This window comes from Clostridium sp. C8 (genome assembly GCF_001010885.1).
In the GTDB taxonomy this organism is placed as follows: Bacteria; Bacillota; Clostridia; order Clostridiales; family Clostridiaceae; genus Clostridium; species Clostridium sartagoforme.
The window spans coordinates 57,672-115,342 of sequence record NZ_LBMX01000054.1 but is presented as its reverse complement, the minus strand read 5'-3'; the positions used below and the strand labels follow the sequence as shown (position 1 = coordinate 115,342).

Genomic DNA, 57,671 nt, shown 5'->3' with positions numbered 1-57,671 from the left:
TTAACATCTTTAGCTAATTTACATATCCTTAAACTCTCTTCATAATTATAGCTTATTGGCTTATCAACATAAACATGAATATTATTATTTAATAACTTTTCTATTATCTCTACATGGCTTTCTGTAGCTGTATGAACGAAAGCTGCATCAATGTTCATATTAATTAAATCATCAACTGAAGATACAGATTCATTAATTCTATATTTTTTTGATAAACTATCTAATTTTTCTTTATTACGAGTACAAAATACTAGTTCTACTTCTTCTTTAGCTGTAATGACAGGTAAATATGCTTTTTCGCATATATTGCCTAAACCAATTATTCCTATTTTCATTGCTTTCACCCCTCTATAAAATGCTTTTATTATATATTATGAATTATGAAGCAATTTTTTAGTGAAAAGTTAATAATGAAAGAGTGAAAAGTTAAGAGTGTTTTTCTCCATAAAACTTAAATTCAGCTTGTGCAAAGCACTCTTTATTCGAAAATCCCTTAAGGATTTTTTCCTTAACTTTTTTCACTCTTTCACTCTTTCCTTCTTCACTATTTTGCTTCGCAAAATTAAACAAGGCTATCTAATCTATCTTTATTTTCTTCTATTACTTCTATAAATTTTTCTGCAATAATAGGATCAAATTGAATTCCACTAAACTTTCTTAACTCTATAATAGCTTCTTCATAAGTTTTTCTTTTATTATAGGGTCTATTTGAAGTCATAGCATCAAAACTATCCACTACAGTTAAAACTCTTGCTAAATAAGGTATTTCTTCTCCTTTTAGATTTCCAGGATAACCTGTTCCATTATATTTTTCATGATGATGTAATATTATTGGAATCATATTTTGCAATGATTTTACAGGCTTTATTATTTCTACACCATTTTCCGGATGTTGTTTTAGCATATTCCATTCCTCAGGTAATAGTGGCATTTTTTTCATTAATATATCTTGCGCTATATTAATTTTACCAATATCATGCATATAAGCTCCATATATTAATGTATCTTCTTCCTCTTTGCTTAAACTTAACTTTTGAGCTAATAATCTACTATACAGTACTACTCTTTCTGAATGTCCATATGTATATCTATCTTTAGCATTAATTACACTTATAAGTGTTTTGATTGATGTAACTAATTCCACATCTCTTTCATCAATATCATTTTTTAAATCATCTAATATAGATGTATATGTTTCAACTCGATTTTTGTTAAAGAATTTTGCTCTATATAATGCATCATCTGCACTTTTTATAAGTTCTATATCACTTTTAGCTTTAACTGGAAAAACTGAAACCCCCATAGATGCTGTCAAAACTCCACTTGGCTGATTTTCCTCACCATAAAACTTAGTTTTCTCTATTACAGATCTTATTCTATCAGCTATTAATAATGCTTGCTCTTCTGTAGTATTTGGTAATATTAAAGCAAATTCCTCCCCACCATATCTGGCTGCGATATCTGTACTCCTTATATTTTTCTTTAATATATTTCCTATAGTTCTTAATACTTCATCTCCTCTTTGGTGTCCATATAGGTCATTGTAGTGCTTGAAATAATCTATATCAACAAATATCATAGAAATTGGCTCACCATTTTTCTCTGATAATATTATTTTCTCTTTTAATGAATCATGAAAATATCTATGATTAAATACACCTGTTAATCCATCCTTATTAACCAAATCTTCCAATTTACTTATATGCTCGCCCTCAATTTTTACATAAAACCCTAAAGGCCAAGCTGTAAGTAAAAATATTCCTGATAATATCAAATCATTTTGAAAGTTTTTATTAACCGCAACATTAGGCATACATACTATATCCATTATTAATATTGCTAATGATGATATTCCTGCAATAGTTATTCCACTTTTTAATCCTAACTGTATAGTTGAACTGGTTATTATAAATAAAAATATATATTTATATTCACTTTGATAAGCTCCCGAAAATATAACTGTTCCCAAAAACATTGCTATAAAAGCTAAATTTTCTATAAAAATAATTTTCCTATATTTACTCTTATTAAGTTTACCATTTAATGAAAATGACCATAACATATATATTGCTAATAATAATAGCATTACCCCTCCTAAGGCCATGAACATAATTTGTTGATACACCAAATTGTCTAAAAATTCATTATTATTAAAAAAATACTGGAAAAATATAATGGCTGTGAACATTAATGATGCTAATTTTACTATTGAAACCATATCATTTATTTGTTTTCTCTTATCTTTATTTATTTTATTCAAATTGTTCACCTCATAATTATTTAAATAAAGATCGGAAAATCCGATCTTTATTTAATTACTCATCTCTTAAAGCCTTTGGCTCCTCTGGTTGATACATAGCCCAGAAACATGCTGATGTAGATACTACAGATGCAATTACTGTAGCAAAAGCGGCAACTGCCATTAATACTTTGTTATTTAATCTTTTCATTTTTTTCCCCCCTTAATATCTTAAAAATTTTTATAAATAAAGAATCTACTATATTAACTAAAATATGACCATATTTAGTTAAAGTAAATACTTGCCATAACATTCCTATATATATACAAGCTGAATATACTAAAAATATATGATTCTTGCTTATATAATATATAATCACATTAAAAGCTACAATAATCATATAAATAGATAATAATATAATAGAGCCTTTTTTTAACTTTTTTATTTTTTTTTGCTTTTTTATCGGTTTATTAGGGCTATCTACTGGTGCTAATTTATAAACAATGATAAGTGAAATTATATACAAAGGAATTCCTGTAAAAATTATATAATTAATATTAAAATTTAGATTTTTAGTTATATAAGCTGGTATTATAGATATTAATACTCCAACTATTGCACAGTTAAGTGCTGTACTTGCATGTGCCCCACCTGAAAATTTTCTTAAAATAGCTACAACAAAAGAAATTATTAAAGCTTCAATCATTACATTAAATATTAATCCTATTACTGCTACTAATAATATTGATATACTCATATGAAAAAATGCAAATAGCCCATATTCAATAATACTAGCTTTATCCTCATCTAAATTTAATTGATTTTTTAAATTAATTGATATATTTTTACATATTAATTCTAAATTCATATTTTTTTAAGCTTCCTTCTTTTTTTATTTATAATATAAAAAATTGATATCATAATTGCTGTAATTGCTAATGACGGTATTCCTAATATAGTTTTACTAATCGGATCTTTAAGTAAAGTTTCCAAATCAAACTTCATAAAATTAAGCATTAAGACATTTATTGCTTCAGATATTAGCTGAATTAAATATACAAGTATAATACTTTTTATTGCATTGATAACATCTAATTTATTGTAATAAGCCATTATAAATAATAAAAATAAAACAGATAAAATCATATGTACTCCATAGCTTATTGGTAACATTCTAACGATATAAATAATTAAAGAAAATGTTATACTCGTTATTAAATATCTTTTTTTATTTATTTCTGTTTTTGAGAAGATATAGATTGCAAATATAACTATAAAACTTTCTGGTATTGCCCTTAAAAAGAATTCTATTGGATACAGTCTTAACATATTTTTTCTCCCTCTTAATTGTTTATTTTAATTTTTCTCTTTTGTTGTATTTAGTAGTTTTACTACATTATAAATTATTATGAATACATACACTCTTATAAATACATCTCCTATACTAAGAACACTATATCCAACATCAATTATATCTGTTAGTATCTTTAACTTAGTTGTTGAATCTCCTAATATATGTATATCATTTACTCTACTAAATGAATCTGCTTTTGCATATCCTGTTAGATATGACACCGTAGGGAATACTGGCATATATCCATTATTTACCGATATTGCTATATCATTCAATATACCTCCAATTATAACAAATCCAGCTCCAATTATAGCTGATATATATTGGTTATACTTAAATATCAATGGTAAATATGAACATAAATACATGGTTTTTAGTACACCTACATAATTTATTACTGAATAATTTTCAAGATAAATATTCACTTGCATTATTATGTAAATCAGCTCCATAAACATAACCGGGTATATTGTCCAATTTTTAAATAAAGGCTTTATTTTTAAACCTTTTACCTTACAAAATATAAGTGAAATCATTATAGTTTCTAGCATATATTACCTCTCCTACTATAAAATGACTTATATATAATTAAATTTTAAGCCTATATATTTATCATACTAATTATACTATTTATTGTTATTCTTTTCCATAGTTTTTTTGATTAAAAGAGGGCTTTTTGATATTTTTGCCAATATTTTGTCTATTCTAATTAATTATATTAGAATAGGGGATAAATTTCTTCTTTATCCCCTATCTTAAGCTATATTATTTTATAAAACTTTAATTATATGGATTTGAGCTAGCTATAGATTTAAATCTATATAGTTAAGCCTATTATTTACTATTTTTTGTGGCTGATGTGTAATATTTGATGCGCTATATAACTATTGGGCTTTTGTAAAAAGTCTTCATATAACTTTTGTATCATGGGATTCTCATGAGCTTTTCTAATATTTTTATTTTTATCTTCATTGTATATTGCTTCCATTCTCCTTTTTAGAATTTCTCTATTAGATTTTATAAACGGTTGTCCTCCTCCGTCAATACATCCCCCAGGACATGCCATAACCTCTATAAAATGATACTTAGATTTTCCTGACTTTATATCATCCATAACCTTTTTAGCATTTCCTAATGAACTAACAACTGCTATATTAACTTCTCTTCCATTTATATCTATTTTAGCCTCCTTAATTCCTTCTAAACCTCTTACATTTTCAAAATCTATTTTTTCTAGTGTCATTCCAGTCATCCATTCATAGGAAGTTCTAAGAGCAGCCTCCATGACCCCTCCACTAGTTCCAAATATAGTACCTGCTCCACTTGATACCCCTAACGGATTATCAAATTCTGAGTCCTTTAAATTAATTATATCTATTCCTGCCTCTTTTATAATTTTAGCTAGTTCTCTAGTAGTTATAACTAGATCTACATCCTTTATTCCATCATTACTTATCATTTCTTTTCTATTTGCTTCAAACTTCTTAGCTATGCATGGCATAATTGATACAACTTTCAAATTTTCCCTTTTTACAGATAATTTTTTTGGAAGATAATTTTTAGCTATAGCTCCAAACATTTGTTGAGGGGATTTACAACTTGATACAAGATTGATATTTTCTAGATAATTATTTTCTGCATAATTTATCCAAGCTGGACAACAACTCGTAATAAGAGGTAAATTTTCTCCTACAGTAAATCTTTCTATAAATTCATTAGCCTCTTCCATTATGGTTAAGTCTGCTGCAAAATTTGTATCAAATACAGAATTAAATGATAGCAATTTTAATGCAGTTATGATTTTCCCTGTAGATAATTCTCCTGATTCTAACCCAAATTCTTCAGCAAGAGCAGATCTCACAGCAGGTGCTATTTGCGCTACAACATATTTATTATCGTCATCTAATAATTCCCATACCTTTTTGTAATCACTTTTTTCTCTTAAAGCTCCTGTTGGACAGACTGCTACGCATTGACCGCAATATGTGCAGTTTGTATCTTTTATTGGATCATTAGAAAAAGTTGATACATTAGTTCCAAATCCTCTGTTAGCTGCAGTTATAGCATGTACCTTTTGAACATCATTGCAAGCTGTAATACATCTTCTACATAAAATGCATTTTTCTCTATCTCTAATAAATCCGTCAGAAAAATCTAAATCAAAGTTTACCATTTCTCCTTCATATTTTTTTTCATCTACACCTAAATCTGAAGCTAACTTTTGTAGCTCACAATTTGTATTCTTATCACAATTTAAGCAGTCCTTAGGGTGATTTGATAATAACAACTCTGTTATAATCCTTCTTGCTTTAATTGCTTTTATAGAATTAGTCTTTATTGACATTCCTTCTTTCACTTCTGTTGCACATGATGGTGCTAATCCACTCCACCCCTCTACTTCTACAACACAAACTCTACAAGTCCCCTTACAATTTCTCGTTTCCCCATCTGCCATATACATATGACACAGTGTTGGTAAATTTATATTTATCTTTTTTGCAGCTTCTAAAATACTACTACCTTTTTCAACTTCTAAATTTATTCCATTAATTTTTATATTAACCATTTTAAGCTTCACCTCCTAAGCTAGTTTTTATTATGGCCTTAGTTGGACATGCTTCGTAGCATAAACCACATCTAATACATTTATCTATGTCAATTTTATGCTTTTCTCTAATTTTTCCTTTAATAGCCAGTACAGGACAGGCTCTTAGACACTTGGTACATCCTATACATTCATCAGTAATCTCATATTTAACAAGTCCTTTACAAACTCCTGCAACACATTTTTTATCTATTACATGTTCCTTATATTCATCTTTGAAAAACTTTAATGTACTCAAAACTGGATTTGGTGCAGATTCCCCTAATCCACAAAGAGAAGCATCTTTAACTACCTCACAAAGCTCTTCCATTTTTTCCAAATCTTCTTCTACTGCTGTTCCATTTGTTATCTTCTTCAAAAATTCTAATATTCTTTTATTACCTATTCTACATGGAGTACATTTACCACATGACTCGTCTACACTAAATTCTAAATAAAACTTAGCAATATCAACCATACAATTATCTTCATCCATTACTATCATTCCACCTGATCCCATCATAGAACCTATCTCTGTTAAAGTATCATATTCTATAGGGAGATCTAAATATTCAATTGGAATACACCCACCTGAAGGTCCTCCTGTTTGTATTGCTTTTAATTCTTTATCATCTATAATTCCTCCACCTATTTCATATACAATATCTCTTAATGGAATTCCCATAGGAACCTCCACAAGCCCAACATTATTAATATTTCCTGCTAAAGCAAAAACTTTAGTTCCTGTAGATTTCTCCGCTCCTATTGAGCTATACCATTCAGAACCTTTGTTAATTATTTGACTAACATTTGCGAAAGTTTCCACGTTATTAACACATGTAGGCCTTTGCCATAATCCCTTTTCAGAAGTTCTCGGTGGCTTCATGGTAGGCTCTCCTCTTAATCCTTCTATTGAGTGAATTAATGCTGTTGCTTCTCCACACACAAATGCTCCTGCTCCATATTTTATTTCTATATCAAATTTAAATCCTGTATTTAATATATTGTCTCCTAGCACACCTATTTCTCTTGCTTGTTTTAAAGCTATTTTCAACCTTTGAACAGCTAGAGGATATTCCGCTCTTATATATATATAACCCTTACTTGATCCAATAGCATATCCACAAATAGCCATTGCTTCTAAAACTGAATTAGGGTCACCCTCTAATATTGCTCTATCCATAAATGCTCCTGGATCGCCTTCATCAGCATTACAGATTACATATTTTACATCACCTTTTGCTCTTCTTGCAGCTTCCCACTTTCTACCTGTTGGAAATCCTCCGCCTCCTCGGCCTCTAAGTCCTGATTCACTAATTTCCTTTATAACATCTTCTTGTGTCATAGTTGTTAATACTTTGCCTAACGCTGTATAAGCTCCTATCCCTAAAGCTTCTTCCATATTTTCTGGATCTATAACTCCACAGTTTTTTAGTGCTATTTTTACTTGCTTTTTATAAAAAGGAATATCTTCTTTTACTTTTATTCTTTCTTTTGTTTCTTTATCTTCATAAAGTAATCTCTCAACTACTCTTCCCTCTAAAATATGACTTTCTATTATTTCTTTAACGTCCTCTTCTGTTACCTTTATATAAAATACCTTATCTGGCATAATTTCTATTACTGGGCCTTTTGCACAAAATCCAAAGCATCCCGTCATTATTACTTTAATTTCATCTTTTAAATTTAGCCTATCTATTTCTTCATTGAAAGCTCTGCTAATATTATCAGCATTTGAAGCTTTACATCCTGGTCCTCCACAAATTAATATATGTCTTTCTTTTATTTCACCATTATTATATTTTTCAGGATTCTCTCTAACCTCTATATTCTTTTTAAATTCTTGAACTCTTTCTAATAAATCATTGTAATTATTTATTCTCTCCATATTAACCTTGCTCCCTTAGATTATTTATTAATTCATTTACTTGAGGTTTAGTAAAATATCCATAAACTTTATCATTTACAAGCACTACTGGTGCAATAGCACATGATCCGACACATCTTAAAGTATCTAAAGTAAATAATCCATCTTTGGTAGTTTCGCCTTCTTTTATGCCTAATATTTTTTTAAAATCCTCTAATATATCACAAGCTCCTCTTACAAAACAAGCAGTTCCTGTACATATACTTATTACATATTTGCCTTTTGGTTCGGTTGAAAAATAGGAATAAAATGTTACTACACCATATACTTTAGATGCTGGTATATTTAGCATAGAAGCAATATACTCCTGAACCTCTCTTCCTAAATATCCATATAAGCCTTGTGCATGATGAAGTACCGCAATCAAAGAACTTTCATCATCATTCCCATTCTGGATAAATAATTCTAACTCCTTAAATTTACCACATGTATTTCTCAAACTATCTCCCCCGTATCTTTTTCTTAATATTATAAATTTTCAAAATATTTTAATAATTAAATGGTATCATATTTCTATTTATTTTGAAATATGTAAAAATTTATATATTCACTTTATTTATTTAATATTATGTTCTATTATAATTTATACATAAAAATAAAAGAGTTATATTCTATATAATATTTATTAGAATATGACTCTTTTATGTATAATTTTTATTTTTGTTATTAAAATTTAATTATTAATTTATTCTTCTCCATAGATATTTAGTGAAAAACCAGATTTCAATGCTTCTTTAGCATATTCCTTTGCTCCAAATAATGATAAATCCTTATAGTTTCCACATTGAATTTCATTAGCTGCAGGTATTTCTGTTGCATTCAAAATTTCTTTTAATGAAAATTCCAATTCACTCTTTATTTCATAAGGTTCTATATCTCCCCAAATAGTCAAATAAAATCCTGTTCTACATCCCATTGGTGATAAATCTATTATTCCTTCTAATCTTCCTCTTAATTCATGAGCTAGAAGATGTTCTAATCCATGCATTGCTGCTGTACCAAAAGCTTCTTTGTTAGGTTGTAAAAATCTAATATCAAATTTAGTTACCTTATCTCCTTTTTCCCCTGTTAATAAACAACACTTTCTAATATAAGGAGCTTTAACTATTCTATGATCTAATTCAAAACTTTCTACCTTTTCCATATTTCATCCTCCATATAGATATTTAACTTTTTTATTTAGTATCATATATATATTAACTAATTTATTACTTTTTCACAATTATTAATAGTATCCAATATAGAAAATATATTTGTACTTATTCTCTTAGCAACATATGCATTATTCATTGTATATAAATGGACTCCATCAACACCACTTGATATTAAATCTATTATTTGCTCAATAGCATATGCGATTCCTGCATCTCTTAAGGCTTCTGGATTATATTCGTATTTATTCATTATTTTAATGAACTTTTTAGGTAGTTTAGCTCCACATAACGATACAATCCTTTTTATTTGTTTAGTATTAATAACAGGCATTATTCCTGCTTGTATTGGAATATCTATATTGTACTCATTAGTTTTATCTAAGAAATTATAAAAATACTCGTTATCAAAAAACAGTTGAGATATTAAATGCGTTGCTCCTGAATCTTGCTTTTTCTTCAAAATTTTAAATTCTGTATCTAAATCTACAGTATTTAAATGCCCTTCTGGATAACAAGCTCCCACTATATTAAAATCATTTCTTTTCTTAATGTGACTTATAAGATCACTTGCATAATTAAATTCACTAATTCCATCATAATTACTTGGAATATCTCCCCTTAATGCCAATATATTTTCTATTCCTGATTCCTTTAAATTATTTAGTATATAATCAACTTGAGTTTTAGTTGAATTTATACAAGTTAAATGCGCTAAAGCCTCTATACCATATTTCTTTTTTACTACTGAAGAAATTTCACATGTCATATTCTTTGATAAACTCCCACCTGCCCCATAAGTTACACTAATAAAATCTGGCTTTAAATCTTTTAATTCCTCTAAGGTATTGTAAATTATATCGATTTTTGATTCTTGCTTTGGTGGAAATATCTCAAAAGAAAAAACCACCTCTTTTTCATTAAATAAATTCTTAATATTCATATTTTCCCCCCATTTTATTGCTTAAATATTTTAACAAAAGCGCAAAACACTTTTTAAGTTCACAGTTTACAAGGCATAATTCACAGTTGTTTATTTAGTGAATACTTGATAAGAAGTAGTGAAAATTATAGGAATAATTCACCAAAATTAAGTTTTAAAAACTATTATAATTTTTTAGGCAATAAAAAATACCCAAAGATAACACTTGGGTATTAATATATTGCCTATAAATTACCCTTATCTAACAGGAATTAGCACCACACAATAGAAATATATAAATTAAAATCACTTATTACATTTCACCTTTGTAGGTTGCCGGGTTTCTCAGGGCCAGTCCCTCCACCACTCTTGATAAAGTCTTAGTATATTCTTTTTTATAATTATAAAGTATTTTATATCTTGTGTAAATAATACTATTAATTAAATATGGCTAATCTTTAGTTATCATCTTTAAACATAGCCATAATTATTTCATCATAATATCTTCCATTTCTATATATCTCTTTTTTTAATATTCCTTCTTCTTTAAATCCAACCTTCTTATAACATGCTATTGCTCTATTATTAAATGAAAATACATTAAGTTTTATTTTATTCATGTTAACTTCTTCAAAAATAAACTTGATTAGTACTTTTAGTGCATCACTTCCATATCCCTTGCCCCAATATTCTTTATCTCCAATCATTATACCCACTACACAAGTTCTATTTTTTACATCACATTCATTAATACTGCATCCGCCTATATATTTTCCAGTTTTTAAATCCTCAATTGCAAAATCATAAGTAAAATCCGTATTTGCTTTTCTACTTCTTACCCACTCTTCTTCTTGCCATTTAGTCATAGGAAATGGGATTGTAGAGTCCATAAGTTTTTTTACTTCTTCATCATTTATATATACTGTTGCCTTTTCTATATCTTCTTCCTTATATGCCCTTAGTTTTACTAACTGACCACTGTACATAATAACCCCCCTTTATATTAATTAGTTCAGAATGCACAATTCGCGGTTCACAGTTTTTTGGTAAAGTACACAGGTATCAAGAAACAAGTTGTGATGTAAATTGAGAAGCAATCTATATAACAACTTGTATCCGTTAACTGTTACCTGTCCTATTACTGTTACCTATAACATAGAAACATCCGTGCACTGAAATAAATATTAATTCTTAATTAAAAGTAATACTATTGAAATTATGCTAAATGCTAAGCTAACCATATTTATATATGTTACAACTTGCTTTGGAGTAAATCCCTTTGCTTCTAATCTATAATGTATTTGACTTCTATCTGCTTGATACACAGGTTTTCCATCTAAAAACCTTTTTATTATAACAAATATATTATCAAAAATAGGTATTGCAAGAGCTAAAATAGGTATAAATAAACTCATTAGAGTAGCTTGTTTAAAAGCTCCATCTAAAGCTATTATACTTAAGATAAACCCTAAAAAATTAGCTCCTGAATCTCCCATAAAAACCTTTGCTGGATATTTATTGTACATTAAAAAGCCCAGTGTTACTCCTGATACTATTAATGACATACTAATTGATTCACTTTGCTTTAATATTATGGCTGCTCCTGCAAAAGTTATAGATGATATCAAAGACAATCCCCCTGCTAAGCCATCCATACCATCAGACCAATTTATAACCGTTGTTACGCCAAAGATCCATGTCATAGTTAGTATAAATTGTAGTACTCCTGATAATTGTATGTAAATTCCTGTAAATGGATTTGTAAATCCTCTAAACACTATTCCAGATTTAAAAACTATAAATGCCGCTAATAATTGAATTATTAACCTTGGGTATATAGGGAACTCTTTTCCTCTAGTCTTAAAAGTATCATCTATTAAACCTATTGCTAATATTAATAAAGCACCTGCAAATATCCATAACTTTTCATCTATTGCTGTATATCTATTAATAAAAAAATATACTATAAAGAAGCTTATAAACATAGATAAGCCACCACAAAGTGGAATTTCTCTTCCATGCTTTTTTCTTTTAGTTGGTTTATCTGTAAAACTATATTTAAAAGATACTTTAATTAAAATTGGTGTTATTAAATATACTATCAAAAAAGATAATATAAAGGATATTGCATATATCATAATTTTCTCCTTGATTTCTCACGTCTATCATTCATTAAGTTACTAAAATTCATTACTTTATTATACTATTAATAGGCATATTTATCAATTACAAAACTGTTACGTTTATTATGTAATTAAACAACATATAATGTAGCTTATATATGTAAACAAAATTAAGGAGATGTTTTCACATCTCCTTAATTTCTTGCTTCTATCATATCTTTAACTTTCATAAGTCTAGTTAAAGCTCCTCTTTCATTTTCATCCAGCTTCATTCTTATATATTTTATAGTTTCTTGTAATGAAGGAATGGTCATATATTCAAGAGCATTAACCCTTCTTCTTGTCTTTTCTATTTCATCTGCCATAAGCTGAGTTGATTTTTCTACTTCTGCAAGTTCTAATAACTTTGGTAATATTTTATATAGCTTAGCTATTGAATCATCTAATTCAGATGATGTACTTGCAAAACCGTATGGAAATATACTTCCTTCATCTCCCTCAAGCTGTCTATGGAATTTCATCTCTGGAACATTAACACTCATTATATTTTTAGTTCCTACTTCAACAGATATACTCTCTTTTGGATAAGCTACTGCTTCTTCTAAAAATTCTGAGCTCATAACAGCTCTAGCCATAACAAAATCTTTAAGAGAACCTTGTAATTCTTCTTCTACAGATTTTCTTAATTCATTATTGTATTTGACAAGATTAACGAATTGCCTCATAAGCTCATCTTGTTTATCCTTTAAAAGTTTATGTCCTCTTGTAGCTGTAGCTAATCTTTTTTTCAGCTTAGACATCTCCATTCTAGTAGGATTTACATTTAATCTTGCCATGGCTATTCTTCATCTCCCTTTGGCATATACTTTTCTAAGTATTCATCTCTTATTCTCTTAAGTTCTGTTCTTGGAAGTATTTTTAGAAGCTTCCATCCTAATTGTAAAGTTTCTTCTATACTTCTATTCGTTGTAAAGCCTTGAGATACATATTGCTCCTCAAATGCTTCTGCAAACTTAGCATATTGCTTATCTACATCTGATAAAGCTGATTCACCTAAAATTGCTGATAACTCTTTTGCCTGCTTACCTTGTGCATAAGCTGAGAATAATTGGTTCATTGTATCAGCATGATCTTCTCTCGTTTTGTTCTTACCAATACCTTTATCTTTAAGTCTTGAAAGTGATGGTAATACATCTATAGGAGGCATAATTCCTTTCTTGTATAACTCTCTTGAAAGAATTATTTGTCCTTCTGTAATATATCCAGTTAAGTCTGGAATTGGATGAGTTTTATCTTCTTCCGGCATTGTTAAAATAGGAATTTGAGTTATGGAACCCTCTTTTCCTCTAAGTCTACCTGCTCTTTCATATAAAGTTGAAAGGTCAGTATATAAATATCCTGGATATCCTCTTCTACCTGGAACTTCTTTTCTAGCAGCTGAAACTTCTCTTAATGCTTCTGCGTAATTTGTTATATCAGTCATAATAACTAATACGTGCATTCCTTTTTCATAAGCTAAGAATTCAGCTGTAGTAAGTGCCATTCTTGGAGTTGCTATTCTTTCTATAGCTGGATCTGATGCAAGATTCATAAATAATACAGAATTATCTATAGCGCCTGTTTTATTAAATTCATCTACGAAGAACTGAGATTCTTCAAAAGTAATACCAATAGCAGCAAATACAACTGCAAAGTTAGAATCTGAATTTAAAACTTTCGCTTGTCTTGCTATTTGTGCAGCCAATTGTGCATGAGGAAGTCCTGAAGCTGAGAACACAGGTAACTTTTGTCCTCTAACTAAAGTATTAAGTCCATCAATAGCTGAAATCCCAGTTTGAATAAATTCTGATGGATAATCTCTTGATACTGGATTTATAGCTTCACCATTAATATCAACTCTTTTTTCAGCTATTATTCTTGGCCCATTGTCAATTGGATTTCCCATTCCATCAAATATTCTTCCAAGCATATCTTTAGAAACTCCTAATTCTAGAGGTTTACCTAAAAATCGTGCCTTTGTTTCCTTTAAATTAATCCCTGTAGATCCTTCAAATAATTGAACCATAGCCTTGGTTCCATTTATTTCAAGAACTTTTCCTCTTCTCTTTTCTCCTGTTTGAAGTTCTACTTCAACTAATTCATCATATTTAACACCTTCAACACCTTCAACAACCATTAAAGGTCCCACAACTTCTGTAACTGTTTTATATTCCTTAAGCATTTAGAACCCCTCCTTCTTCGTTGATTAAAGTATCTATTGTAGTTTTTAAATCTTCTTCTATTTTATCTATCTTATTTATTTCATTCTCAGATATATACTTACTTCTTGCTATTCTATCTCTAATTTCATCAAGATTTAATATCTTATTTAAATATACTCCAGCTTTTAAAGCTCTTTCAGCTTCTTTTCTAAATAATAAGATTAATTTAAGCATTTTATATTGCTTATCTAATGAAGTATATGTATCTGTCTCATGAAATGCATTTTGTTGTAAATAGTCTTCTCTTATTGATTTTGAAATTTCCAATTTCAATCTATCATTTTCTGACAAGGCATCTATACCAACTAAACTAACTATTTCTTGAAGAGCTGATTCTTCTTGAAGTAAAGTCATAGCTTCTATTCTTAAAGATGACCAATCTTGTGATACTTCATTGTTCATCCATTTATCAACTGAATCTTCATATAATGAATAAGAGTTTAACCAATTTATTGATGGGAAATGTCTCTTATATGCAAGGTTTGCATCTAATCCCCAGAAAACTTTAACTATTCTTAATGTAGCTTGAGAAACCGGTTCTGAAATATCTCCCCCAGGAGGTGATACTGCACCAATTGCTGTAACTGCACCTTCTCTTCCATCACTACCTAAACATACAACTTTACCTGCTCTTTCATAGTAATCAGCAAGTCTTGATCCAAGGTATGCCGGATATCCTTCATCTCCTGGCATTTCTTCTAGTCTTCCAGACATTTCTCTTAAGGCTTCTGCCCATCTTGAGGTTGAATCTGCCATTATTGATACTGAATATCCCATATCTCTAAAGTATTCAGCTATAGTTATTCCTGTATAAATGGAGGCCTCTCTAGCTGCAACTGGCATATTTGAAGTATTCGCTATAAGAACTGTTCTCTTCATTAAGCTTTCACCAGTCTTTGGATCTTTAAGTTCTGGGAATTCATTAAGAACGTCTGTCATTTCATTCCCACGTTCTCCACAACCAACATAAACAACTATTTCAGTATCTCCCCATTTTGCTATTTGGTGTTGTACAACTGTTTTACCTGCTCCAAATGGTCCTGGTACTGAAGCAGCCCCACCTTTTGCTACTGGGAAAAATGTATCTATAACTCTTTGGCCTGTAATCATTGGTGATTCTGGTTTTAACTTTTTGCTATATGGTCTTCCTTTTCTTGAAGGCCATTTTTGCATTAAAGTTAATTCTTTATCTCCATTTTCAGTTTCTACTATAGCTACTGTATCAACTATAGTAAAATCTCCAGCTTTAATTTCTTTAATAGTTCCCTTAATGCCATAAGGTACCATTATCTTATGAAGTATAACTGACGTTTCTTGTACAGTACCTATTATATCTCCAGCTTCTACATGTTCACCATTTTTAATTGTAGGATTAAATGTCCAAACTTTTTCTCTATCTAATGATTTAACTGATACTCCTCTTTTTAAAAATGGTGAGTTTGATGCGCTTTCTAAAGCATTTAAAGGTCTTTGTATTCCATCAAACATAGCTTCTATAAGACCTGGTCCTAATTCTATGCTAAGAGGCTCTCCTGTTGTAATAACTGGGTCGCCAGGGCCTATTCCTGTAGTTTCTTCATAAACTTGGATTGATGCCTTATCATTTCTCATTTCAATGATTTCTCCAATAAGACCCTTTTCTCCAACTTTAACCATATCATAAATGTTTGCTTCTTCCATTCCTTCAGCAACAACCAAAGGACCAGCAACCTTAATAATTCTTCCGGTCTTCAACTTACTAACCTACCTTCCTATAAAATATTAACGCCAACAGCTTTTTCCACACTATTACTAATTCTCTTTAGTCCAATATTTAATGAACCTTGATTACTTGGAATTAATATTACAGCTGGAAGTATTTCTTCATTGTAACGTGCTATAGTTTCTTCAATATGTTGTGCTATCTGCTCAGTTACAAAAATTACTGCATAGTTACTTCTTGCACAGTTATCAACTGCTCTTCTTGCTTCATCAGCTTCAACTACTGGAAATACATCTATTCCTAAAGCTTTGAAAGCTAAAACTGAATCCTTATCGCCAACAACACCTATTTTCTTATTCATATATATCACGCAACCTTTCTCTTATTACTTCCTCAGCAATATTATTAAGCTTGCCAACCATTATAATTCTTATTACTTTTATTTCTGTTTCTTTTGCATAAATATAAGATAATATCTTTTCTGGTCCAAAAGTAACTAACTTAGAATCTTTCATTAATCTCATAATATAATTATCACTCAATTTTTCTAAAAGACTTGCAGATTCTGTAGATATATAGCCCTCAAAACCTTGCTTTATTAAATCTGAATATATAGTGCTTTGTAATTTAGTCATTATATTTTCTGGTGATTCATTTAATAAAGATATAAGTTTGCTACTATCTATTGCTCCACCATTAACTATAACTTCTCCAGCAAAGTCTCTTCCTTTATTTTGCTTCTTTATTCTAAGTAATGTTCTTATATTAGTAGAATCTATCATAGCTTTAACTAAATTATCTATGAACTTATAATTTAATGAATTTTTTATATCTACTAATTCTTTATACATATATTTATCTATTATTATATCTATCTTTTGAGGATCCTTAGTTTCTTCAAAAGATTTCATTGCTTCTTGAACTCCTTTTCCAAGGTTTCCATTTAAACTCTTGAAATTTTCTCCATCTATTTTACGTTTAACTTCTTGTAAATCTAGATTTCCTAATTGTATAAGCATTGAAGATAAATCTTTACTTAATACTTTTCCTTTTAGAAGCACCTTTATATTATGATAGTCATATTTTAAACTCATTAACTTTACAACATCTTTTATAGGGCTTATTTCATAAACTAAATTATATATTCTTTTAAGTTCTGCACTTAATATTTCTTCATAATCTTCTGCTCTTTTTATATTAGTTGAAACATTTGAATACTCTGTTTCATTTAATATTCTTAGTACTTCATTTGCTGATGGAGCTTCTATCATTCTTTCAATTTTAGGCTTATCAAGAAGTTTAGTTTCTAAAACCCATATTCTTGATACAGCTTGGGTAAATTTCATTACATCCATATCTTACCCTCCTTAATTAAACAACACTCTTGCTACTTCAAACTCCAATTCATCTTTTAATGAACTTACTAAAGCTTCATATGTGTTATTGATTTCTATACCATTACTTTCAAGAATAAATCCACCCTTAAAGTTCCCAGTATTAGGACTTAGTTTAATATTTCCTTTATCTCCTAATGATTGATTTAAATCATAGATAAAAGTAAGATCTACTAATTCCATTCCTTCTTTATTTAAAATTAATGTCTGTTCTCCTATTTCACCTAGAGAAAGTATTGAGTTTTTTATAAATCTTAAAAAATCATCTCCAGATATAGTTGCTAACATATCTATACTATTTTCAAATACTTCTTTTATAACTTCCTGCTTTGCAGATAATTTATTATTTCTAACCTTAAGAGAAGCAGAAGATAAAATTCTTTCTTTTTTAGTTTTAGCTTCAAGCTCAGCCTTTTGTATAATCTCTTTTTCAAGTTCTTTGGCTTTAGCTATTTTCTTAGAAAGAATCTTATTTTTATCTTCTTCTGCAGAAGCTAAAATACTTTCCTTTCTCTCTTCAGCATCCCTAAGGATTTTAGAAGTTAGATTATTTACGTTTGCCATAGCCTATTCTCTCCAATCTTAGAATCCCTTATTTACTAGCATGAATGAAATAACGAATCCTAATAATGCGTATGTTTCAACCATTGCTGCTAATATTATACCTTTTGTATTATGTTCTGGGTTTTTAGCTAATATTTGAATACCAGATGCTGCAACTTTACCTTGAGCTATTCCTGACCAAAGACCTGCAAATGCTATTGGTAAACAAGCTCCTAATAAATATAAACCTTGATCTAATGGCATTCCTGAAGCCATTTTTGTAAATACTAAGAATCCTATAACAAATCCATATAATCCTTGTGTACCTGGTAATAATTGAAGAACTAACGCCTTACCAAATTTTTCTGGTTCTTCTGTAACTAATCCACTTGCTGCTTCACCAACTATACCAACTCCTTTAGCTGAACCTATACCTGATAAACCAACTGCTAAGGCTACTCCCATAGCTGCAAATATTAATCCACCGTTATTTTCCATAAAAAATTGAATCCATGACATTTCCATTTTATAATTCCTCCTAATTTCTTTTGATCTTTATATACTTTTCTGAAACTTTAAATGCTCTAAAAGGTCTTCCTCCACCTTCGTAGAATTTACCAAAATACTCAACGTATTGAAGTCTTGCTGTATGAACATAAGCTCCAAGTAATGATAAACCTAAATTAAATATATGAAATAAAACAAATAAAATAGGACCTACTACTATTGCTGCTACACCTGGTAAAGTGTTAATTAATAGATTTAAAGCTCCTGCGATTGAACCGCCAGCTAATCCTAAAGCCATAAGCCTTGTGTAAGAAACTAAGTCTCCTACATAACCAGTAATACCATATAATGAATATAACCCTTGACCTGCTTTAGCTCCAAAGGATTTTTCTTCTCTTCCTCCACCAATAACTACTAGTATCATACCAATAACCATTGTAATTATAAAAATATTTCCAACTATACTTGGGAATTTTAATGCCTTAGCAGCTACTAATCCACCTATAGATAATAATGTTATTATCCATGAGCCAGCATCTAATAATGCATCTTTTGCTTTACCAATCCTAACCAGACTATAAACCTTTATGAATAATCCAAAGAATATTTGAATAACTCCTAATCCCAAAGATAGAACCACTATAGTCATAACATCTTTATTTGTATCAATTATTTGGGTTGGTAATTTTATAGCATCTCCAAAGAAAGATCCATAAATTGCTCCAAAGAATATTGTTGGTATACTTAAATATAAAAAGAATTTTGCAAAATCCTTTTTACCTTCATCTAGCTTTAAAAGCTTAAGTGCTAATGCTGCTCCTATTAAAACTAACAATCCATATCCTACGTCTGCTACCATCATTCCAAAAAATATTAAATAAAATGGTGCAAGTAGGGGTGTTGGATCTATTTGATTATATTTAGGATAACTATACATTCCAGTTACACTTTCAAATGCTGAAACAAGTTCACCATTTTTAAGCTTAATTGGAACTTCATCTATTTCATCTTCTTTAACATCTTCAAATTCTATATAATAGTCATCTTTAAGAATATTATTGCATATAGACTTTAATGTCTCACTATCTTCTTGTGCTACCCATCCCTGAATTGCACATATATTTTTTGTCTTTAAAAAATTGGTTGAAACTTTAACACGTTCAACTTTACTTACAAAATAATCATAAGCTAATTCTAAGTTTTTTAGATCTTCTTCAAAGTTTGCAATTTCCTCTTGAATGAAAAATTTCTTTGATTGAAGTTCTTCTATTTGATGCTTAAATTCTAAAATAAGCTTCATTGGGACATCTTTGTGCTCAGTTTTAAATGCACTAAATCCAACACCCCTTAAAACCTCTGATACATTTTCGCTTTCCTCTTTATTAGATAAAATTAGAAGGTTTATATCATTATTACTTCTTGATATTATTTCAACATATGTATTTGATAATTCTCCTAATAAATCATCTTCATAAGATTTTGCTATAGTTCCTAAGAAATATGATGTCTTTTTCAAATTTTTTATTTTATCAAAAGCTACATCCAAATCCTGCCAAGGAATTAAAGTATCTATCTCAGCTTGTAACTTTGTTATCTTTGAATCTAAATTAGACAGTTCAGCCTCTTTTTCTTTTGCTTTATTATAGCTTGCTTCCCAATTATAGGCTTTAACTTTCTCTTCTAATTCATCTAAAGTTAATATTAGCTTTTCTTCTTTTAATGCCTTTAATGCTGACTTTTTAGGAACATATTTTTTTAGAAATTCTAAAGCAAATTTAGCTTTTGATAAATTTTCTTCATACTTTGAATACTCTAAATCTATATCATCTTTAGCTAAGCTTTTTAATTCTTCATATTTTTCAAGGAAATCATCATCTTGTAAATTAATAAACTCTACATTAGATAATCCTTGTATTTCCCTTAAAAGCTTTTGCTTTTTAGATTCAAAGGTAAGCAAAGTGAACTTGTTCATCTTAACTATTGCCATGAATCTTCACTATCCTCTCAACGATTAAATTAATAGCATTATTCTTTTTTTCGTCAGAAATATTTTTTATATTTTCTATTTCTTTTGCGCCTTTTTCTAATATAGGCGTTGCTTCTGAATTTCCTTCTTCTTCTGCCTTGGTAATAATCTGTGCTTTCTTAAAATTTGCTTCATTTAGAATTTTATTGTACTCTTCTTCAGCTTGAATGCTAGCATTCTTTACTATTTCCTTAGAAGTTATCGTAGCTTCTTGAATTAGCTCTTCAGCTTTTTCTTCAGCTTTCTTAATTTCATTTATTGCTTCTAATGCCAAAATCTCACCACCTTATCATTCTGATAATATAGTAATTAATACTTAATATAGTATTAATTACTCTTTTTACTTTCTATTATACATGTTTTTAGGTTTTTTTCAACACTTTATTTTTATTTAACTAACCATTAATATTTTGTTAATAATTTAACCGTTAATTTTAACTTTATATAATATGTTGAGTTATACGTATTATATCACCTTCATGCCCAAATAAATAATAATCTTTTTCTTTAACTATAATTGAATTTTCTATAAACTTATAAATATTTATATTAAATACTTCTATATAGTAATTTTTAAAAGAATATACTCCTTTGAATGTTTCCTTAATTTTTGTCTCTTCTTCTTTATCTAAATTAGATTTTATAAATTCTGGCATTCCTCTTCTTTTATTGAAAGTTAAATAATCAAATTTCAAAAGATTTTTTAATATAAAATCTTCTTCTTTTAATATATCTTTATTGAAATCTAAAAACAATTTATAGTATTCACTATTGCCTATATTCTTATTAAAATAGCCCCTAGAATCAAAGTAATTTCCCAAGGTATAATAAAAATCAAAAGGAGTATCAAACTTGTTTACTAAATATTTTATTATGTTATTAAATTTTTGTGAGTTATAATATTTATCGACCATTTCCTCTATTTTCTTAAGCTTTATTATTTCATTATAATTAATATCCTTTGTTTTTAGTATTTCATATGGTGGATATGGTGAATATTTCATTCCATATTCTTCTGCTTCTTCTCTCATAGATGATCCTCTTAAGAGTTTTAAAAACCCTAATTGTATTTCCTCTGGTCTTATGCTATAAACATCATTAAAGGATTTTTTGAAAGAATTATAATCTTCGCCTGGTAATCCTGCTATTAAATCTAGATGTTGTTTTATATTTCTGATTTCAAGAAGTTCCTCAACTTTTTCTTTTATATCGCTAAAATTTACAAACCTATTTATTCTACTTAAAACATCATCATTTGTTGTTTGAACTCCAACTTCAAATTGAAATCTGTTCTTTGGAGCATTTTTTAGAAGTTCAAGCTCTGATTTTTTTAAAATATCTGCTGATATTTCAAAGTGGAATTGAGTTTTTGTATTTTGATTAATTAAGAATTCCCAAATTTCCATAGTAAATTTATGATTACAATTGAAGGTTCTATCTACGAATTTTACTAATCTTACTTCTTTATCTATAAAGTATTTTAATTCTTTTTTCACTCTATCTATATCTATAAATCTTACTCCATGAGTTGTTGATGATAAACAATATTTACAATTAAAAGGACATCCTCTTGAAGCTTCATAATATACAATCTTATTATCTAAATTTTCATTTTCTTCATAAGGAAATATTAATTCATTCATATTCATTAATGGTCTCTTTCCATTAAGAACTACTTCATCATTAACTTTGTAATAAAGACCTCTTATTGAGTTTATATCTCTTTCTCCTATTTTATACTCTACAAACTCTCTATATGTTTTTTCTCCTTCTCCTTCAATTATATATTCTCCATTTAATTCTTTTAATATGTTTTGGCTATCATAAGATACTTCTGGTCCACCATATAATATCTCTATATTTTCATCTACAAGTTTTATAAGATTAGAAATTCTCTTTATCATTTCTATATTCCAAATATAAGTTGAGAAGGCAACTACATTAGGTTTTTCTTTTATAATCTCTTCAAGCACCTTCTCATCTCTATCATTAATTGAAAATTCTCTAATCTTACATTCATAGTCCATGTCTTTAGTAAATGCTTTTAAATATCTAACAGCCAAATTACTGTGAACAAATTTAGAGTTTACAGCTGTAAGTAAAATCTTCATAAGTATTTTCTTCCTTTCAATATTTAAAGTTTTATACCTTTTATAAAGTGTATATCTTCCCATAACTTAGTTTCTTCTATTTTATAATATTTTTCAAGTAATTTCTCATTTTCTTCTATATTAGATTTTATTATAGGATTTAAATTTCTGAACTCAAATTCTTTTATTTTCCCTGAAGGTAGTACTGCCATTATTTTATTATTTATAATATCCTTAACTTCTTTATTTATGTCCCATATATATATTTTCCCGCCTACTTTAACATATTTACTTACTTCTTCTATTAACTTTAGTCTTCCATAATTGTTCCATAATTTACTTAGATGAAAAAACATTGTGCATGTATCATATTCTTCTTCCTTAATCTCATTTGAATTTTCTCCTCCTACATAGTCTACTGATATTTCATCCTCAATACCTTTAGATATGTTATATATTACCCCAAAACTTTCTCCAACATCTAATATGTCTCCTTCTAACTTTACGTCTGATAAATTAAGTACTATTGTTTTTCCCATACCACTTTACCTCCTAATTATATAAGTTATATATTCCAATTAACAATTTACAATTAACAATTTAAAATAATATATATAAATTGTTTTAGTAAGTGTAATAATTTAATTAGACCTTCTATGTTATATTTATATTTTCTATTTACATATTTTATTAATAATTTTTCTAAAAAGTTAAAAAGACTATTACACAATTTTTTTCATTGCGTAATAACCTTTTTAGTCTACATTTTTTTATTAAGTTTTGTATCTCTATTTTTTATTAGTATAGATACAATTATTACTAATATGAATACTATTGAAAAAACCCAAAATATTTTTGGCAATTTAAATATTGTATTTGTATCATTCAATTTAAGGTTATATAAGCACCCAGCTTTGCTATCTAAAATAAAAAATCCATCTTTATAAAATATTATTTTTTCCACTTTGCTTCTTTCATCTAAGGATATTAATTCTCTTGCAACTCCTTCTTTACTTAGTGCATATATAAATCCTTTTTTATTATTCCCAAATATAACCGTGTTTTTATCAAAACACTTTCCAACTTTATCTATAGCTAAACCTTGTAACGATGATACATCGCTATCTTGATATATAGGTGCTGCCGGATTTTTATCAACATGATTTTTTATCAAAAATTCTTGTTTTATAGAATCTGTGAATCTTGGGGATGTTATTGGATCTCCTCCACTATAATCAGGCCAACCATACCAATTGTCTTTTTGTAAATTATATATATAATCTTTATCATCTTTTATATTTCTAGGAGGTATGTCTTCCATGCCTCCAATTATAGCTTTAATCTCACCTTCACTATCAATATCCAATCCAGTTATATTTCTGATTCCATGTGCAAATAAGTTTATTTCTTGATTTTTTATATTGTATGAGAGTACAGCTGCATTACCTATTTTCTGTGATTCTACACCTTCCCCAACTTCAGTGCTTACAGAATATTGGGAAAAGGCTCCTGTCTTTCCTTCTCCATAATTGTTTCCAGTTAATATCCATGGACTTGTAGCTATGTCAAAAGCCTCACTTTTGGAGTTTACTACTCCAGCGTTTGTATTGCTTCCTATTGAAAAATAAAGTTTATCTTCATTTAGTAATAAATTTATTTTTTTATTAATTCCATTATTAGGTATGCTTGTTACAATTTCTTTATAAGTTTTTGTATCAATGCTATATTCTAATATTCTGTTATCTGTAGCTATGTATAATAAATTGTTATGATATAGTATATCTAGTATATTAAATTTGCTCTCCTTTATAATTAATTCATCATTTCCTTCTTTATTTACTACCCTAATTGTATCTTCAAAAGCTAAATATAAATTTCCTTCTTCATCAAAGTCAAAACTTCTAGCTCCTTCGCATCCCTTAAGGCTTATTAACCAATCTACATTATTATTTAAAATATCTAAATTATATTTATTTTTAACCTTAAAAATTCCAAAAGCTAAAGTTACTACTATAATAGAAACAAATAAAAATTTAATAAACCTCTTCATGTGCTCCCCCTAATTTTCTATTTATGTTTAATTTATATTTCTAAATAGATAAATTATTACTTATATAATCATTTATTTTCTTTTACTTATTTATTTTCTTCGTATTTAGTTATGGTATATTTTAATTTCTTTAAGAATAGATATAAGTGTATTGAGGCACAATCCAATAAATAATAGATCAGTATGCTAACATATTATTTATTTTCATGTGCTTAATTGGGGGTGATAGAATTTGGAAAAAGATAGCTTTGTAAGAAATTCATTTCTTCTTACAATATCTAATATAACAACTGGAGTTTTAGGTTTTATATTTTCAATTTACTTATCAAAACTTATAGGACCTGTAGGTATAGGATTGTATGGTTTAGTAATGCCTATATATAACCTTTTTATTTGCCTTATGACCGCTGGAATAATAGCTGCTATATCTCAAGTATCCGCTATCTATAAAGCTAAAAATCAATATAACAATATAAATAAAACTATAAAAACGGTTGCAAGTTTTAATGTAATATGGGCAGCTGCCATAGGAGTAATGGTATTTTTCTTAGCTCCTTACATAAGTAAATATGGTATACATGATATGAGAACTGTTAATGCTATTAGAGTAACTTGTCCTGCAATGGTTTTTATAGCTATATCTAATATATTAAAAGGTTATTTTTATGGAGTTTCAAAAATAGTAGTTCCTTCATTCATAGATATTTTAGAGAAAGCAATGCGTATAGTTACTATTGCCTTACTAATTTATATGTTTAAAGCTACTTCTATTACTTCTTTAGTTACATTAGCATATGTATCTTTAGCTATAGGAGAGCTACAAAGTTTGATTCTTTTATTTTGTTATTATAAAAATATATCAAGAAAAGCTCCTTTATCAACTGCAAAGCCAGAAAGAGCATCACAATTATTATTTAATGTATTTATAATTGCTTTTCCTTTATGTATAAATGGCTTTCTTGGAAATTTATTTGGAACAGCATCAACTTTACTAGTTCCTAGACGACTAGTTGCAGCTGGATTTGATTCTATAGCAGCTTTAGGAATGATAGGAAAGTTCACTGGTATGGCTTTAACAATAGTAACTTTTCCTATGATAGTTATTATGTCCATAAATTCTCTTATTGTTCCCGATCTATCAGAAACTTTAAGTAGAGGTGATTATTATAATGCCACTGTTAGAATAAAAAAAATAATAAAAATTGCATTTTTGCTTGGACTTGCTACAACAGTAATTTGTAATATAATTCCAGATTCCCTGGGCCAAATGTTTTATAGTAGAGGTGACTTAGGGGAATATATCAGAATTGCTTCATTAAGTGCTCCTATTTTCTTTACTTCTAGCACCATGTTTGGAATCCTAAATGGACTAAACAAACAAGGAGTAATCCTTAGAAATTCATTAATAGTATCAATTCTAGAGCTTATATGTTTATTTATATTCATTGGTATTCCAGGTGTTAATATAATGGGTTATGGTATAACTTTATTCTTAACATCCAGTGTAAGTTTATTTATAAATCTTAGAGAAGTTCAAAAACATATATACTTAGATTTATCTAAAAGTAATATAAGTATATTTTTACTATTATCAGTATTAATATTTATGATACTTAGATTATTTACAAATAACTTTTTAAGTGATTTATTTATTATTAAAAACTTAGTTATAATTTCATTAACATTCCTTATATTCACCGGACTTAGTTTCTTTGGAATTGATGAAGAGTAGTTTCAAATTGCAAAGCAATTTATATAGGATGGTAATTAATGTTTAACACTTACCATTATTTATGTATAATTAAATAAGAAAATACTTTATAATATTATAGCTATGAACCTAACGTTATTTTCTTATCTATGTAGGAGGTTAAAACATGATTATAGTTCAAAGAATAGGCTTACTCCATACAAAGTCAGTATGTAATTATAGTGGAATTTTGTATGGAGTATTAAACCACTAACAAAAGTTCTATACATACGACTTTGTACCCTATATATTTTAATATTTAGGAGTGAAGTTTGTATGAAATATAAGAATGCTAATAATATATTACCAGAACATTTGATTCTTGAAATACAACAATATATTCAAGGAGAATATCTATATATACCTGCACAACCACTGTATTGTAAGAGGTGGGGGGAGAAATCAGGAATTCGTAAAATTTTAGCTCATAGGAATAAGGAAATTATAGATAAATATAAACAAGGTTATACGATGATAGATTTGGCAGATGAATACTTCCTTTCTATCCATTCAATAAAACAAATAATTTATAAAAAATGATTAAATAGGGTTGCCAATTGGTAACCCTATTTCTATAAAACTATATAGAATTATTTTTTATCTTGAATGAGCTTTATCGCGACAATACAATATAGTAAGAATGGAGGTAATAAAAATGAAACAAAATAAATATGAAGATAAAACCTTTTTTGATAAATACAGTAGTATGAATCGCTCAAAACAAGGGCTTAAAGGTGCTGGAGAATGGCACGAACTAAGAAAAATATTACCAACCTTTGAAGATAAAAGAGTTTTAGATTTAGGCTGTGGTTTTGGATGGCATTGTCAATTTGCTATAGAAAATGGTGCAAGGTCAGTAATTGGAGTTGATATTTCACAAAAGATGTTAAATGAAGCAAGAAACAAAACTGAATCAGCAAATATCCAGTATTTATGTATGCCAATAGAGGAGATTGATTTCCCTGAAAACTCCTTTGATATTATTATCAGTTCATTAGCACTTCATTATATTCAATCATTTGAAGAAGTTTTGAATAGAATAAGTAAGTGTATTTCAAAAGGTGGAAAACTTGTTTTCTCTGTGGAGCATCCAATCTTCACTGCACAAGGGCCACAGGATTGGTATTATGATGCTGAGGGTAAAATATTACATTGGCCAGTTGATCATTATTTTATAGAAGGTGTTCGTAATACAATTTTTTTAGGTGAGGAAGTTATAAAGTATCATAGAACATTAACAACATACTTAAATACTATTTTAAAAGGTGGATTTGAAATAACAGATATTGTTGAACCAAAACCACAAGAAAATTTACTTTCTACTATTCCTGAAATGTTAGATGAATTACGCAGACCAATGATGTTACTTGTAGCAGCAACAAAAAAATAATAATATAATTATAAATAATAAGCGTAATTAAAAAAGCACTTCAATCTAATTGAGTGCTTTTTTAATAAAACTAATTTTTAAGTATAATTTGAAAAATTAATTTTACTAATAAACTAATAACATATGTTATTAGCGAAAATATTATGGCTATGAAAAGAATATTTATTATAAATATGTTATAGCTTATTATGCTACTTAGTGATATATATTTTGTTACTCCTAATAAATTTAATAGCATAAGTACAAAAAACATACTAAAGATTCCCCTGCTAGCTCCTTTTATATCGGCCTTACTTAATGATATATGTGAAGATATACATATTGCTAAGAATAAAAAAACTATGAATCTTATATTTATGAAATTGTCTACTGTAAATATTAACTTTATTAGTGATTTAAACGTTAAAACTAAGTTAATTAAATTCATCTCATTTATACTACTAAATATAGTTATCCTAAATTCCTTGTATATATTAGGTATAAGAAAATACATTAAAATATCGATAGAAAATATTCCGCCTAAAATTGGTGCTATTCCAATAAAGAAATTTCCAATTTGCTGATATATGCTACGAGGATTATACGCATGTTTTACATATCCCAATGTTCCATCTTCATTATTAGGTTGAAAAAGCTTTATTTTGTTTACTTTATGTTTAAAAATAATCGCTACTAATGCATGACTTAGTTCATGAATAGGAACCCCTATAAATCCGGTTATATAAATACTCTTTCTTCCAATGGCTCCATAAAAGTTTTTTATAGACTTAGTCCTTAAAACCCCTAATATAAATCCTACTACAAAAATAGATCCTATAAAATACACAATTTCAATTATTGTTGTAATTATTAATCCTTTTAATAACTCCATAAACTATTTCCCTTCCAAACTTTTTGGTGAAAAATTAATAGTAAAAGAGTGAAAAAGTTAAGGATGTTTTGCTATGCAAAACTTAAACTGCAACTGGTGCAAAGCACCTTTATACAAAAATCCCTTAAGGATTTTTCACCTTCATTTTTTCACTCTTTCACTTTTTCACTAGTAATATTTTGCTTCGCAAAATTTTATTATTAAATTAGTTCTTTTCTCAATCTTCTAGGTAAGAATCTAAATATTCTTGGTGAAATTAAATCTAGATCCTTCTTTCTTATTCCACCAAAGTAAACCATTGTATATAGATATACTACTCCTCCTATACCGATTAAAACTAATGTTGCTATTGCAATAATTACTCTTCCCCCGCCAAGCATATCTGCCAATTTAATGACTGGAAATTTTACTAGAAATATTACAATTGCCATTAATACAGAGCATATTGTTGGTACTATCGCTTGTCTTACTATAGGTATTTTGACTTTAAAAAATCTTTCTATCTTTCTATGATTTATTACCGCTGGAATAATAAATGATACAAAAGTTGCTACTACCGCGCCCATTATATTTATTCTTGGAATTGGAATTAAAATAAGGTTTATAACTATTTTGACTATTAATCCTGCACTTGCAGATACTATTATTAAATATAATTTATTTATTCCTTGAAGAATAACATTTTGTATTGTTGTTATTGACATAAATATAAGCAAAGATGATCCATACATAAGTAATGTATATCCTGTAGATGTGTTATTAAATAGGAATTTATATATCTCTTTACTTAATATAGCTAATCCCAATGTAGCTGGCATTATTATTATGTATGTTATTCTAAATGCATAGCTTGTTTGTTGCTTTAATTCCCTTTTATTCTTATGCACAAAAGCCTGTATTACTTTTGGAAATATAGATGTACCCAATGCTGTTACTATAGCTAATGGTACATAAACTAGAGTTTTATAATATGATAAAACTGCTCTTAAATCATTAACCTCTACTTTATTAAAGCCTGCTGAACTTAATCCTCTTCCTAGAGTCATAGTATCTATTACTCCAGCAAAGTTTTGTACACCTGCAACTAACGTTATAGGAAGTGCATACATAAATAATTTTTTAACTATCCTTTTATCTGACACCCTTCTTCTAGTTGGATCATGATTTTTTTCTGCTTCTTCTTTATAATTCCTCTTTTCATATATGTATATTATATATATTATTGCAACTACTGCTCCTAAAGATGTACCTACTGTTCCCCCTGCGCTCCCCCACTCATCATTACTTGTTATAGCAATTAATATACCTGCAAATACTAAACTAAGTATAACATTTATTAATTGTTCTATAATTTGAGATATAGCTAGTGCTTCCATTTCTTCAACTGCTTGCATATATCCTCTATAAGCTGCTAAAATAGCAGCAAAAATTATTGCAGGAGCTAAAAATACAAAAGTTAAAGCTGATTGTTCAGCGCTAATTAGCTTTGAAAGAGGAAAGGCTAATATCATAAATACTCCAGCAATTACTATACTTATAATAGCTAAATACTTTATAGATAGTTTCATAGCTCTTAAGGCATCCTTATGATTTCCCATTGCTCTAAGTTCTGTAACAACCTTTGTAACTGCAGGTTGTGCTCCTAAACTAGTTACCGCAATTAAAAATACAAATATATCATATCCAGCAGTATATATTCCATATCCTGTTTCGCCTAGAACAGCTGTTAATAAAGGAACATATATTGCTGATAATAACTTACCAGCAATACCTGCTATTGATAATATTAAAAAACCACGTCCTACTGACTTTTGTTCCATACCCAATCACCTTTTACTATATTGTGAATTTAAACACATCATTTTTAATTTTCTTAAATACTGGTGGTAAGCTTTCTGTTATAGTTTTATTATTTAAATATTCTAGTTTATCTGGTGTGTTTCTAAAAATCAATTTATATGCATATAAGAATTGGCAATCAAGTCCGAATTTATTTGCAAAAAATGAATTTAATTTTCTATCTCCATATTTATTATCACCAATTATAGGAGCCCCTAAATGTGATAAATGCGCTCTTATTTGATGACTTCTTCCTGTTATTAAATCTATTTCTAAAAGTGAATATGCACCGTTAGTTCTTATTGTCTTCACTTCCATGGCTATTTCTTTTGAATCATTTACTTTTTCGTCATATATCTTTGATATATTAGCCTCTTCATTTTTATGTATATATCCTTTATATAATCCGTCTTTTATTTTACCTTTAACTAAAGCATTATAATATTTTTCTACTTTTCCTTCTCTTATCATTTCATTCATTGTTCTTAATGCTTCAAAGTTCTTTCCAAATATAACAATACCTGAAGTATTTCTATCTAATCTATTACATGGTGCAGGAGTAAATGTTATTTCATTTTCTGGTAAGTAATCACCTTTCTCATTTAAGTATGATAATACATAATCAGTTAAACTTGCCTCTTTTCCCTTTTCATCAGGATGAACTAAAATATTAGGCCATTTTTCTACTATTAATATATTAGAATCTTCATAAGTAATTTTCATTCCACTAGCGTTAACTTTAATAAATTTCTCTTTTGGGTCTTCTTTAGTACTTTGTATATATTTTATTTCTATTACATCATTTATTTGCAGCGAATAATTTTCTTTTTGCTTACTTCCATTAACCCTTACATCACCTTTTCTTAGTGCTTTAAAGATTTTACTTAGTGGAACATCCTTTAACAATTTTCTTAAAAATTTATCTAATCTCTGACCTGCTTCATTTGTGCCTATTTCTATTCTCAAACTAATCACTCCTAGTTTTTTAGTATTCTAACTATATTTTCCCCATTGTTATAGATTAATATTAAATTAGCTTCTTGTCAAATATTCAAATGCCATTTGACATTGCATTGCTACACCTAAAGGTAAACAATCTTCATCTATATCAAATAAACTACTATGAGCGGGGTAAATTATATTCTTACTTTTATTTCCTGAGCCTAAGAAATAGAATACTGAAGGTCTTTCATTTGCAAAATAAGCAAAACTTTCTACTCCCATTTTAGGATTCTTTTGTAGTAAAACATTTTCTTTTCCTATAATTTTTTCAGCTCCAATTTTAAATAAGTCCACCATATAATCGTCATTATATAAATTTGGATAGGATTCTTCTATCTCTATTTCAGCAGTCGCTCTAGATGACTCACATATTCCTTTAACAATTTGATTTAATCTTTCCTTTGCAAAAGCTCTATCCTCTTTACTCATAGTTCTTATTATTCCACTTATTTGAACTTCCTCAGGTATTATATTTTGAGCTGTTCCCCCATGTATGCTTCCTACTGTTATAACTGCTGGATTTGCTGTATTAATTTCTCTACTTACTATAGTTTGCAAGGCTAATACAACATGACTTGCTATAACTACTGGATCTACTGTTGTATGTGGATAGGCTCCATGTCCTCCTGCTCCTTTAATTGTTATTGTAAATGGATTAGATGCTGCATTAACTACTCCATGTTTTAACATTATAGTTCCGCACTCCAATGTTTCTTCTACATGAAGCCCACATACACAATCTACTCTTGGATTTTCAAGAACACCTTCACTTATCATGAACCTTGCTCCACCTATAGTTTCTTCTGCTGGTTCAAATAATAATTTTATATTTCCAGAAAATAAATGCTTGTTTCTATTTAAAATCTTAGCAGCTCCAAGTAATATAGTTGTATGTGCATCATGCCCACATGCATGCATTTTTCCTTTAACTTTCGATGAATAATCACATACCTTTTTATCTAATATTGGTAATCCATCTATGTCCCCTCTTAAGGCTATTGTTTTTTCAATACCTTCATCATTTTGTTTAGTTCCTCTTATTATTCCACATATTCCTGTTTTAGAAACTTCTTTAAATTCTATTCTTTCATTCTTTAAAAATCTCTTAATAAATTTAGATGTTTCATACTCTTCCATTCCTAGTTCAGGATGTTCATGTAATACTCTTCTTATTTTTACTAATTCATTTTTTATGCTTATTGCTTCATTTTTAAAATTCATATTAACAGCCCCCTTTATACAATTAACAATTAACAATTAACAATTAACAATAATATTTAATTAATATTTATCATCATTAATTCTTATCCCCTAGTATCCCTTGCAAATTCATTTATTTAAATATAATTTAACTCCAAAAAACTTCGATATTATCCCCATCTTTTAACTTTTCTGTATATCCAGTTTTATTTCCGTTAAGTAATAAATTTATTATTCCTTTTGCTTCTTTTAAATCAAAATTAGCATAATTAAAGATATCCACAAATATATAGTCTTTTTGTCCACTAAGTGTTATTAATTGATTATTAAATGTTACTTTAATTTCATTATTTGGCTTATTTTCCTTTAAAGTACTTTCCTTAAATACTTCTTTAATTTCTAATGATTCTAAAATTTCAGTTTCTTTAATATTACTATATGTGATTAACTTATCCCCTTCGCTAACTGTATAATCATCTGATAGTTTTATTCTATTGCTTTCAATAATAACGTCTTCTTTTATTATATATTCTTTTATATCCTTAATTGATTTTGGGAATACTATATTTATGTCATCGTCCTCATTTATATAATATTCAAAATCTACAACAGTATTATTGGCAAATATAATTGGCTCTAAATTAATTAATTTATTATTTATATATATACCTATACTATTGAATTCTTTTATTTGTTCTGATATCTTTGCCTTGGCATCTTTACCTGAAATTGCATATTCTATTTCTATAGTATCTCCCGCCTTAACTTTTTTATCTATACTTTCTAATTTGCCATTAAGCTTTATTATTGGATTTCTTCCTTTTTCCCCAAATGCTATTCTTTTTATACCATTTAACTTATATTTTAAATTCTTACCATTTTTTCCTATTAGCATACTTGGATTTATTCCTGCTTGAATTATAACATCCATAATTGTATGCTCATGTGAATTGAACATGCTTATCGGAACTCCATTTAAAACTACATCAATGAAATCATTTTCTCCATTTTTTAATGCAGTTAATGCTATTCCAAGAACTGTTACCCCTTCTGATCCTAGGTTATTATTACTGATACATTCAACAACAGCACTTCTATCTTTTATAGCAATTCTTTGAATCGGCATATTTAAGTTTTCACTAAGCTCTTCTATCATCCAAGGAGTATGTGCCCCTCCACCTACTAGAAATAATGCACTTGGAGATTTATTTGCATTAAGTTCAATTATTTTTGCTGATATTCCTTCAGCAATTTTTTTAACTACAGGTCTTATACTTTTCATTATATTCTCTGATTTAATTGTGTTCTCTAACCCAAGTATATCTGTATATGTTATTTCATCTTTCAACTCAATATTTCTTTTTATGTATTCAGCAGTATTAAAATCGACTAAACATTCTTGCACTATTGCCTCAGTAACTTCATCACCAGCTTGTGGAACCATGCCATATGAAGATATGCTCTCTTTAGAACTTATTGCTATATCTGATGTCCCTGCTCCAATATCTACTAAGGCTATATTTAAAAGTCTTAATTTCTTAGGAACTACAGCCTCAATAGCAGCAATTGGTTCTAATGTTAAATTGCTTACTCTTAGCCCTACCTTTTTCATAACTGTATATAAAGAATCTACAACTGACCTTGGTAAAAATGTTGCTATTACTTCAACCGCTGCTTTCTCTCCTTTATGTCCTATTAAATTAGATATAATAAATCCATTTAAATAATAATTTTTAACTGAATATCCAACACAATATAGCTTTCCATCAGTAGTCTTATTTATTTCATTCTCAGCTTCTTTTAAAGCTAACATTTCTAGTTTTCTTACATCTTCTTTAGATATTTCTTCCTCAGAATCTAATTCCATTGTACCTTGTGAATTTATAGTTTTCAAAAACCTTCCCGCTGCTGCTATAGATACATTTTCTAATTTAATATCTATTTCATCTTCTATATCATCTACTATTTTTTTTACGCCCTTGGCCACTAAATTTATATCATGAATCTGTCCATCTACCATTGCTCTTTCTTCATGTTCTAAATACTTCTCACATATAACTTTAAACTTGTCATTTTCTATCAAACCTACACTACCGATAATAGATCTTGTTCCTACATCAAGTGCAAATTTAATATTCTTTAAATTTATATTATTCATTTGCTAACACCTCATAATTTAATATAATAATCATTATATTTAAAAATCATCATCCTTTTTATTATCAATTACTATGCTATCCTCTTTTTTTCTAGTTCTCTCAAATTTAATTAATGCATAATAAACTCCACTTTCTACAGCAAATGTTATAACAAAATATAGTACAACAACTACTACTATTCCTATTAAGATATAAACCAATTACAAATCCCCCTTTAATTACCATAATAAAATTATACAACTTCCCTGCATAATAGTGAACACTTAGTTCTTCATTATAATAATATTATTCTCTATTAAAACCCTTAGAGAAAAACTTTTACTCACACAATCCCCGAAATCTATTTTAATTACATCGTCATCTATTGACAATACTTTTCCATTACCATAACTTTTATGATGAATAATATCATTCATCTTTATTCCATAATCATTATTTGAATTTATACTTTTTAATCCACCTTCTAAAACGAACCTAGAAATATCCTTAAATTTCCCCTTTTGTGTTTTGGGAGAAAATATATATAAGTTATCTATGGCCCTAGTTACTGCAACGTAAAATAATCTTCTTTCTTCCTCTATATTTTCTTCCATTGATGATTTATGTGGAATTATTTCTTCTGTTGAATTAATTATAAAAACATTTTTAAATTCCATTCCCTTAACCCCATGTATTGTGCTCAAAATTACTCCATCTTGCACCTCTTTACTTTCCTCTATCTTTTCTTTTACTCTTTCTACATGAGATAATAATTCTACTATTGTTTTTAACCCATCTGCTGCCACTTTGAATTCTTCTACTATGTCTTCTAATTCTTCTATACTTTGATTATATCGTTCACCATAATCTTTTAGATAATCTATATAATTTAATTCTGAAATTATATACTGTATTGCACCAGAAAGTGAAATTTTATTAAGATAAAGTATGTCTCTTTTTAATTCATCTAATTTTTTTGCTTGATATGGTGGTGTATCCCTTTTTTCTATTAAAATATCAAAAGGTGATTTGTATTCAATAGAACTTTTTATATATTCTAAATTGGCTTTGCTTACATATCTGAAAGGCTTATTTATTATTGATAAAAAATTTTCTTTACTGTTTATATCTATTGAAAGTCTTAGGTAAGACAAAATATCCTTACATATAAAATGCTCAAAGAAGTTATATCCCTTATCTAAAAGGATAAATGGAATTCTTCTTCTGGTGAAAGTATCAATTATACTTCTAGCTTCCATATTAGTTCTATATAATATAGCATTATCACTTAGATTTTCTATTGATTTTTCTATTATATTTGCTATGTCTTCACCTTGAATTCTTTCATCATAAGGTGTTCTAAAATTTATTACCCCCACTGAATCCTTATTTGCTTTTATTAATTTATTGTTTCTACTTTTATTATTCTTGATTATTTCCTTTGATACTTCTACTATATTATTATTGCTTCTATAATTAGTAGATAAATATATTTTTTTAGCATGTTCAAAAATTTCACTAAAGCTAACCATATATTCTGGTCTTGACCCTCTAAAACTATATATACATTGATCCTCATCTCCAACTGCAAACAAAGAGTTATTTTTATTTAACATTTTTAAAAACTTAATTTGTAATTCATCACAATCTTGAAATTCATCTACTAATATATATTTAAACATTGTTTGATACTTACTTAAAATTTCTGTATTATCATTTAATAAATTTACAACTTTGATTGATAAATCATCAAAATCCCAAAGCCCATTTTTTGATTTATAATCTTCATATTTTTCTAAACACTCAATAAAAATATCTTTTGCCATTGTTGCTTTAAATTCTTCTATATTCTTAAGAGAAGTTTTGAAGAAAGATATATTATTCAAAGCTTCCTTTATTTTATCTTCACTTACTTCATCAGAATATTTATTTAAAGTAGATTTAATTATTCTATGAGCTATACCACCTTCAATTATAGAAATATTAAATCCTTCCCTTAAAAGAATCTTATAAAACAAACCATGGAATGTTCCAAAAAAAGGTGCAATTTCTCTATTAAAAATATTTTTATATCTATTTCTCATATTGTCCGCAGCAGCTCTTGTAAATGTTATTACAATTATATTACCCAATTTTACTTTTAAATCAGTTACTAAATGATTTACTCTATTAATTATAACTGTTGTTTTTCCTGAACCTGGTGCTGCAACCACTAACACATTATTTTCTTTTATATATACAGCTTCCTTTTGATAGTTATCTAAATAAATTTTCATAATTGCTCCTTTTTTATGTATTATTGTCTTTTTTATGCTATAAATATCTATATTGTAATAATTTATCTCTAGATGTACAATATATTTAATATATTTAATTTTGTGAAACAAAATAATTCATAATTAATTATTAATAATTAAAGGAGAAAAATCTCAAGATTTTTAATTGAACAAATAAGGGAGAAAAACATGGAAAACTTAATTAGATTTGATGTTACTAATGAACGTAATCTTACTATGTTAGTTGATTTTTATGAACTAACAATGGCAAATGGATACTTTAATAAAGAAATTCAAAATAAAATAGCATATTTTGATATGTATTTTAGAAGAGTTCCAGATGGCGGAGGCTATTGCATAATGGCTGGAGTTGATCAACTAATTCAATATTTAAACAATTTGAAATTCACAGAATCTGATATAGATTACTTAAGAAACAAAAATTTATTTTCAGAAGAATTTCTAAATTACTTAGAAAACTTCGAATTTAAATGTGACGTATGGGCTATTCCAGAGGGAAATTTTGTTTTTCCAAATCAACCATTAGTTATGGTTAGAGGGCCAGTTGTTCAAGCTCAATTTATAGAGACAATGATTTTACTTACAATAAATCATCAAACTCTTATTGCAACTAAAGCTAATAGAATTTGTAGAGCCGCAGCTGGTAGAACAGTCATGGAATTTGGCTCTCGTAGAGCTCAAGGGTACGATGGGGCTATTTATGGAGCTAGAGCTTCAATAATCGGTGGATGTGATTCAACAGCTTGTACTATTGCGGACAAATACTTTGATGTTCCAGCTGTTGGTACAATGGCTCATAGTTGGGTTCAATTATTTGATACAGAATATGAAGCCTTTAAAGCTTGGGCAGAGGTTTATCCTGATAATTGTTCACTTCTTGTTGATACATATAATGTTTTAAAATCAGGAATTCCTAATGCTATCAAAGTATTTAATGATGTATTAAAGCCTATGGGTAAGAGACCTAAAGGAATTAGAATTGATTCAGGTGATATAGCATATTTAACTAAAAAATGCAGAAAGCTTTTAGATGCTGCTGGTTATTCTGATTGTAAAATAATTGTGTCTAACTCATTAGATGAGCATATTATTAGAGATGTCTTAAATCAAGGTGCTTGTATAGATTCCTTTGGTGTTGGTGAAAGATTAATAACTGCAAAATCTGAACCAGTTTTTGGAGGAGTTTATAAATTAGTAGCTGTTGAAAATAATGATAAAATAGTTCCTAAGATAAAAATAAGTGAAAATACAGAAAAAATTACTAATCCAGGCTTTAAAAAGATATATAGAATTTATGATAAGGAAACTCACAATGCAATAGCCGATATTATCGCTTTAAATCATGAAATAATTGATGAATCAATGCCTCTTGAGATTTTCCATCCTATAGAAACTTGGAAAAGAAAATTAGTAACTAATTTTTATGTTAAAGATCTGATGGTTAAAATTTTTGATAAAGGTCAGCAAGTTTATGACAGTCCTTCTGTTTTAGAAATAAAAGAATTTTCTAAAAATCAAAGTACTAAAATGTGGCCTGAAATATTGAGATTTGAAAATCCACATACTTATTATGTTGATTTATCTCAAGAATTATGGACATTAAAGCAAGACTTACTGCATAAATGCATAAAATAGGAGTTGTCATAAGACAACTCCTATTAAAATTTAATAATTAATAACTTTTTCATCTGAATAATTTATATACCTATCTTGTGAATAAAATAAGTCTTCATCCACATTATCAACAAATGCTACTTTATTACTTGAAGATAAAAATTCCTTAAACGGACATGTACTATCTTCTGAATGCATAGGACATGCATTATAACAACTTATCTTTTCATTATTAGTTGACCAAAATGGACATTTGCTCATGATTCTCCCCCCAATACCCATATGTGAAAACGAAATCACAATTTTCTTATATTATATTATATATTTTTGTTAAAATAAAGCATTTCATGCCTATTTCTGTAAAATAAATATCGACTTAATTCCCTATATTTTTACTCCATTCAATAGCTTTACAATATGAATTCCATAATGACCCTTTATCAACTTTTAATTTATTACATTTTCTTGTTATATTTTCATTATCAACCATTTCATAAGCTAAAGATAATTCTAATATATTTCTAAAAATATTATCTTCTCCAAGTAGTGCTTTTTTTATTTTCATATTAACAGGTAAATTTTCTACTAAATATTCTACATCTTTTTCTATCATAAGGTGTAAATTAGAAAATAAACCTACCATAAAAGCTGATGATGCATCTTCATTACATATGGATGCTATTTCTTCACAAAATTTAGCTCTTATAATTATGTTTTTAGCATACTCTTCACTTTTACCTGATGATATTTCAACAACAGATAATATTGATAGCCATTTTCTAAGTTCTTCTCTACCTATCAATATAATAGCTTGCTTTATAGATTTTATCTCATATAAAAAATTAAAATATGATGAATTTATAAATCTTAAAAACTTATATGTTAATGCAATATCTGTCTTTATTATATATTCTACTTTATCTAAATCATAATCTTCTCTTATAAGTTCAATTAAAAGTGAAAAAATACTACTATTTTTAATAGAGATATCTTTCCCTAGAAATATAGATGGTTTACTATAATAGTAACCTTGATAATAATCATAACCTAAATCCTGTGCTTCTTTTAAATCTTCTAATGTCTCTATCTTCTCTGCTAACATTTCAATATTAAAGTTTTTGCAAACATTAGCTATTTGTTTCCTTGATTCTTTAGATGAAAGTAAAAAATCAACCTTTACTATATCTATAACATCTTTAAAATTTATAATATGTTCTTCTTCCACTACATCATCTAAAGCTATATTATATCCAACTTCCTTTAAAAACCTTAATCTATCTATTATTTCTTTAGATGGATTTACAGTTTCTAACACCTCAATTACTACCTTATCTTTTGGTAATAATGTTGCAATATTCTTCTTTATTAATTTCTCTGAAAAATTTACAAAAGCTTTTCTATTATCAGTTAAAATATCTAATCCAAAAGATGATATATTTTCTATAACTTTATATGTGGCTATTTCTTCTTCTATAGAGTCATCAAAAATATTATTTAATGAGTTTCTATATAATAATTCATAAGCTACTACTTTTTCCTCTTTATTATATATTCCTTGTCTAGCTATAAAAATATCCATTTTCTCATCCTCAATACATAATTTATAATCATTATATAATAGTTATATATAATTTAAAAGAAAATCATAAAATTTTAATTTTTATACGTCTTTATACGATAAAAAAAAGAAGGAATTACTTTTTAATGCTATAATTAATGAACATTAGAAAGTAATTACCCCTCTTTATAATTTACAATGAGTGTTATTTTTAACTACTGAAATATTTATTATTTCATTTGTGAATGCTTTTAAAAGAGCTTTTTCTAGTACCTTTTCCTGATCAAAGTTTTCTATATCTCTACATTCAGCAAATACCTTATTTATTTCACCATCAACATTTCTATATGTTAAAGTTACATATGGTTTATCATATTCAACTTTAATAATTTTTAAACCCCATGATATTTGTGCGTAATCTCCATCTGTTGTAAGGTATGTTAGTTCTCTTAACTTTTCTTTTTCCTCTGAAGGATCGCTTATTACAATTAATTCATCTCCAACTTTATATTTTGCCATTTTATTTCCTCCTTATAAATATATAATTACATTATTGTAATTATATAGATTATTATTTTTAACTATATATATATTATTACTAATTTTTGTGATATTATTATGCTATGTGTATTAATTTAAATCTTAGAGTTTGTTAATTAATTAACAACCACATTATTATATTAACATATTAAATTTATAATTACAATACTTAAAAGAAAATTTTACTACTAAATGTAAATACTATAAAATAATTAAACAACTAAATACTTTAGTAATTAATATTGATTATTCAATAGAATTAATTACTAAAAAACATACATTGACATATAATATAGAGTATTATATAATTATATAAACAATATAAAAGGATGGTGTATTATGGAGAATATAACTTCTATCTTCAGAGAAAAGAAATTAAAACTTACTCCTCAAAGATTAGCAGTTTACAAATATTTAATGAGTACAAATGAACATCCTTCTGCAGAAATTATATATAAAGCACTTCAACCTGAATACCCTACTATGAGTTTAGCTACAGTTTATAAAGCATTAAAGACTTTAGTAGAAGTTGGCTTAGTTCAAGAAATTAATGTTGGAGAAGGTAATTTTAGATATGATGCTAATTCACATGAACATGCTCATATCCAATGTATAAACTGTAGTAAGGTATCTGATTTACAAAATATATCATTTACAACTCTTAATCGTACTGCTGAGGAGTGCTCAGAATATAAGGTTCTATCAAATAGAATATTTTTTTATGGACTATGTAAAGATTGTCAATAAACAAAAAGCTAGGAATTTCATTTAATTTCTAGCTTTTTATTTATGTTGAATTAATCACTAATGAATTTCATATAATAAATTGAGGTGATTATATGTCAAAATTCATTATTATAAAGAAAAACTCTATATTATCTTATATAGTATCATTACTTATACTTTTTGTATTTATTTCATCAATTTACTTTTTCTTTACAAAAGATCGATATATTGAGGCTTTTACTCCTGTAAATTCTAAAAATAATATATCTTTTGATTTGGATGGTGATGGTGAAAAAGACGAGATAGAAGTATCTAAGGAAAATAATAGCTACATAATAAATATAAAAAGTAAGGATGAAACTTATTCATTAACTAGTAAAGATAACTTAGCATTGCTTGGAGATTCAGTTACTAAATGGCCAATAAAAATAGATGTTTTGGATATATCAAGAAATAATATTCCTGAAATTATTGTTAGATTATCTAAAGATAAAACTCCTATAAATTATATATTCTCATGGAATGGTGATAAGTTTATAAATACCTTCACATCTAATGATAATATAGTTGGAATATTAGACTCTAATAATAACAAGACTCCTAAATTATTATCTTTATCTTCTAGTAAAGGTGATGGTTCTACTAAAGGATATATTTTTTTTGAAGATAAGATAAAAGATATAACATTTTCAAAACCAAAAGTTCAAGGTCTTTCTGTTATTCAAAGCTTTATAGATATTATTGAGGCTCCATATGAATTATCAGAAGCTCCAAATATTTTCACTTCAGACATTGATAGTAATGAACTAGCAATTTTATGGGGCCTAGATAAAGATAATACTAGATATTCATTTCAAAATGGATATTTTACAGATTTTGAATGGGATAAAGATGGAAATATTTTAGGAATGAATTGGACTTTATCTTTTGAGAATACCAAAAGTGTACATGATTCTACTCCATCAAAGGAATTATTACTTTATTTAACTGTTAAATATGATGGGTATACTTCTCTCAAAATATCTTCAATAAAGAAAATATAAGTTTAAAATCAAAAGGCCGCTAATAGCGGCCTAAAAGGGGGATGGGGGGGTTTAGCTTAAACGAAGATTTCTCTACGTTTGCTATAGGAGAATACTTCTCCGGTACATTATTATTCTTTGCTTATGGTTCTTCTTTTATACATTAAAAAATATATTTATTAAACTTTACATAAAAGTATTATTTGAAATCACCCTTATTATATGCTTCTATAATTCTTTCTATAAACGCAGCCTTCTTCGGGTCAACTATACTTTTAATAGCGATTAGCATTTGTATGTTTTCATCATCATATAGTACTTCATTATCTATGCTATCTATATCATCATCAGATATGTTTAAATTATTTTCATTAGTTAAATTTGAATACTGAGGAGAGTTATTGTTAAAGTTAAAGTTCCCTAAACCTAAATTATTCATCATTCCCTGCAAAGCTCCTAAATCAAATATATTTCTATTACCGGGATTTACATTATTTTCTTGATGATTATTATTAAAATTCCCCAAATTAAAATTATTCAAATCTAAACCATCCATCTTCATAGATGAAAGCATACTTCCAATTTGACTCATATCCATATTACCACCTAACATACTCATAAGTTGAGCTGGATTTATACCAAAAGGAGCATTATTTGTTCTATTGTTAGAGTTTTCATTGACTACTCTCTCTCCTTTATGCCTACGCTTTTTCCTTGACATTTAGGTTCCTCCTATTATATTTCCTTTGATTTATTATATGTAAAAAAAGCTAATGTGTTTATAATTTAAGACATTTTTTTGGAGGGCATAGCCCTCCATCCTCTATACTAACAACAGCCTTCTCCACCAAATAGGTTTCCGAAAGAGCCTCCACATAGTAAGAATAATAAAATTATTAGATATGAGCAATTGTTATTTAAAACACCTGAACCACATGCTATTAATAAGAATATTATTGGTGTAATACAGCTATTTATTCCATTAAATGCATTTCCAGCTCCACAGCATGGTACTGGTTCACAGCAACAGCAATCATCATAGTAGTCTTTTTTGTGAGAATGTTTCTTTGACATGATTATCTCTCCTTTCTAATTTAAACTAGCAGCATCCGCCAAATAGATTTCCGTTTCCGATATTACCGGAACCAGAGCAGCCATTGCATAGGAATAGAATTACTAATAGGAATAGATAAGATGAACAGTTTCCAGTTCCATATCCGCCATATCCGTAATCGTCGCAGCAGCAATCATGTTTTCTTTCTTTTCTACAGCAACATCTATTATTTCTAGCGCCAAATCCTCCACTATAAAATAGTATTAAAAGAATCCAGATCCAGCTTCCAAATCCACAATTGTTTCCACAGTTATTGTTGAAACCTTGTATGCCTTGTGGTGGACATTGAGGTGCAATTCCATCGTTAGCACCGTATGAATTTAGACCATTTAGAATTTCATTCATTTCCATAACTTACTCCTCCTTGGGATTTTTAGTTTTTTGTTTTTATAGTATATACTATTCTCTCGAATAATAATTGCCACTGTTTTTTATTGTAATATTTTAAATTTTTAACAAATAAAAAAGAACTTAAAGCTTTAATACTTTAAGTTCTTCCTTAATTATTCTTCTTTTTCTTCAATTATAGAGCCAAAAAGATTATCTATTAACTCATCTTTCCCTTTTTTATTCACTGATGAGAAGAAATATAATTTATCTTCATTTGATAAATTCAATGTTTCTCTTATTACTTTTTCACTTTTTCTTAATTCATTATTAGACAGTTTATCACTTTTAGTTGCTATAACTACTTCATCATACCCATAAAATTTAATCCATTCATGCATTTGTATATCATCTGCTGTTGGTTTATGTCTAGAGTCAACTAAAAGTACTACTCTCTTTAACTGTTCTCTATTATTTAAGTAAGTTTCTATAGTATTACCCCAACTTGCTTTTTCAGTCTTTGAGACTTTGGCATATCCATATCCAGGCAAATCAACTAAATAAAATTTATCTCCATTTATGATAAAAAAATTAATTAACCTTGTTTTTCCAGGTGTCTGACTAACTTTAGCAAGTTTTTTTCTATTAGTTATAGCATTAATTATAGAGCTTTTACCAACATTAGAGCGTCCTACAAACGCAACCTCTGGCAATCCAGTTATCGGATATTGTTCTCTTTTAACTGCAGATATAACAAAATCTGAATTTATAATTTTAATCAATATTTTCAACTCCAATTATAGCTTTATTTAATACTTCATTGACATGATTAACTGCAATGATATTAAGCTTACTCTTCACTGTAGATGGAATCTTAATAATATCCTTCTCATTTTCCTTTGGAATTATTATAGTATCAATACCAGCTCTAAATGCTGCTATTGACTTTTCCTTTAATCCACCTATTGCAAGAACTGTACCTGTTAATGTTACCTCTCCAGTCATAGCAACATTACTTCTTACTTTTTTCTTTGTTAATGCTGATATAATAGATGTAATTATAGTTACACCAGCTGAAGGTCCATCTTTCTTTATAGCTCCTTCTGGAAAATGTATATGAATATCTGTATTTTTATAGAATTCTTCTTCAATTCCATATTTACTTGCATTAGCTCTTACAAATCCAAAGGCAATCTTAGCTGATTCTTGCATAACATCTCCTAATTGACCTGTAAGAATTAGCTTTCCAGTTCCCTTCATAATTACGGATTCAACCGGCAGTGTATCTCCACCAGCAGCTGTCCATGCCATTCCTTTTACTACACCTATTCTATCTTCTTTTTCTTTTACATCAAAAGTATAAATTTTATTTCCTAAATACTTTTCTATTCTATTAGCAGATATTGATATAGATTTTTTATTATCTCTCATCATTTCTGTAAGTACTTTTCTTATTAACTTTCCTAAGACTCTCTCTAAGCTTCTTACTCCAGCTTCTCTAGTATAAGAGTTAATAATTTCTTTTATAGCACTTTCTGATATTTTGAATTGTTCATTGGTTAACTTATGTTCCTTTAATAATTTAGGTATAAGATGATCTTTTGCTATATTATATTTTTCTTCATAAGTATATCCAGATACTTCTATGATTTCCATCCTATCTAAAAGTGGTGTTGGTATTGTATCTAGTGAATTAGCAGTTGTTATAAATAATATTTTAGATAAATCCATATCTAATTCTAAATAATGATCTCTAAATGTATTGTTTTGTTCACTATCTAAAACTTCTAGAAGTGCATCGGAAACATTACCTCTATGATCTGATCCTAATTTATCTATTTCATCTAATAAAACAAGAGGATTGTTTACCTTAGCTTCCTTTAAAACATATGCTAATCTTCCAGGTATAGCTCCAACATAGGTTTTCCTATGACCTCTTATTTCTGCTTCATCTCTTACTCCACCTAAGGACATTCTTGCATATTTTCTATTTGTTGCATTAGCTATTGATTTAGCTATTGAAGTTTTACCAACCCCTGGTGGACCAACTAAACATAATATAGGTCCCTTTAAAGTATTAGTATATTGTTTAACAGCTAAATATTCTATTATTCTTTCCTTTACTTCCTCTAAGCCATAATGCTCATCATTAAGTATTTTCTCTGCATTTTTGATATCAAAATTATCCTTTGTTGATTTACTCCAAGGTATATCAAGTATCCAGTCTAAATAATTTCTTATCACATTACTTTCAGAACCTTGCCCTGATACAGATTTTAATCTAGATAATTCACTTTCTGCTTTTTCCTTAACATGCTTTGGTAATTTAGATTTTTTTATTCTTTCTTCATACTTAGAAATTTCTTTTTTATCTTCATCATATTCTCCAATTTCCTCTTGAAGAACCTTTATTTGTTCTCTTATATAGTATTCTCTTTGAGATTTATCAACACTTTCTCTAAGCTTTTTGCCTATTTTCTTTTCTACATTTATTATATCTATTTCATTTTCTATTATAATAAGTAGTTTTTCTATTCTTTTTATACAGTCTACTTCTTGTAATATTTCTTGTTTCTTATCCTCATCTACAATTACATAAGATGCAACTACATCTATTAATTCACTGTAGTTTACTATAGTATCGAATATAGACATGATGTTGCTTTTCATATTTCCTGAAGCCTTAATATATCTACTAAAACTTTTTCTTAATGAATTAATATAAGCTTCAATATCTTCATATTCTTCATTTGAAGGTTCTTCTATTTTTTCTACAGAAACTTTGAAATAATCTTCACTATTATCTAAGCTAGTTATTCTTCCTCTGTCTAATCCTTCGACTAATACTCTAATTATGTTATTTGGTAATTTTATTATTTGTTTAACTTTACATATAGTTCCTATATCGTAAATATCATTAATTTCTGGTTCCTCTATTTCATAATCCTTTTGAGTTGCTAGGAATATATTTGTTTGATTTTCCATTGCCGCTTCAATAGCTGCTTTAGACTTTTCTCTTCCTACATCAAAATGTATTATCATATTAGGGAAAATGCTAATTCCCCTTAGAGGAATCAAAGGTAGAGTCATTAATATATCACTCATTATTCCCATCCTCCTTATATCATTATGTAACTTTTATAGTATACACATAAAATTATAATTTTTCAATCTATTTTAATTTATCAATCATTATATCATAACTTTATAACAAATAGCTAATATTTATTATCATATGCTCATTATTATCATGTATATATTATTATAATACATAATTTAAATTTATCAATGGACAATACTGTTAATAGATTTTTAACAATAAGCTTACCTAAAAAACATAATAAGTTATATAAAAAATTACATTTTATTGCTACTTCAAATAGTAAGTGAAAAAGAATCTGCTTTTTATAGCAGATTCCTTTTTATTCTTCTCCTTTTGCTGATAATACATCCATATTATTACTAACTACTATATCATCTACAACTACATCTTCTAATATAGCATTTTCTATTACTTCATTTAAAGTTTTAACAGGAATAACTTTTATTCCTTCTATATTTTTAAAGCTCTCTTTCCAGTTATCTGTAGGTATAATAACCTTTGTCGCTCCTGCTTTTTGAGCTGCATTTATTTTGGCACTAACTCCTCCAATCGGATTTACTTCCCCTAACAGACTTATTTCTCCTGTCATCGCAACTTTACTATTTACCTTAACTTTATTTATAGCGCTATATATAGCTGTCGCTATTGTTACTCCTGCTGATGGGCCATCAACCGGCATTCCTCCTGGAATATTTATATGTATATCATAATTTTCACATTCTAAGTTAAAAATATTATTTAACACTGTAAATACATTTTGTATTGATGAGTATGCAGTACTTTTCCTTTTTACTTTCCTATTATTACTACTTATTTCTTCTTCTTCAACTATCCCTGTAACTTTTAAATTGCCTATTCTATGGGTTACTTTTTTTGCAGTTACCTCTATTTCCATTAATATACCTATATTGGCTCCATGTACTGCCAATCCATTAACTACTCCAACTTGAGATTTATTTCTAATTTTTTTATCTGGAATTTGTGTATAGTTACCATTTTCTATAACCCATTGTATATCGTCTATATTTATATCATTTCTATCTTCATTTATTGCTACTCCTGATGAAAGTTGTATTAAATTTACAACATCTCTACCATTTGTACAATATTTAGAAATCAAATTTAAGCATTCTTCATCAATTTCCAATCCTATTTTATTTGCTGCATTTTTTGCTATAACTCTTATTTCTTCCTGTTCAAGAGATCTAAAGAAAATTTCTACACATCTTGATCGTATAGCTGGAACTATCTCTTCTGGACTTCTTGTTGTTGCTCCTATTAGTCTAAAATCTGCTGGAAGGCCATTATCAAATATTTCTTTAATATAATCTGGCATATTTGGATTCTCACTGCTGTAATAAGAACTGTCTAAAAATACTTTTCTATCTTCTAATACCTTAAGAAGTTTATTTAATTCTATTGGATGAAGTTCTCCTATTTCATCCATAAATAAAATTCCTCCATGGGCTTTTGTTACAGCTCCTGGTTTCGGTTGTGGTATTCCTGCTACTCCTAGAGATCCTGCTCCTTGATAAATAGGGTCATGTACTGATCCTATTAATGGATCAGCTATACCTCTTTCATCAAATCTTATTGTTGTTGCATCTATTTCTATAAACTTTGCATCCTTTTTAAATGGAGACTTTTCCATTTTTTTAGCTTCTTCCAAAACTAATCTAGCCGCTGCTGTTTTTCCAATACCTGGTGGACCATATATTATAACATGTTGAGGATTTGGGCCGCACAGTGCTGCTTTTAATGCCTTTATCCCATCTTCTTGACCAATTATTTCTTGAAATTTAGTAGGTCTACTCTTTTCTGTTAATGGTTGTGTTAATTGAATGCTTCGCATCCTATTTAATTTATCCATTTCTTTTATATTTTCTTTTTCTATAACAACCTTATTGCTACTATGACCTTTATTATTATTGACCATATAATATATAAACAGTAACATAGTTGTTATTTGCAATATTACTAAGATTTCAGTCATAAAATTTGCATTAACTTTTTAAAAGTAATGCACCCTCCCTTCTTTTAGTTATATACATATTATTAACTTAATCATAAGTTAATATTCTATAAAAAAAGGGATAATTACCATGATTTTTCTTATACATATTGTTTTTCCAATTTAATATAAAAAAGGTCATATGTAAATTTTCTTATTCCGTCGGTCCACTCCAAGTCAACGTAAACTTATATATGACCTTTTGCCAGCTGAAGGAAGAAATCATAAATAGTTATACACATCATAAACTTTTTATAATTTCCTAAAGAATAAAAAGAACATCTTACTGTTAAATATAACAATAAGATGTTCTTATATTAAGCTGTTTCTATACCTTTTCTTTTTTTGGTTTTCTTAGCCTTTAATTGAGGTCTTACCTCACCTTCAGATAACCTTATAATTTCTGGGCTTTTTTTAGATTTTATGCAGTCTTCATTTATAACAATTTTTGAAATTGTTTCATCAGAAGGAATTTCAAACATAACATCAGTCATCATTTCTTCTACTATAGACCTTAATCCTCTAGCTCCAGTTTTTCTTTCTATAGCTTCATCAGCAATTGCTTTTAATGCTTCACCAGTAAATTCTAGCTCTACATTATCTATTTCAAAAAGCTTTCTATATTGTTTAACTAAAGCATTCTTTGGCTCAGTTAATATATTAACTAAAGCATCATTATCTAATGATTCTAAAGTTACTACAACTGGCAATCTACCAACAAACTCTGGTATAAGTCCAAATTTTAATAAATCCCCTGGCATTATATCCTTAAGTAATTTACCAATATCTTTAGTATGCTTAGATGTTATATTTGCTCCAAATCCTATAGAACTTTTTTCTGTTCTCTTTTCTATTATTTTATCTACTCCATCAAATGCTCCACCACAAATAAATAAGATATTAGATGTATCTATTTGTAAGAATTCTTGATGAGGATGTTTTCTACCTCCTTGTGGCGGTACTGAGGCAGTAGTTCCTTCAAGTATCTTTAATAATGCTTGTTGAACTCCTTCTCCAGAAACATCCCTAGTAATAGATGGATTTTCAGATTTTCTAGCAATTTTATCTATTTCATCTATATATATTATTCCTTTTTCTGCCCTTTCTATGTCATAGTCAGCGTTTTGGATTAATTTTAATAGGATATTTTCTACGTCTTCCCCTACATATCCAGCTTCCGTTAGTGTAGTTGCATCTGCAATAGCAAATGGAACATTTAAAAACTTAGCTAATGTTTGTGCTAAAAGTGTTTTACCAGAACCTGTAGGACCTAATAAAAGAATATTACTCTTTTGTAGTTCTATATCATCATCCATTAAATTAGAGTTTATTCTCTTATAATGATTATAAACCGCAACAGATAATGATTTTTTAGCTTTCTCCTGACCAATTACGTATTGATCTAAATAATTTTTAATTTCATTTGGTTTAGGTACACTTGTTGTATCTAATTCTATGCTTTCTTCAAACTCATCTGCTATTATTTCAGAACATAAGTCTATACACTCATCACATATATATACGCCTGGTCCAGCTATTAATCTTTTTACTTGTTCTTGATTCTTTCCACAGAAAGAACATTTCAATTGTTTCTTATCATCGTATTTAGCCATAAATTCACCTCGCTTAGGTTAAGATAGAACTATATTTCGTTGCTACCTTTATCATTTTTAGTAATCACCTTATCCACTAACCCATAATTCATAGCTTCTTCTGCTGACATAAAATAATCTCTTTCAACATCTGCTTTGATTTTATCAAGAGGCTGATTAGTATTTTCACTTAATATTTTATTTAAAGATTCTTTTATTTTTAATATTCTCTTTGCGTGTATATCAAAGTCTGTTGCTTGACCTTTGAAACCACCTAGAGGTTGATGAATCATAATTTCACTATTTGGTAACGCAAATCTTTTTCCTTTTGCTCCAGATGAAAGTAAAAATGATCCCATTGATGCTGCCATGCCTATGCATATAGTAGATACATCTGGTTTAATATATTGCATTGTATCATAAATAGCCATTCCTGCTGTTATTGACCCTCCTGGACTATTTATGTAAATATAAATATCCTTATCAGGATCTTCACTTTCTAAAAATAGTAGTTGAGATACTACTAAATTTGAAGTATTATCATCAATTTCTCCACTTAACATAATTATTCTATCTTTTAATAATCTTGAAAAAATATCGTAAGATCTTTCTCCTCTGCTAGTTTGCTCTACAACCATAGGAACTAAACTCATTTCTTATTCCCTCCTTCTCTATTTTCTACCTTCTTTTATAATATATCCATATTAGTAAAAACTAATTATATAAAAAATTAAAAATATATGCTTTCAATTTTACTATTTCATTCAATAGGTTTATTAATTTTATAAAACTGTAATGATTTATATTATTAATTGAAATATATATATATTAAATTATATAAGATTTTATTTATTTTGTTAATGAATATTTGAAATAATTGCCAGAATTTTATTCTGGCAATTATTTTTTATATATTATTTATTATTTTCAACTAAGAATGTTATAGTTTTTGCTACTTTAACATCAGATACAAGCGCTGCTCTTTGACCATTTAATAATAAATCAACTAGCTTTTCATCTTCTTCTGCTGAATACATTTTTGCAACTTCTTTAGCTTTTTCCTTTAATTCTTCTTCTGTTACATCTATATTTTCAGCTTTTTCTATAGCTTCTAAAACTAAATCTGTCTTTACCTTAACTTCAGCATTCTCTTTCATATATTCTCTCATTTTCGCTTCATCAGTTCCAGTAAATTGGAAATATTGTTCTAGGTTTAATCCTTGATATTGAAGTCTTTGTTCTAAATTCTTTACCATTGTATCTATTTCTTTTTCTACCATAACAGCAGGAATTTCAACCTTTGCATTTTCAACAACAGCTTTTATTATTGCATCTTCATGTTCTCTTTCTTCTCTGTTCTTGTTAGTTTCTTCTAATTTCTTTGTTATGTCTTCTTTTAATTCTGCTAATGTATCAAATTCTGATACTTCATTTGCAAATTCATCATCTATTTCTGGTAATTCTTTTATTTTTATTTCTTTTACTAAAACTTCAAATCTTGCTTTTTTATTATTTAATTCTTCTCTACCATAGTTTTCAGGGAAAGTAACATTAACTTCTACTTCGTCTCCAACCTTAGATCCAACTAATTGTTCTTCAAAAGTATCTATAAATGAACCTGATCCTATTTCAAGTGAATAATCTTTTCCTTCTCCACCTTCAAATGCTACATCCTCAATAAATCCTTTAAAATCTATAACTACTGTATCTCCTGTAGCTACTTCTCCAGCTTCTTTAGTTTCAATTCTAGCATTTTTTTGTTGCATTTCTTTTAATTTTTCATTTATTGCATCTTCTGTAACTTCATAAGATGGCTTCTCTACTTTTAAACCTTTATATTCTCCTAATTCTACCTCTGGATAAACTGTAACTTCAGCAGTATATATAAAATCTTTTCCTTCTTCTGCTGTTATTACATCTACCTTTGGATAATCAACAGGAACTATATTATTTTCTTCTAATGCCTTTGAATATGATGAGTCTATTGCAAAATTAACTGCATCCTCAATTAGAACTCCTATTCCATAATATTTTTTTACTATAGCCATAGGAACTTTTCCTTTTCTGAATCCTGGCACATTGAAATTCTTAACATTTTTATTGTAAGCTCTCTTTATAGCCTCTTGAAATTCTCCAGCTTCAACCTTTACTTCAAACTTAATAACGTTTTTCTCTATTTTTTCCATTTTAGCTTCCATTGTATACTCTTCCTCCTAAAATAGTACGATTCTATCATAATTGATATAACTAGGTTATTATACCATATAATATCAAATACTTTCAAACATTTGTTTATATAAGTTGTAATAAATATTCAATTCTTAACTGAATTATTCTTGTATTGATAACATTTAAACTTTTAGTTAATTTGTTAATTCGCCATTAACATTTACATATTTAACATTGCCATCAATTACAACTTCTAATCCTTTTTCTTTTAATTCTCCAAATTTTATTTCTTTTCCTTTGGAGTTCCATAATGTCTTATGATTATTATTACTTAAATCTACAACCCATACATATTTATTTAAATCATATCCAAAGTAAGGCACATTGCTTATATATGCAACACTTGTATCACTTATAAACTTTGCCTCTACATTCCATAAGTATCCATTATATGTTTGTATAACTGAATCTTTATTAAATACTTCACCATTTGGTGCTGTATATTTATCCTTTGTTATATTAACTTCTTTTTTATCCATATTAAAAAATTTCATATTTTGCTTTTCATCTATGGTCAAAATTAAATTTTTCCCTGCATTTATAGAATAATAAATATTACTTGGTGCTTCCTTTACTCCTTTAAGCTTAATTGCTCCATTTATATCTTCATATTCTGCTTTTACTATAATATTATCATTAACTTTAAATTCTATAAGCTTTATCTCAGGTTCTTTAGGTGCTTCTTCAACCACTTGATTATCTTCATTATCTTCTAAATCGCTAATATTTTTATCTTCTTCTTTAGTAGCATCATCTTCATCAATCCACATCTGAACTTTATTTCTTAAGGTATCCATATTTATGCTACTCATAGCAATTTTCATAAATACAATTCCAATAATAATAAGTCCTAATATTGAGATAAGAGCTATTCTTCTTCTTCGTTTTCTCATTCTTCTCTCATAATCTCTGCTGAATATGCTAGGTTTTCTCACACCTAATACCTCCCCTTAATTTATAATTTATATTAAAAGCATTTACATTTATTTATAATAAAATACATTTATATGTTATTTTCTTTTACTTTTACAACCACAGGATGATTTACCATTCTTACTACTACAACAGCCACCACATTTTAAAAGTCCAAGTTCTCGCATTTCTTCTACTGATAATTTTGCTTCATTTTCAGTATAGTCTTCATAATCTGGCGTAGATTTTAGTATTTCTTCCTTTTTTAAATCTATCAATATATATCACCTCAACTTCTATTATATATATGTTTTTATTAATTATCTACCCAATTAAAATAATACAATGTTAAATAACTATAAATTTCTGAACAATTTATTAGTTCACAGTTCACAAGGCACAGTTGTTTTTATATTTGATGTAACATGGAACAGGTATACGATCAGGTACCAAGTATAAAATATATGATTACATCTACTTCAGATGAGCTTCCATAGATAGGATTTCATACTAGTTGAATTGTAAATGTGTTTAATCCCCAAAGTATTCAGTACTTACTATTTGAAACTTAGACTTTAATTGATATAAGGTAGATTTTATTTATTTTTCTATGTTTTTATTTTATAAAATTCTAATATATCCCGAAAATATCTTATTTTCGATATTTTTTTTTAAAACTATTGGATTTTTTGACAAAATATAATATAATAAATATATAAATTTTACAATTATTTTATTTATTACATATATTTTCATTATAAAAATGCCCATACTACTGTTAATAATTTATTATTAACAGTTTTAATAAAACCCCACATATGTTCATTTATTCCCTTTCTTAAATGAACATAAAACCCTTTAACCTGTGCAATTTTCTTGTACAGGTTTTTTTATAATTGATAATGGAGAATTTTATCACTAACTATCAATTATTCGCTATAAAAAAAGGCCTTTCGGCCTTTTTTAAACATATTGCATAGGGTTTATATGTTGTCCATTAATTCTTATTTCCCAATGAATATGGGGACCCGTACTCATACCTGTTGATCCAACATATGCAATTGTTTCACCTCTTGCTACAGTTTGTCCAACGCTTACTAACCTTTGACTATTATGTCCATATAAAGTTTGAACTCCATTTCCATGGTCAATTATTACAGTTTCCCCATATCCAGATATCCATCCTGAATAAGCAACTACACCACTTTTAGATGCAGCAACAGGCGCACCAGAAGGATCACCTAAATCTACACCAGTATGAAATCCTGCTTCTCCTGTTACTGGATTTGTTCTTGGCCCATATTCGTCAGTTACAACTCCATATCCTGGTCTTAAAAATGTTTCGCTACTTGGATCCCCAGGTATTCCATTTCCACCTGAATTTTCTCCACCTGAATTTTCTCCACCAGAATTATTTCCCCCACCATTATTTCCATTATTTATTTCATCAAATATACTATCTAATTCTTGTTGTAATTGTTTATTATATGAAACTAAATCTCCAATTTTATCTTCTAGTTCTTCTTGTTTATCTGTAAGAGAAGATATTAAATTAGATTTCTGCGATTCTAATCCATAAAGTTCATTCATCTTACTTTGGTGAAACTCTTGCTTTACTAAAAACTCTTTTTGTGCTTCCTTTAGTTCATCTTGCTTTGCAACTATTTCTTCTTTACTTAATTCTATTTTTTCTAAATTTTTTGAAATCTCAAATTTTTCTTCTTCCAATTGCTTTTGAAGAATTTTAGCAGCTTCCATTAAGCTTTTATCTAAACTTATTATTTTATATACATTCTCTATATTATTAAGTAAAGAAATTATATTTTCACTTTTTAATACCATATATATGTAATTTGAAGTTATATCAATTTTATAATAACTTCTAACTCTTTGATCTAAAGCTTCTTTTATTTTTTTGCCTTCTTCTTCTTTTTGTATTATAAGATTTTCTCTAGTTTTTATTTCTTCTTCTGCAGTAGAAATTTCATTATTTATCTTATCTATTTCAGCTTGCACTTCATTTATTTTAATTTGATAAGAATTTACTTCTGCCTTTGCACTATCTAAATCTTTACTTTTTGCATCTATTTGATTTAGTATTCCTTGTAAATCATTAGCTTGATTTTCTAGTTCACCATTTATCTGATTTTTTTCATTCTCTAGATTATTTATATCATTTTGATTTTGATTTATTTTATCTTGTAGAGAGCTTGTACTATCAGCTAATGCTAAGGTATTACTTGAAAAAATTACTGCAATAGCTAAGGTTATTATTTTTATTTTTTTATTCACCTATAATACACCTACCTTTATTCTAAGTTAAACTTTTGCACATCAATTACTTGCCATTTTTCATCAACATACTGAATTTGAGTTAAAAACATTTCATCAACATTACTTTTTATAAATGGCATAAGCTTTTTGCTTATACTATAATTTAAATTAATAACCATATTAGCTTTGTAAGTATTATTTTCATAATAATACTCACTGCTTTTTACTTCTGTATTTAATTCAGTAATATCATAATTATTTTTTAAAAATAAACTTTCTTTTCTTATGCTATCATAAATCTTGTTTTTAGTCTCCTCACTTGAATTCTCTATTAAAGAGTAATTATTAGAATTTAAAGCATTAAAAACACTATCATAAAAACTTTTAATAAATTTAGCTATATCAGTTGTAAGTGTATCATTGACCATATTAATATCTATATTGATATTTGGCAATTCATCTACCTTAACTTTATCGCTTCTTATTATTCCCCATGGAAATTTTCTTTCTAAGTATATTTCAATATTTTTCCCTATTGGTATTGGTCCATAATTTTTTATTTCTTTTACAGTTTTATTTGTATTAATATCATTTATATATACATCTGCATCACTAAAATTCGATGTTAAATTTATATTTATAGCATTTAAATTTAACTTATACTCCTCATTTTGCATTGCAAATACTGTTTGTTCTTCAACTACTTGTCCATAAGATGTATTTAACTCAGCTTTTATTATGTATTTCCCGGGAATTAGACTTCTTTTTATTTTTGTTGATTCTATTTTTGAATTATTTACATAAATCTCAGCCTCATTAAAATTTGTGTTTATTTTTATATCAATTGGATTTATTTCTACTTTGTAATTATCAAAGAATAATCTTTTTTCATTTTTTAAAGAAAAAAAACTACTTTCTCCATAAATATCTAGCTTATTTATTAAGTCGTCAATTTTAGCTGGATAATCTAAATAATAATCAGATAATGGTTGAAAATCACTTTTACTTATTTTTTTATTATTAACTTTTACTTTTTTATATATCTTTTCAGGTTTATTTTCCTTTAAAGCTATTTCTAAATTTTTCAACACAATATCTTTTGATGATTCATAACTATATATCTTAAAAGTAATAATAAAAATAGAACTTAAAAGAATTACAAATATTATTTTTCTTTTTACTAGAAATTCTTTTATATTATTAAATCTTAATTCTTTTATATCTTCCCTCAAATAATATAAATATTCTCTTAAATAATTTAATAAATTGTTAAATTTATTCAAATTTA

General features: G+C 27.8%; 54 protein-coding genes and 1 riboswitch (1 of these 55 only partly in view). Of the genes, 6 read left to right on the top strand and 48 right to left on the bottom strand.

The window, feature by feature from the left end; genetic code table 11:
• The 25 genes from AAT22_RS09160 to AAT22_RS09040 all read right to left on the bottom strand — a co-directional run.
• Nucleotides 1–335, bottom strand: partial view of a Gfo/Idh/MocA family oxidoreductase gene (locus AAT22_RS09160; protein WP_047000975.1) — the beginning only. It extends 571 nt beyond the left edge of the window; only the first 335 of its 906 coding nucleotides appear in the window; its start codon is at nt 333–335; the stop codon falls past the left edge of the window.
• Nucleotides 336–562: 227 nt separating this feature from the next.
• The gene (locus tag AAT22_RS09155) at nt 563–2,260 is read right to left on the bottom strand and encodes a diguanylate cyclase (RefSeq protein WP_047000974.1); all 1,698 of its coding nucleotides are present in this window, start codon (nt 2,258–2,260) and stop codon (nt 563–565) included.
• Nucleotides 2,261–2,315: 55 nt separating this feature from the next.
• Entirely contained in the window at nt 2,316–2,450 is a 135-nt protein-coding gene (locus AAT22_RS09150; protein WP_047000973.1) for a cyclic lactone autoinducer peptide, read from the bottom strand.
• Complete coding sequence (locus AAT22_RS09145; protein ID WP_047000972.1) at nt 2,434–3,108, bottom strand: accessory gene regulator B family protein; 675 nt, start codon at nt 3,106–3,108, stop codon at nt 2,434–2,436. The genes AAT22_RS09150 and AAT22_RS09145 overlap by 17 nt, the downstream gene beginning before the upstream one ends.
• Nucleotides 3,105–3,569: a hypothetical protein gene (locus tag AAT22_RS09140; protein ID WP_047000971.1), complete on the bottom strand. Its 465-nt coding sequence runs from the start codon at nt 3,567–3,569 to the stop codon at nt 3,105–3,107. The genes AAT22_RS09145 and AAT22_RS09140 overlap by 4 nt, the downstream gene beginning before the upstream one ends.
• A 27-nt stretch (nt 3,570–3,596) precedes the next feature.
• Nucleotides 3,597–4,145 (bottom strand): DUF5317 family protein, encoded by a 549-nt coding sequence (locus tag AAT22_RS09135; protein WP_047000970.1) that lies wholly within the window; start codon nt 4,143–4,145, stop codon nt 3,597–3,599.
• A gap of 290 nt (nt 4,146–4,435) precedes the next feature.
• Nucleotides 4,436–6,160 (bottom strand): NADH-dependent [FeFe] hydrogenase, group A6, encoded by a 1,725-nt coding sequence (locus AAT22_RS09130; RefSeq protein ID WP_047000969.1) that lies wholly within the window; start codon nt 6,158–6,160, stop codon nt 4,436–4,438.
• A gap of 1 nt (nt 6,161) precedes the next feature.
• Entirely contained in the window at nt 6,162–8,066 is a 1,905-nt protein-coding gene (locus AAT22_RS09125; protein WP_047000968.1) for an NADH-ubiquinone oxidoreductase-F iron-sulfur binding region domain-containing protein, read from the bottom strand.
• Between the two features lies 1 nt (nt 8,067).
• On the bottom strand, nt 8,068–8,544 hold the full coding sequence (locus AAT22_RS09120) for an NAD(P)H-dependent oxidoreductase subunit E (RefSeq protein ID WP_016206179.1): 477 nt from the start codon (nt 8,542–8,544) through the stop codon (nt 8,068–8,070).
• Nucleotides 8,545–8,790: 246 nt separating this feature from the next.
• Nucleotides 8,791–9,249, bottom strand: coding sequence for an S-ribosylhomocysteine lyase (locus tag AAT22_RS09115; RefSeq protein WP_047000967.1), 459 nt, complete (start codon nt 9,247–9,249; stop codon nt 8,791–8,793).
• 56 nt (nt 9,250–9,305) lie between these two features.
• Complete coding sequence (gene metF, locus AAT22_RS09110; protein ID WP_016206181.1) at nt 9,306–10,199, bottom strand: methylenetetrahydrofolate reductase [NAD(P)H]; 894 nt, start codon at nt 10,197–10,199, stop codon at nt 9,306–9,308.
• A 234-nt stretch (nt 10,200–10,433) separates the two neighbouring features.
• Nucleotides 10,434–10,557, bottom strand: a riboswitch (SAM riboswitch).
• A 79-nt stretch (nt 10,558–10,636) separates the two neighbouring features.
• Complete coding sequence (locus tag AAT22_RS09105) at nt 10,637–11,164, bottom strand: GNAT family protein (RefSeq protein WP_047000966.1); 528 nt, start codon at nt 11,162–11,164, stop codon at nt 10,637–10,639.
• A 198-nt stretch (nt 11,165–11,362) separates the two neighbouring features.
• Nucleotides 11,363–12,316, bottom strand: a complete 954-nt coding sequence (locus AAT22_RS09100; RefSeq protein ID WP_016206183.1) for an MraY family glycosyltransferase — start codon at nt 12,314–12,316, stop codon at nt 11,363–11,365.
• 179 nt (nt 12,317–12,495) lie between these two features.
• On the bottom strand, nt 12,496–13,137 hold the full coding sequence (locus AAT22_RS09095; protein WP_016206184.1) for a V-type ATP synthase subunit D: 642 nt from the start codon (nt 13,135–13,137) through the stop codon (nt 12,496–12,498).
• A gap of 2 nt (nt 13,138–13,139) precedes the next feature.
• Nucleotides 13,140–14,522, bottom strand: coding sequence for a V-type ATP synthase subunit B (locus AAT22_RS09090; protein WP_016206185.1), 1,383 nt, complete (start codon nt 14,520–14,522; stop codon nt 13,140–13,142).
• A complete protein-coding gene (locus tag AAT22_RS09085; protein WP_016206186.1) occupies nt 14,515–16,296 on the bottom strand; it encodes a V-type ATP synthase subunit A in 1,782 nt (593 codons plus the stop codon). Before AAT22_RS09085 ends, AAT22_RS09090 begins: the two co-directional genes overlap by 8 nt.
• 17 nt (nt 16,297–16,313) lie before the next feature.
• On the bottom strand, nt 16,314–16,625 hold the full coding sequence (locus AAT22_RS09080) for a V-type ATP synthase subunit F (protein WP_172655011.1): 312 nt from the start codon (nt 16,623–16,625) through the stop codon (nt 16,314–16,316).
• On the bottom strand, nt 16,618–17,619 hold the full coding sequence (locus AAT22_RS09075; protein ID WP_047000965.1) for a V-type ATP synthase subunit C: 1,002 nt from the start codon (nt 17,617–17,619) through the stop codon (nt 16,618–16,620). The genes AAT22_RS09080 and AAT22_RS09075 overlap by 8 nt, the downstream gene beginning before the upstream one ends.
• 12 nt (nt 17,620–17,631) lie before the next feature.
• Complete coding sequence (locus AAT22_RS09070) at nt 17,632–18,222, bottom strand: V-type ATP synthase subunit E family protein (RefSeq protein WP_016206189.1); 591 nt, start codon at nt 18,220–18,222, stop codon at nt 17,632–17,634.
• Nucleotides 18,223–18,240: 18 nt separating this feature from the next.
• Nucleotides 18,241–18,726 carry a V-type ATP synthase subunit K gene (locus AAT22_RS09065; protein ID WP_016206190.1) on the bottom strand — a complete coding sequence of 162 codons (486 nt, stop codon included), beginning with the start codon at nt 18,724–18,726 and terminating at the stop codon, nt 18,241–18,243.
• A 13-nt stretch (nt 18,727–18,739) separates the two neighbouring features.
• Nucleotides 18,740–20,695, bottom strand: coding sequence for a V-type ATP synthase subunit I (locus tag AAT22_RS09060; RefSeq protein ID WP_016206191.1), 1,956 nt, complete (start codon nt 20,693–20,695; stop codon nt 18,740–18,742).
• A complete protein-coding gene (locus AAT22_RS09055) occupies nt 20,682–21,008 on the bottom strand; it encodes a V-type sodium ATP synthase subunit G (RefSeq protein WP_016206192.1) in 327 nt (108 codons plus the stop codon). Before AAT22_RS09055 ends, AAT22_RS09060 begins: the two co-directional genes overlap by 14 nt.
• A gap of 166 nt (nt 21,009–21,174) precedes the next feature.
• Nucleotides 21,175–22,845 carry a B12-binding domain-containing radical SAM protein gene (locus tag AAT22_RS09050; RefSeq protein WP_047000987.1) on the bottom strand — a complete coding sequence of 557 codons (1,671 nt, stop codon included), beginning with the start codon at nt 22,843–22,845 and terminating at the stop codon, nt 21,175–21,177.
• 23 nt (nt 22,846–22,868) lie between these two features.
• On the bottom strand, nt 22,869–23,363 hold the full coding sequence (locus AAT22_RS09045) for a hypothetical protein (RefSeq protein WP_016206194.1): 495 nt from the start codon (nt 23,361–23,363) through the stop codon (nt 22,869–22,871).
• Between the two features lie 221 nt (nt 23,364–23,584).
• Nucleotides 23,585–24,874, bottom strand: coding sequence for a hypothetical protein (locus AAT22_RS09040; RefSeq protein WP_047000964.1), 1,290 nt, complete (start codon nt 24,872–24,874; stop codon nt 23,585–23,587).
• A 232-nt stretch (nt 24,875–25,106) separates the two neighbouring features.
• On the opposite strand from AAT22_RS09040, the gene spoVB reads away from it, so the two are divergent.
• The 3 genes from spoVB (at nt 25,107) to AAT22_RS09025 (ending at nt 28,014) form a co-directional block, all read left to right on the top strand.
• Nucleotides 25,107–26,606: a stage V sporulation protein B gene (gene spoVB / locus AAT22_RS09035; RefSeq protein ID WP_047000963.1), complete on the top strand. Its 1,500-nt coding sequence runs from the start codon at nt 25,107–25,109 to the stop codon at nt 26,604–26,606.
• A 294-nt stretch (nt 26,607–26,900) separates the two neighbouring features.
• Nucleotides 26,901–27,164 carry a CD3324 family protein gene (locus AAT22_RS09030; RefSeq protein WP_047000962.1) on the top strand — a complete coding sequence of 88 codons (264 nt, stop codon included), beginning with the start codon at nt 26,901–26,903 and terminating at the stop codon, nt 27,162–27,164.
• Nucleotides 27,165–27,279: 115 nt separating this feature from the next.
• Nucleotides 27,280–28,014 (top strand): class I SAM-dependent methyltransferase, encoded by a 735-nt coding sequence (locus tag AAT22_RS09025; RefSeq protein WP_047000961.1) that lies wholly within the window; start codon nt 27,280–27,282, stop codon nt 28,012–28,014.
• Between the two features lie 70 nt (nt 28,015–28,084).
• On the opposite strand, the gene AAT22_RS09020 is transcribed toward AAT22_RS09025, so the two are convergent.
• The 7 genes from AAT22_RS09020 to AAT22_RS08995 form a co-directional block, all read right to left on the bottom strand.
• Complete coding sequence (locus AAT22_RS09020; RefSeq protein ID WP_047000960.1) at nt 28,085–28,885, bottom strand: hypothetical protein; 801 nt, start codon at nt 28,883–28,885, stop codon at nt 28,085–28,087.
• 200 nt (nt 28,886–29,085) lie between these two features.
• Entirely contained in the window at nt 29,086–30,705 is a 1,620-nt protein-coding gene (locus AAT22_RS09015) for a polysaccharide biosynthesis protein (RefSeq protein WP_047000959.1), read from the bottom strand.
• Between the two features lie 16 nt (nt 30,706–30,721).
• Entirely contained in the window at nt 30,722–31,690 is a 969-nt protein-coding gene (locus AAT22_RS09010; protein WP_047000958.1) for an RluA family pseudouridine synthase, read from the bottom strand.
• Between the two features lie 66 nt (nt 31,691–31,756).
• Complete coding sequence (locus tag AAT22_RS09005; protein WP_047000957.1) at nt 31,757–32,947, bottom strand: amidohydrolase; 1,191 nt, start codon at nt 32,945–32,947, stop codon at nt 31,757–31,759.
• Nucleotides 32,948–33,074: 127 nt separating this feature from the next.
• Nucleotides 33,075–35,084, bottom strand: a complete 2,010-nt coding sequence (locus AAT22_RS09000; protein ID WP_047000956.1) for a cell division FtsA domain-containing protein — start codon at nt 35,082–35,084, stop codon at nt 33,075–33,077.
• A gap of 39 nt (nt 35,085–35,123) precedes the next feature.
• Nucleotides 35,124–35,285 carry a DUF6019 family protein gene (locus AAT22_RS19050; RefSeq protein ID WP_156174305.1) on the bottom strand — a complete coding sequence of 54 codons (162 nt, stop codon included), beginning with the start codon at nt 35,283–35,285 and terminating at the stop codon, nt 35,124–35,126.
• A gap of 63 nt (nt 35,286–35,348) precedes the next feature.
• Entirely contained in the window at nt 35,349–37,340 is a 1,992-nt protein-coding gene (locus tag AAT22_RS08995) for an ATP-dependent helicase (protein ID WP_047000955.1), read from the bottom strand.
• A gap of 189 nt (nt 37,341–37,529) precedes the next feature.
• On the opposite strand from AAT22_RS08995, the gene AAT22_RS08990 reads away from it, so the two are divergent.
• Entirely contained in the window at nt 37,530–38,996 is a 1,467-nt protein-coding gene (locus AAT22_RS08990) for a nicotinate phosphoribosyltransferase (RefSeq protein ID WP_047000954.1), read from the top strand.
• Between the two features lie 30 nt (nt 38,997–39,026).
• Here AAT22_RS08990 and AAT22_RS08985 read toward each other — a convergent pair whose 3' ends face one another.
• The 3 genes from AAT22_RS08985 to AAT22_RS08975 form a co-directional block, all read right to left on the bottom strand.
• Complete coding sequence (locus AAT22_RS08985) at nt 39,027–39,236, bottom strand: hypothetical protein (protein ID WP_016206207.1); 210 nt, start codon at nt 39,234–39,236, stop codon at nt 39,027–39,029.
• Nucleotides 39,237–39,351: 115 nt separating this feature from the next.
• On the bottom strand, nt 39,352–40,554 hold the full coding sequence (locus tag AAT22_RS08980) for an HDOD domain-containing protein (protein WP_047000953.1): 1,203 nt from the start codon (nt 40,552–40,554) through the stop codon (nt 39,352–39,354).
• Between the two features lie 165 nt (nt 40,555–40,719).
• Nucleotides 40,720–41,052: a hypothetical protein gene (locus tag AAT22_RS08975; RefSeq protein WP_016206209.1), complete on the bottom strand. Its 333-nt coding sequence runs from the start codon at nt 41,050–41,052 to the stop codon at nt 40,720–40,722.
• Between the two features lie 360 nt (nt 41,053–41,412).
• Here AAT22_RS08975 and AAT22_RS08970 point away from each other — a divergent pair, with 360 nt between their 5' ends.
• Both AAT22_RS08970 and AAT22_RS08965 read left to right on the top strand, forming a co-directional pair.
• On the top strand, nt 41,413–41,820 hold the full coding sequence (locus AAT22_RS08970; RefSeq protein ID WP_016206210.1) for a Fur family transcriptional regulator: 408 nt from the start codon (nt 41,413–41,415) through the stop codon (nt 41,818–41,820).
• Nucleotides 41,821–41,912: 92 nt separating this feature from the next.
• Complete coding sequence (locus AAT22_RS08965) at nt 41,913–42,842, top strand: hypothetical protein (protein ID WP_047000952.1); 930 nt, start codon at nt 41,913–41,915, stop codon at nt 42,840–42,842.
• 178 nt (nt 42,843–43,020) lie between these two features.
• Here AAT22_RS08965 and AAT22_RS08960 read toward each other — a convergent pair whose 3' ends face one another.
• The 13 genes from AAT22_RS08960 to AAT22_RS08900 all read right to left on the bottom strand — a co-directional run bounded on the left by AAT22_RS08960 (nt 43,021) and on the right by AAT22_RS08900 (nt 57,666).
• Nucleotides 43,021–43,542: a hypothetical protein gene (locus tag AAT22_RS08960; protein ID WP_047000951.1), complete on the bottom strand. Its 522-nt coding sequence runs from the start codon at nt 43,540–43,542 to the stop codon at nt 43,021–43,023.
• A 107-nt stretch (nt 43,543–43,649) separates the two neighbouring features.
• On the bottom strand, nt 43,650–43,895 hold the full coding sequence (locus AAT22_RS08955; protein WP_016206213.1) for a hypothetical protein: 246 nt from the start codon (nt 43,893–43,895) through the stop codon (nt 43,650–43,652).
• A gap of 25 nt (nt 43,896–43,920) precedes the next feature.
• Nucleotides 43,921–44,286, bottom strand: coding sequence for a hypothetical protein (locus tag AAT22_RS08950; RefSeq protein ID WP_016206214.1), 366 nt, complete (start codon nt 44,284–44,286; stop codon nt 43,921–43,923).
• A gap of 152 nt (nt 44,287–44,438) precedes the next feature.
• Nucleotides 44,439–45,041 carry a ribosome biogenesis GTP-binding protein YihA/YsxC gene (gene yihA / locus AAT22_RS08945; RefSeq protein ID WP_040436484.1) on the bottom strand — a complete coding sequence of 201 codons (603 nt, stop codon included), beginning with the start codon at nt 45,039–45,041 and terminating at the stop codon, nt 44,439–44,441.
• A complete protein-coding gene (gene lon, locus AAT22_RS08940; protein ID WP_047000950.1) occupies nt 45,037–47,367 on the bottom strand; it encodes an endopeptidase La in 2,331 nt (776 codons plus the stop codon). Before lon ends, yihA begins: the two co-directional genes overlap by 5 nt.
• Nucleotides 47,368–47,684: 317 nt before the next feature.
• The gene (gene lonB / locus AAT22_RS08935) at nt 47,685–49,358 is read right to left on the bottom strand and encodes an ATP-dependent protease LonB (RefSeq protein WP_016206217.1); all 1,674 of its coding nucleotides are present in this window, start codon (nt 49,356–49,358) and stop codon (nt 47,685–47,687) included.
• 335 nt (nt 49,359–49,693) lie between these two features.
• Complete coding sequence (gene clpX, locus AAT22_RS08930; RefSeq protein WP_016206218.1) at nt 49,694–50,989, bottom strand: ATP-dependent Clp protease ATP-binding subunit ClpX; 1,296 nt, start codon at nt 50,987–50,989, stop codon at nt 49,694–49,696.
• 29 nt (nt 50,990–51,018) lie between these two features.
• Entirely contained in the window at nt 51,019–51,621 is a 603-nt protein-coding gene (gene clpP, locus AAT22_RS08925) for an ATP-dependent Clp endopeptidase proteolytic subunit ClpP (protein ID WP_016206219.1), read from the bottom strand.
• A gap of 261 nt (nt 51,622–51,882) precedes the next feature.
• Nucleotides 51,883–53,166 (bottom strand): trigger factor, encoded by a 1,284-nt coding sequence (gene tig, locus AAT22_RS08920; RefSeq protein ID WP_016206220.1) that lies wholly within the window; start codon nt 53,164–53,166, stop codon nt 51,883–51,885.
• A gap of 165 nt (nt 53,167–53,331) precedes the next feature.
• Nucleotides 53,332–54,132 (bottom strand): hypothetical protein, encoded by an 801-nt coding sequence (locus tag AAT22_RS08915; RefSeq protein WP_047000949.1) that lies wholly within the window; start codon nt 54,130–54,132, stop codon nt 53,332–53,334.
• 75 nt (nt 54,133–54,207) lie between these two features.
• The gene (locus AAT22_RS08910; RefSeq protein WP_016206222.1) at nt 54,208–54,387 is read right to left on the bottom strand and encodes a hypothetical protein; all 180 of its coding nucleotides are present in this window, start codon (nt 54,385–54,387) and stop codon (nt 54,208–54,210) included.
• 685 nt (nt 54,388–55,072) lie between these two features.
• Nucleotides 55,073–56,401 carry a M23 family metallopeptidase gene (locus AAT22_RS08905; protein WP_047000948.1) on the bottom strand — a complete coding sequence of 443 codons (1,329 nt, stop codon included), beginning with the start codon at nt 56,399–56,401 and terminating at the stop codon, nt 55,073–55,075.
• Nucleotides 56,402–56,418: 17 nt separating this feature from the next.
• Nucleotides 56,419–57,666, bottom strand: coding sequence for a hypothetical protein (locus AAT22_RS08900; RefSeq protein WP_047000947.1), 1,248 nt, complete (start codon nt 57,664–57,666; stop codon nt 56,419–56,421).
• Nucleotides 57,667–57,671: the final 5 nt, after the last annotated feature.

Coding starts and splice junctions, on each gene's coding strand:
- AAT22_RS09150 (WP_047000973.1), bottom strand. CDS start 2,450: ATGAAAAGATTAAATAACAAAGTATTAATGGCAGTTGCCGCTTTTGCT.
- AAT22_RS09145 (WP_047000972.1), bottom strand. CDS start 3,108: ATGAATTTAGAATTAATATGTAAAAATATATCAATTAATTTAAAAAAT.
- AAT22_RS09140 (WP_047000971.1), bottom strand. CDS start 3,569: ATGTTAAGACTGTATCCAATAGAATTCTTTTTAAGGGCAATACCAGAA.
- AAT22_RS09135 (WP_047000970.1), bottom strand. CDS start 4,145: ATGCTAGAAACTATAATGATTTCACTTATATTTTGTAAGGTAAAAGGT.
- AAT22_RS09130 (WP_047000969.1), bottom strand. CDS start 6,160: ATGGTTAATATAAAAATTAATGGAATAAATTTAGAAGTTGAAAAAGGT.
- AAT22_RS09125 (WP_047000968.1), bottom strand. CDS start 8,066: ATGGAGAGAATAAATAATTACAATGATTTATTAGAAAGAGTTCAAGAA.
- AAT22_RS09115 (WP_047000967.1), bottom strand. CDS start 9,249: ATGGAAAAGGTAGAAAGTTTTGAATTAGATCATAGAATAGTTAAAGCT.
- metF (WP_016206181.1), bottom strand. CDS start 10,199: ATGAATATTAAGAATTTATTTAATGAAAAAGAGGTGGTTTTTTCTTTT.
- AAT22_RS09105 (WP_047000966.1), bottom strand. CDS start 11,164: ATGTACAGTGGTCAGTTAGTAAAACTAAGGGCATATAAGGAAGAAGAT.
- AAT22_RS09100 (WP_016206183.1), bottom strand. CDS start 12,316: ATGATATATGCAATATCCTTTATATTATCTTTTTTGATAGTATATTTA.
- AAT22_RS09095 (WP_016206184.1), bottom strand. CDS start 13,137: ATGGCAAGATTAAATGTAAATCCTACTAGAATGGAGATGTCTAAGCTG.
- AAT22_RS09090 (WP_016206185.1), bottom strand. CDS start 14,522: ATGCTTAAGGAATATAAAACAGTTACAGAAGTTGTGGGACCTTTAATG.
- AAT22_RS09080 (WP_172655011.1), bottom strand. CDS start 16,625: ATGAATAAGAAAATAGGTGTTGTTGGCGATAAGGATTCAGTTTTAGCT.
- AAT22_RS09075 (WP_047000965.1), bottom strand. CDS start 17,619: ATGGATGTAATGAAATTTACCCAAGCTGTATCAAGAATATGGGTTTTA.
- AAT22_RS09070 (WP_016206189.1), bottom strand. CDS start 18,222: ATGGCAAACGTAAATAATCTAACTTCTAAAATCCTTAGGGATGCTGAA.
- AAT22_RS09065 (WP_016206190.1), bottom strand. CDS start 18,726: ATGGAAATGTCATGGATTCAATTTTTTATGGAAAATAACGGTGGATTA.
- AAT22_RS09060 (WP_016206191.1), bottom strand. CDS start 20,695: ATGGCAATAGTTAAGATGAACAAGTTCACTTTGCTTACCTTTGAATCT.
- AAT22_RS09050 (WP_047000987.1), bottom strand. CDS start 22,845: ATGAAGATTTTACTTACAGCTGTAAACTCTAAATTTGTTCACAGTAAT.
- AAT22_RS09045 (WP_016206194.1), bottom strand. CDS start 23,363: ATGGGAAAAACAATAGTACTTAATTTATCAGACGTAAAGTTAGAAGGA.
- AAT22_RS09040 (WP_047000964.1), bottom strand. CDS start 24,874: ATGAAGAGGTTTATTAAATTTTTATTTGTTTCTATTATAGTAGTAACT.
- AAT22_RS09030 (WP_047000962.1), top strand. CDS start 26,901: ATGAAATATAAGAATGCTAATAATATATTACCAGAACATTTGATTCTT.
- AAT22_RS09025 (WP_047000961.1), top strand. CDS start 27,280: ATGAAACAAAATAAATATGAAGATAAAACCTTTTTTGATAAATACAGT.
- AAT22_RS09020 (WP_047000960.1), bottom strand. CDS start 28,885: ATGGAGTTATTAAAAGGATTAATAATTACAACAATAATTGAAATTGTG.
- AAT22_RS09015 (WP_047000959.1), bottom strand. CDS start 30,705: ATGGAACAAAAGTCAGTAGGACGTGGTTTTTTAATATTATCAATAGCA.
- AAT22_RS09005 (WP_047000957.1), bottom strand. CDS start 32,947: ATGAATTTTAAAAATGAAGCAATAAGCATAAAAAATGAATTAGTAAAA.
- AAT22_RS09000 (WP_047000956.1), bottom strand. CDS start 35,084: ATGAATAATATAAATTTAAAGAATATTAAATTTGCACTTGATGTAGGA.
- AAT22_RS08995 (WP_047000955.1), bottom strand. CDS start 37,340: ATGAAAATTTATTTAGATAACTATCAAAAGGAAGCTGTATATATAAAA.
- AAT22_RS08990 (WP_047000954.1), top strand. CDS start 37,530: ATGGAAAACTTAATTAGATTTGATGTTACTAATGAACGTAATCTTACT.
- AAT22_RS08985 (WP_016206207.1), bottom strand. CDS start 39,236: ATGAGCAAATGTCCATTTTGGTCAACTAATAATGAAAAGATAAGTTGT.
- AAT22_RS08980 (WP_047000953.1), bottom strand. CDS start 40,554: ATGGATATTTTTATAGCTAGACAAGGAATATATAATAAAGAGGAAAAA.
- AAT22_RS08975 (WP_016206209.1), bottom strand. CDS start 41,052: ATGGCAAAATATAAAGTTGGAGATGAATTAATTGTAATAAGCGATCCT.
- AAT22_RS08970 (WP_016206210.1), top strand. CDS start 41,413: ATGGAGAATATAACTTCTATCTTCAGAGAAAAGAAATTAAAACTTACT.
- AAT22_RS08965 (WP_047000952.1), top strand. CDS start 41,913: ATGTCAAAATTCATTATTATAAAGAAAAACTCTATATTATCTTATATA.
- AAT22_RS08960 (WP_047000951.1), bottom strand. CDS start 43,542: ATGTCAAGGAAAAAGCGTAGGCATAAAGGAGAGAGAGTAGTCAATGAA.
- AAT22_RS08955 (WP_016206213.1), bottom strand. CDS start 43,895: ATGTCAAAGAAACATTCTCACAAAAAAGACTACTATGATGATTGCTGT.
- AAT22_RS08950 (WP_016206214.1), bottom strand. CDS start 44,286: ATGGAAATGAATGAAATTCTAAATGGTCTAAATTCATACGGTGCTAAC.
- lon (WP_047000950.1), bottom strand. CDS start 47,367: ATGAGTGATATATTAATGACTCTACCTTTGATTCCTCTAAGGGGAATT.
- lonB (WP_016206217.1), bottom strand. CDS start 49,358: ATGACTGAAATCTTAGTAATATTGCAAATAACAACTATGTTACTGTTT.
- clpX (WP_016206218.1), bottom strand. CDS start 50,989: ATGGCTAAATACGATGATAAGAAACAATTGAAATGTTCTTTCTGTGGA.
- clpP (WP_016206219.1), bottom strand. CDS start 51,621: ATGAGTTTAGTTCCTATGGTTGTAGAGCAAACTAGCAGAGGAGAAAGA.
- tig (WP_016206220.1), bottom strand. CDS start 53,166: ATGGAAGCTAAAATGGAAAAAATAGAGAAAAACGTTATTAAGTTTGAA.